Genomic DNA, 50,411 nt, shown 5'->3' with positions numbered 1-50,411 from the left:
GGCGGGGAGAGCCGGCGAGGTCGGTGTCGGTGGGGCTGGTGAGTGAGGCGGGGTGAGTGCTGGTGGGGTCGATGGGGTCCGGGAGGCCGCCGGGGCCGTCCGGGCGGGTCATCGCCACCCGGTGGCCGGCCACCTCGCCGGTCACCCCCAGGCCCGCGGTAGCGGTGAAGCCCCGTACCCCCGGCAGTGCCGCCCCGTCCTGGGCCCGGCGCGCATAGCCGGCCACCGCCCGCCCCACCGGGTGCTCCGAGCCCTGCTCCACCGCGCCGGCCAGCCGCACCGCCTCGGCCGCGGCCAGCCCGTCCGGGCGCACCGTCACCGCCACCACGTCCAGCGCCCCGTGGGTGAGCGTGCCGGTCTTGTCCAGCACCACGGTGTCCACCCGGCGCAGACTCTCCAGCGCCTGCGGGCCGCGGACCAGGATGCCCAGCTGGGCGCCGCGCCCGGTGGCGGCCAGCAGCGCGGTGGGGGTGGCCAGCCCCAGCGCGCACGGGCAGGCCACCACCAGTACGGCCACCGCGGCCGTCACCGCCGCCTGCGGATCGCCGCCCGCCCCCAGCCAGAAGCCCAGCACGGTGACGGCCACCGCCAGCACGGCCGGCACGAACACCCCGGCGACCGCGTCGGCCAGCCGCTGCGCCCTGGCCTTGCCCGCCTGGGCCTCGGTGACCAGACGGGTGATCCGGGCCAGCTGGGTGTCGGCGCCGACCGCCTCGGCCCGTACCTCCAGCAGCCCGCCGGAGTTGACCGCGCCGCCCACCACCGCCGAACCGGGACCCACCTCGACCGGTGCGCTCTCCCCGGTGACCAGCGACAGGTCCAGCGCGGAGCTGCCGTCCACCACCATCCCGTCGGTGGCCACCCGTTCCCCGGGGCGCACCACGAACCGGTCGCCGATCCGCAGTTCCTCGATCGGCACCAGGCGTTCGGTGCCGTCGGCGTCCCGTACCGCGACCTCCTTGGCGGCCAGCCGGGCCAGCGCGCGCAGCGCCGAACCGGTGCCGTGCCGGGCCCGGGCCTCCAGCAGCCGCCCGGTCAGCACGAACAGCGGTACGCCGACCGCCGCCTCCAGATACACATGGGCGGTGCCGTCCGGGGCCGAGGGCAGCAGCGAGAACGGCATGGTCATGCCCGGTTCCCCGGCCCCGCCGAGGAACAGTGCGTACAGCGACCAGCCGAAGGACGCGATCACGCCCAGCGAGACCAGGGTGTCCATGGTCGCGCCGCCGTGCCGCAGCCCGCGCAGCGCCCGCTCGTGGAAGGGCCAGGACCCCCACACCGCGACCGGTGCGGCCAGCACCAGGCACAGCCACTGCCAGTTGCGGAACTGCAGCCCCGGCACCATGGACAGCGCCATGACCGGCACCGACAGCAGGGCCGTGACCAGCAGCCGCCGCCCTCCGACCGGCTCCGCCTCCGCCTCCGTCGGCGCCGGCTCCGCCTTCGCCGCCGGCGGGGCGGGCGGCTCGGCGGTGAAGCCCGCCGCCACGACCACCGCCACCAGCTCACTCACCGGCACGTCCGGCGGATGGCTCACCCGCGCCCGGCCGGTGGCCAGGTTGACGGTCGCGCTGACCCCGGGGATCCGGCCGAGCCGCTTCTCGATCCGCGCCACACACGCGGCACAGCTCATTCCGCCCACCACCAGCTCGGTGGTGGCGGCGGGTGCGGTGGGGGCGCTCATCGGCCGCCCTCCATCCCGTGCATGCCGCCCATGCCGCCGCCGTCGTCGGAGCCGTGGCCCGAGCCGCCACCCGTACGGTGCAGCCCGGGCGCCACCGGCCCGGCGGCCCGGCCCGCGGCGTAGGCGACGCCGAACATCGTGGCGAGCAGCAGAAGGAAGCCGGCCAGAACCACGGCCGGACTGTGCTGACGTGGGGTCATCACCGCTCCACAGAGAACCATCGGCGGGGTAGGGGGAGCGGTCATCGTGGCACGTCCTGGGCCCGGCATCGCGCCCGACAGCCCTGGTACGGCGCGTGAGGATTCTCCTCCCGCGGCCCGGGAACCAGCGGGTCACGGCGGCCGACTTCCTGATGATGGAACGCTTTTGGGGCGCGCGCCCCGCCCACCGATGTCGCCCTCCCGGGCGACCCGCCGCCCGGCCGCCTCCTGCTTCGCGGCCCGCTTCCCCTTTTTTGGTGCTCGCCGAGGTCATCGGCCTGCCGCCGCGGCTGGCCGCGGGGTTCCGCCGCGAATGGCGCAAGGTGGTGCAGCCGGTGGGGCCGCCGGACCCGGGCCGACCGCGGTACGAGGCGCTGCCGCACGGCCTCCAGGGCCATATCGCCGAGGTCGTCGCGGCCAAGACGGCCCAGCCCGCCGACGACCCGCTCGGTCGGCTGAACGCGGCCTGCCGGGCAGGCGAACTGACCCGCCAGGAACGGGACTCCGTCGTCTTCCAGCTCCTGGTGGCCGGCCAGGAGCCGGTCACCAGCCAGATCACCACCGCGCTGCTGACCCTCTTCCGGCACTCCGAGGCGCTGGACCGGCTGCGCGCAGAACCGCGCTTGCTGCCCCGGGCGGTGGCGATCGCCCGCGGCGCCTACGCTGCCCAGTGCGGATCATGGAGGAGGCCCGATGAGCACCGAACAGTTGACACCGATGCCCACCGACTGGCAGCGCGCCCTGGCGATCGTGGCGCACCCGGACGACCTGGAGTACGGGGTGTCCGCGGCCATCGCCCGCTGGACCGACGAGGGGCGTACGGTCGCCTATCTGCTGGCCACCGTCGGTGAGGCAGGCATCGACGGCATCGCCCCCGAGGAGTGCGGCCCGCTGCGCGCCCGGGAGCAGTGGGCCGCCGCCGCGGAGGTGGGCGTGGACTCGGTGGAGTTCCTGGACCATCGGGACGGCGTGATCGAGTACGGGATCGGGCTGCGCCGCGACTTCGCCGCCGCGATCCGCCGCCACCGGCCCGAGCTGGTGATCACCCTCAACCACCACGACACATGGGGCGGCGTCGCCTGGAACACCCCCGACCACCGGGCGGTGGGCCGGGCGGTACTGGACGCGGTGGGCGACGCCGGGAACCGCTGGATCTTCCCGGACCTCGCCGAGCAGGGCCTCGAACCGTGGAACGGGGTGCGCCATGTGGCGGTCGCCGGGTCCCCGCACCCCAGCCACGCGGTGGACGCGACGGCCGGTGCCGAGCGGGCCGTACGGTCCCTGCTGGCGCACCGCAGCTATATCGAGGCGCTCACCGACGAGGAGCCCGAGACGTACTGCCGCACCTTCCTGGAGGGCACCATGGCGGCGGCGGGCAAGCGGTTCGGCGGACGTCCGGCCGTCTCCTTCGAACTCTTCAGCCGCTGACCCCGGCCCAAGACCCCCGCGCCCGCGGCCCGTACCGCGCTCAGCGGCCCGCACCGCGCCGGAGCCGACCGGTCGGCCGGTGGCCCGGGTCCGCGCGGGTGCTGCCGGCGTCGCCGTCCGCGCCGGCGGTGGCGCCCGGGTCCGCGGTGGGGTCCGGGGCCGGGGCGGTCCGCTCCATGACCAGCGCCGCCGCGTCGTCCTGCAGCCGGCCCCCGGTGTGCAGCTCCAGGTCCTCCTGGAGCCGAGCCAGCAGTTCGGGGGTGGGCAGCCTCGCCCAGCCGCCCAGCCGGTCGGCCAGCGGATAGAACTCCCCGCCCGGCCCGCGCGCCTCGGTCACCCCGTCGGTGCAGGTGAACACCCGGGCGTCGGCCGGGACGGTGATGTGCTGGACGGCCCGCGGCCGGGACACCAGCTCCCCCAGGCCCAGCGGCAGCCCGGGCTCCTCCGGCTCCAGCTCGCGTACCGTGCCGTCCGACTGGATGAGGTAGGGGGCGAGGTGCCCGCAGGCCACGAAGGACAGCGGTACGGCCCGCTCGTCCGGGACGGCCGCCGTCTGGTCGACGCCGAACACCAGCGCGGTGACGAACCGCTCCCGGTCCAGCTCACCGCCCGCCGTCGACTCGGTGTCGCCCGCCGAGGAGCTGACGTAGCGGCGCAGCCCCTGCTCCATGGCGACCACCCCGCCCTCCAGGCCCCGCCGGTAGTACGCCGCCTCCCGGAACGCGGTGAGCACCGCCGCCCCGGCGCCCAGGGTGCGCAACCCCTTGCCCTGCACATCGCCGATGAGCACCCGGGTGCCGTACGGAGTCTCCACGACCTCGTAGATGTCGCCGCCGACCAGCGCGTCCTGCTGCGAGGAGACGTAGAAGCCGTCCACGGTGACGTCATGGCTGCGCAGGGGCAGCTGCCGCAGCAGGGCGCGCTGCGCCGCCTCGCCGGTGACCAGCAGCCGGTGCAGCAGACCGTCCCGCTCGCGCATCAGCCAGGCCACCATGATGCTGGCGCCCGCCAGCAGGGCGTTGCCCACCACGGTCGAGATCCGGTTGACGTTGTGCGGGTCGTCCGGGACCCAGCCGCTGAGGACCACGACCGCCAGGAAGTCCACCGCGGCGATGATCACGGCCTGCCGGAAGCTGCACAGCGCGGCGGCCACCAGGGGGGCCATCGCCGCGTAGGCGTCGAGCCGGAAGTACTGGGGGGTGATCCGGTCGACGAGGATGACCAGCGCGATGTACCCGAACAGGGCGATGAAGATGCCGTTCGAGAACGAGCGGGCATGGGCCCTGAAAGGCACAGTGCGCACCTCCGCTCCGGCTGCGGGGGACACTGTTCAGGCTCGCACGCCCGCGGGCCCGCGGCTACCCGGTACGGCCCGGCCCGGGCAGCCCTGGGGCCGGGTCCGGCGGCGGACCCGGTCAGTGGGTGTCGGCTGGTGCGGCGGCGCTAGGTGCGGGACCGCATGCCCGGCACCCGCATCGGGCGCGAGCCGGGGCCGCCGATGTGCGAGAACGGCTGGGTACGCCAGTCCAGGCTCTCCGGCAGCGTCAGCAGCAGCGCCGCGTCCTGCTCCTGGGCGCCGGGGAGGTCGTCCGCGGGCGCGGCGTCCGCCGCCGCGCGGCCCGTACCGGGGCACACGGTGAGACCGAACGGGTTCCACGGGGAGGGGCACAGCGCGTGCTCCGGCAGCACGTCCTCGTCCGCCAGCAGGGCCAGCGGCCGTGCGCAGTCCGGGCAGACGACCCGGAAGATCTCGTAGGTCTCGTACGTTTCGTAGGTGTCGGTGTCGCCTTCGTCGAGGCGCTCAGGATTGGGCATGTCGTTCTCCCCCTCGGGTGGGCCGGGAGGCACGGCGGCCTCGACCACAGCAAGCATTTCCCCTGGCGACCGCCGGGTAATCGCGGCGCTCCGGTGGACACCGGCCGGTGGATGTGTCATTGGTCACATGCCGGGCGCAGGTGCGCGGTGGCGCATGCCCGTGCCCCCGGTGCGCTCCGGCTGTGCTCCGCCCGCCCCGACCCCCTAAGGTGATCGGCTGTGGAGGAGCTCGACAGACAGATCGTGGAACTGCTCGTCAAGGACGGGCGGATGAGCTACACCGACCTGGGCAAGGCCACCGGCCTGTCCACCTCGGCGGTCCATCAGCGCGTGCGGCGCCTGGAGCAGCGGGGTGTGATCCGCGGCTACGCGGCGGTGGTGGACCCGGAGGCCGTCGGGCTGCCCCTCACCGCCTTCATCTCGGTCAAACCCTTCGACCCCAGCGCCCCCGACGACATCGCGGACCGGCTCGCCGGGGTCGCGGAGATCGAGGCCTGCCACAGCGTCGCCGGCGAGGAGAACTACATCCTCAAGGTGCGGGTGGCCACCCCGCTGGAACTGGAGCACCTGCTCAGCCGGATCCGCTCGCTGGCCGGGGTGTCCACGCGCACCACCGTGGTCCTCTCCACCCCGTACGAGGCCCGCCCGCCGCAGGTCTGAGTCCGCAGGCGACACTGGACCCATGACCGATCGCACAGCCCCCGCCGCCTCCAGCGCCCAGGCGGCGGACGACGACAGCCGACGCACCGTACTCCTGCGCGGCGGCGAGGTGCACAGCCCCGCCGACCCGTTCGCCACCGCGATGATCGTGGAGCGCGGCACCATCGCCTGGGTGGGTTCCGAGGGCGCGGCGGACGGCTTCGCGGACGGCGTGGACGAGGTCGTCGACCTGGACGGCGCACTGGTCACCCCGGCGTTCACAGATGCGCATGTGCACACCACGTCCACCGGTCTCACCCTCACCGGCCTGGACCTCACCGGTGCCGAGAGCCTGCCCGAGGCGCTGGAGCTGATCCGCGCGCACGCCGCCGCCCGCCCCACCGAACCGGTGCTGCTGGGCCACGGCTGGGACGCCACCCGCTGGCCCGAGCAGCGGCCCCCGACCCGTGCTGAGCTGGACCGGGCCGCCGGCGGCCGGCCGCTCTACCTCTCCCGCGTCGATGTGCACTCCGCCGTCGTCACCACCGCGCTGCTGGACCTGGTGCCCGGTGTCGCGCAGCGCTCCGGCTTCCACCCGGACGGGCCGCTGACCACCGCGGCCCATCACGCGGTGCGCGCCGTGGCGTTCGCAGGTGTGAGCCCCGCACAGCGCGCCGAGGCGCAGCGCACCGCGCTGGCGCACGCCGCCTCGCTGGGCATCGGCTCGATCCACGAGTGCGGCGGCCCGGACATCTCCAGCGAGGACGACTTCACCGGGCTGCTGGAGCTCGCCGCGCGGATCCCCGGGCCGCGGGTGGTCGGCTATTGGGCCGAGGCCGTCACCGGCACCGAGGACCTGAAGAAGGTGCGCGAACTCGGCGCGGTGGGCGCCGCCGGCGACCTGTTCGTGGACGGCGCGCTGGGCTCGCACACCGCCTGCCTGCTCGAGCCCTACGCCGACGCCGCGCACACCGGGGCCGCCTACCTGGACGCCGCGGCGGTCGCCGCACACGTCACCGCCTGCACCCGGGCCGGGATGCAGGCCGGATTCCACGCCATCGGGGACGCCGCGGTGAGCACCGTGGTGGAGGGCGTCCGGGCCGCCGCCGAGGAACTGGGCCTGGAGCGCGTCCGAGCCGCCCGGCACCGGGTGGAGCACGCCGAGATGCTCAGCCCCGAGCTGGTGGCCGCCTTCGCCGAACTCGCCCTGACCGCCTCGGTGCAGCCCGCCTTCGACGCCGCCTGGGGCGGCACCGAGGGCATGTACGCCACCCGGCTCGGCGCGGACCGCGCCCGCACCCTGAACCCCTTCGCCGCCATGCTGCGGGCCGGCGTCCCGCTCGCCCTGGGCTCGGACAGCCCGGTCACCCCGCTCGACCCCTGGGGCACCGTACGGGCCGCGGCCTTCCACCGGACCCCCGAGCACCGGATCTCGGTACGGGCCGCCTTCACCGCCCACACCCGCGGCGGCTGGCGCGCCATCGGCCGGGACGACGCGGGCGTGCTGGTGCCCGGCGCCCCCGCCGACTACGCGGTCTGGCGGACCGGCGAGCTGGTGGTGCAGGTCCCCGACACCCGGGTCGCCAACTGGTCCACCGACCCCCGCTCCGGCACCCCCGGGCTGCCCGACCTCACCCCCGGCACCGAACTCCCGGTCTGCCTGCGGACCGTGGTCGGCGGACGCACGGTGTACGAGGCGTAGGCCGCAAGGGTGACCCGCCACCGCGCACGTACCCCCGAACGATGTGCCCTTCGCGCGGGGTGACGGCTGAACACTGTCCGTACTGACCTGCTCATTTGGGGAAACCGTGCAGGTCGTGCCGGTGTTGACAGACAGCGGGCGGCGGCCGGTAGGTTCGGCCGGGTCCACCACAGGACGTCCGACCGGAGAATCTCCACGCAGTCGTCGAACGCCGCTGGGCCACGGGGCGGTGTACCCCGCAGGTACGCCGCCACTGCGAGCCAGGTCCAGCGCACGGGGGCGAGGGAGGGATCGCCGGGTCGGCAGGTGCGACCCGGGTCGGGCCCGGACGCTCAGTAGACAACGGCTTGTCGGACCCGCAGCCAGCGGGCCCCAGGTCGGCCCGAAGGGCGCCGGGCCCCGATCCGCAGTCCGAGCCGCCACGAGCGGCTGAGACCGGCCGTGCCGCTCCGTCTCTCCCGACGGCTCGGCTGCCGCGAGACGCCGCCCGGGGCCTTCCTCGACGGCCTGCTCGCCGCGGGGCGGCGCCCGGGGCGGTCCCCCGACCAAGCCGGCCCCACAGGACGTCACGTAGCCTCTCGCACCCCTCCACCCGTCACCTCGGGGCCACCTCCCCCATTTGGCGTTGTACCGTCACCTCACCACCCGACGACCTGCTAGGGAACGCCGTGACCGTGCCACCCGGATCCGAGACCACCGCCGCGTCGGCTGCCGGCCGCCCGGCAGCCGAGGAGCCCGAGGAGCCGCGCGACGCGGGGGACCCTCCCCTGGAGGCCCCTTCGGACGAAGCCCAGGGGAAGGCAGAGCGGGAATCCGGGCAGGCCGACGGCCCCGCGACGGCCTCCGCGCCCGACGCGGAACCGCCCCCGAAGGACGACCGGCCCGACGAATCCCCGCCGGGCGGGACCGGGCAGCGGGACGGCTCCGCGCCGCCCACCCGGCGGGAGCGCCTGGCCGGGTTCGCGCGCCGCGAGTGGCGGCGCAGCGCACTGGCCGCCGTCTCCGGGGTCGCGCTCGGCCTCGCCTTCCCGCCCTACGGCCTGTGGCCGCTCTCGCTGGCCTCGGTCGCCGCGCTGAGCCTGCTGACCCGGGGCCGCACCGCCCGCCAGGGCGCCTTCACCGGCTTCGTGTTCGGGGTGCCGTTCCTGATCGTGCTGCTGAAGTGGCTGCATGTGGTGGGCTGGGACGCGGTGGTCGGCCTGTCGCTGATCGAGGCCCTGTTCCTGGTGCCGATGGGTGCCGGGCTGGCGCTCACCTCCCGGCTGCCGGCCTGGCCGCTGTGGGCCGCCTGCCTCTGGGTGGCACAGGAGTGGGCCCGGGACCGGACGCCGTTCGGCGGCTTCCCCTGGGGGCGGCTGGCCTTCGCCAACACCGGCTCGCCGTACACCCCGCTGGCCGCGCTCGGCGGCGCCCCGCTGGTCAGCTTCGCGGTGGCGCTCACCGGCGCGCTGCTGGCCGCCCTGGTCCTGGTGGCCTGGCGGGCGCGGGAGGCCGGGCAGCGGGGTCGGCGCGCGGTGCTGACGGCCCTCGCGGCGGGGGTGCTGGCCGCCGCGGTGACCGGCGCCGGATACGCCGTGCCGGTGCCCACCAAGGCCGCGGACACCGTCTCCATCGCCATCGTGCAGGGCAATGTGCAAAAGCCCGGCATGGACTTCCTGGGCCGCCCGCTGAAGATCCTCAACAACCATGTGGAGGCCACCCTCAAGCTGGCCAGGGACGTCAAGGAGGGCCGCAAGCCCCGTCCCGACCTGGTCATCTGGCCGGAGAACGCCTCGGACCTGGACCCGTTCAAGTACCGCGAGGCGTACGCGCGGATCGACGAGGCGGTCAAGGCGATCGGCGTGCCGGTACTGGTCGGAGCGCTCGTGGACCACCCCACCAAGCCCGGCTACGTGAAGAACCAGGGCATCGTCTGGGATCCGGTCACCGGCCCCGGCGCCTCCTACACCAAGCAGCACCCGGTACCGTTCGGCGAGTACGTGCCGTTCAGGGCCGAACTGAGCAAGCTGATCACCCGACTCCAGCGGGTGCCCCGCGACTTCTACCCGGGGGACCACACCGGTGTGCTCCAGGTCGGGCCGGCCAAGCTGGGCGATGTGATCTGCTTCGAGGTGGCCTATGACGACATCGTCCGGGACACCGTCAACGCCGGCGCCCGCATGCTGGTGGTGCAGACCAACAACGCCACCTACGGCCGGACGGGACAGCCCGAGCAGCAGTTGGTGATGTCCAAGCTGCGCGCCATCGAGCACGGCCGGGCGGTGGTCACCGCGGCGCCCAGCGGCATCAGCGCGGTGGTCGGGCCGGACGGTACCGTCCAGCAGCGGACCAAGGAGTTCACCCAGGACGTGCTCACCGCGCGCATCCCTCTGCGTGACGGGACCACCCTGGCGGACCGCGTCGGCGCCACGCCCGAGTGGGTGCTCGCTATGGTGGGCGTTCTGTCCTGCGCGGCCGCGATCGTGATCGGCCGGCGAGGGCGAACGGACGAGAAGGGGCAGCATCCGTGAGCGACGCACGCGAGGCCGACGGGCCGCGCCGCAGCACGAACCGCGAGGAACCGCATCCCGAGCGGGAGCGCGACCACCAGGGCACGGCCGAGGAGCCGACCGAGGCCGCGGCAGGGGAGACGCCGGCCGAGGGCCCGGTGGGGGAGGCCGCGGAGCCGCAGAAGCGGGCCGGGGACCAGGCCGAGGAAGCCGCGGAGCCGGAGAAGCCGGTCGGGGACCAGGCCGAGGAGGCCGCGGAGCCGCGGAAGCCGGTCGAGGACCAGGCCGAGGAGGCCGCGGAGCCGGAGAAGCCGGTCGGGGACCAGGCCGAGGAGGCCGCGGAGCCGCGGAAGCGGGCCGGGGACCAGGCCGAGGAAGCCGCGGAGCCGGAGCAGCCGGCCCCGGCAGGGGCGGCGGCGGAACGCGGGACCCGGGCCGAGGCCCCGGCCGCGCAGACCGAGGGCCGGAAGCGGACCTTCGGTCCGCTGGGCACCACCCTGGTGATCATCCCGACCTACAACGAGGCCGAGAACATCGAGCCGATCGTCGCCCGGGTGCGGTCCGCCGTGCCGGAGGCGCATGTGCTGGTCGCGGACGACAACAGCCCGGACGGAACCGGCAAGATCGCCGACAAGCTCGCCGCGGAGGACGATCACGTCCAGGTGCTCCACCGCAAGGGCAAGGAGGGCCTGGGCGCCGCCTACCTCGCCGGCTTCCGCTGGGGCATCGAGCACGGCTACGGCGTCCTGGTGGAGATGGACGCGGACGGCTCCCACCAGCCCGAGGAACTGCCGCGGCTGCTCACCGCACTGAAGAACGCCGACCTGGTGCTCGGCTCCCGCTGGGTGCCCGGCGGCCGGGTGGTCAACTGGCCCAAGTTCCGGGAGTTCATCTCGCGCGGCGGCAGCACCTACTCGCGGCTGCTGCTGGACCTCCCGCTGCGGGACATCACCGGCGGCTACCGCGCCTTCCGCCGGGAGACGCTGGAGGGGCTCGGCATGGACGACGTGGCCTCCCAGGGCTACTGCTTCCAGGTCGATCTGGCCTGGCGGGCGATGAAGGCCGGGTTCCATGTCGTGGAGGTGCCCATCACCTTCGTCGAGCGGGAGCGCGGCGACAGCAAGATGAGCCGGGACATCCTCGCCGAGGCGCTGTGGCGGGTGACCTCCTGGGGCGTGGGAACCCGGGTCAACCGGGTGCTGCACCGCAAGCCGGACCAGGGTCGCTGATCGGCCCCGGCGGATCGGCGGCGGAGCCGGGCGCGGGGCGCCGTGCGGCGGTGCCCGCCCTGGTGCGCGGTCGCCCCACCGGCCCAGGCACACTGGGGGCATGACGACCGGCGCATCGCATCCGACGGATTCGCCCCGGGGCTCGGTCCAGGGGGATCCCCGCCGCCCCGGGCGCTCCCGTGCCCGCAGCTTTCTGCCGCTGGGCCTGGCTCTCTGGCTGGTGCTGGAGATCTGGCTGCTGATCCTGGTGGGGGAGGCGGCGGGCGGGTTCACCGTCTTCCTGCTGCTGGTCGCCGGGGTGGTGCTGGGCGCGATCGTGATCAAGCGAGCGGGCCGGCGGGCCTGGCAGTCCCTCACCGGAGCCTTCCAGCCCGGCGCGACCGGCCCCGGAGCCCGGCGGGCCGAGACGGGCGGTGGCAACGCCCTGCCGATGCTGGGCGGGCTGCTGCTGATGCTGCCCGGGCTGCTCTCCGACGTGGTCGGGCTGCTGTGCCTCTTCCCGCCCACCGGCAACCTGCTCCGCCGCCGACTGGAGCGCTCGCTGGAGCGCAAGGTGCGCATGGCGGCCCCGGGCGGCATGGGGGAGGCGTTCCAGCAGGCGCGGATGCGCCGGCCGGACGGCAAGGTGGTCCAGGGCGAGGTCATCCGGGACCGCGCGGACGGCGGCTCGGCGGCGGACGCCGACCGGCCGCGCCGCGAGGACCCGCCGCTGCCCCGCTGACGGCCGGCGATCCGCCGAACCGGCCCGGGACGGCAGCACGCGGCGCCCTCAGGGGCCGCGCAAGGTCAGTGGGACCCTGGGACCCCGGGACGCCGCGGCGCCGGGGCGGACCTGGAGACGAGTGACGCCCGGCCCCGCGGACACCGAGGGGCCCGGCGGCATCCCTCAACGGCCAGGCGAGACGCGCGACGCCAGGCGGCGGGGGCCGGACCGCCCCGTGCGTGATGGCCCCAGGCGGAGTCCGCAGACGCGCGGACGGCCCCAGGTGGGAGTCCGCGGACACGCAAGGGCTGGGGCCGCTGCGATGCAGCGGCCCCAGCCCTTGGTATGCGCGTGCTGCCGTCAGGCAGACTTGCGGGTGTCGCGCGGGTGCACGGCGATGTTCATGGCGCCGGAGCGCAGGACCGCCAGCCGCTCGGCCAGCACCTCCTCCAGCTCCTCACGGGTACGCCGCTCCATGAGCATGTCCCAGTGCGTACGCGCGGGCTTCCCCTTCTTCTCCTCGGGGCCGTCCCCGTCCACCAGGAGCGCGGTGGCGCCGCACGCCTTGCACTCCCACTCCGGCGGAATCTCCGCCTCTACCGAGAACGGCATCTCGAATCGATGGCCGTTCGGGCATGCGTACTCCACCGCCTGGCGCGGGGCCAGATCGATGCCGCGGTCGGTCTCGTAGCTGGTCACCACGAGTCGCGTGCCGCGGAGAGCTCGCTCACTCATGAATCGTGCCTCCCGGGCTTGTCGCCCACAGGACAGGTGTCGCTGTCGTCGTCATCCGGTCAACGTCCGGTCGGCGATGAGAATTCCCGTATCGGAATGTGGCGCTGTGTGCCACTGCCTACCTTCGTGCCGCCCCGTTGTTCTACCCACAGGCGCCCGGTTTGTCACATCTGGCAGCAGATGTCACCCAGTGTTTCCAGCGCTTTAGCGCGCAGTAACGGTCCGCCTAGTGGACCAAGGGCGTACACTACCGCCCCACGCCGTCAAGCTCTAAATCCGGTCGACCGCGGACCCCTCGGAGTCCGGATCGTTCCCTCCGCTTCCGGCGCCCGCGGTGGGCGTCCCGGTGTCGGCGGCCCCCTCGGCAGGCCCCTGCGGCGCGGTGGTCCCCGTGCCCCGGGCCACCACGGTGGAGCCGCGCTCCGGCAGGCCCGGGATGTCGAAGATCCGCAGGAAGAACTGCGACAGCGGTCCGATCGCCACCGCGTACAGCACCGTCCCCACCCCGATCGAGCCGCCCAGCAGGAATCCGGTCGCCAGCACCGTGAGCTCGATGCCGGTGCGCACCAGCCGGATCGACCGGCCGCTGCGCCGGTGCAGCCCGGTCGTCAACCCGTCCCGCGGGCCGGGCCCGAAGCGCGCCGAGATGTACAGGCCGGTGGCCACGCCATTGAGCACGATCGACGCCAGCAGCAGCGGAATCCGGACCGCCAGCGCGTCCGGCTGCGGCATCAGCCACAGTGTGCCGTCCGCCACCAGGCCGATCACCAGCACGTTCGACACCGTGCCCAGGCCCGGTCGCTGCCGCAGCGGGATCCACAGCAGCAGGACCACCACCCCCACCAGGATGGTCACCGTGCCGAACGACAGCGAGGTGCGCTCGGCCACACCCTGGTGGAAGGTGTCCCACGGGTCCAGGCCGAGGGTCGCGCGCACCTGCATCGCCATGCTCGCCCCGTACAGCGCCAGTCCCACGTAGAGGTGCACCAGGCGCCGGGGGAGCCGCCGGCCCCGGCGGGGCCCGTCGGCGCCGGCTCCTCCCGACGCCGACGCCGACGCCGACGCCTGGGCCGCCTCGGTCGTCTCGCCGGCCTCGGAGGAGTCGCCCGCGTCGCCGGCGCGGGACGGGCGCGATGTGCCCCGTGAGGGGCGCGAGGGGAGTATGGACAACGAAGGACTCCTCGAATGTGGCTCGGATGTGGCGTGGCGGACAGGGCCGGTTGAACACCGTGATTGTCAGCATGACAATCTGAACCCCAAGAGACCAGTCCAGTTCCATGGCCAATTCCAGGAAGGTGGACCGCAACCGATGAGTCCGTGGACCTCGGCAGTGGGCGCCCCGCAGCTCGCCCGCCTGCTTCAATCGCAGCACACCCGCGAGGCCACCGCCCTGGCCGGCGGCCGGCGCCGCCCGGCCTACCGCGCCCTGGCGGACGGGGTGCGCCTGCTGGTGCTGGAAGGCCGGGTCCCGGTCGCCGCCCGGCTGCCGGCCGAGCGGGAACTGGCCGCCGCCCTGGAGGTCAGCCGCACCACCGTCGCCGCCGCCTACGAGGCGCTGCGGGGCGAGGGCTTCCTGGAGTCCCGCCGCGGCGCCGGCAGCTGGACCGCGGTCCCGGCCGGCCGGCCCGTGCCCGCCCGCGGGCTGGACCCGCTGCCCCCCGAGGCCACCGGCTCCATGATCGACCTCGGCTGTGCCTCGCTGCCCGCCCCCGAGCCCTGGCTGAGCCAGGCGGTCGCCGGCGCGATGGAGGAGCTGCCACCCTACGCCCGCACCCACGGCGACTACCCGGCCGGGCTGCCCGGGCTGCGGCAGGCCCTGGCCGACCGGTACACCGAGCGCGGCGTGCCCACCATGCCCGAGCAGATCATGGTCACCACCGGCGGGATGGGGGCGGTCGCCGCCACCTGCCGGCTGTTCGTCCGCCCCGGTGAGCGGGCGGCGGTCGAGTCGCCCTCGTACGCCAATGTGCTCCAGCTGATGCGCGAGGCCGGGGTGCGGCTGGTGCCCGTGGCCATGACCCCCCGGCTCGGTGGCTGGGACCTGCCCGCCTGGCGGCAGGTGCTGCGGGACGCCGCGCCGCGCATGGCCTATGTGATCGCGGACTACCACAACCCCACCGGGGCGCTCGCCAGTGACGAGCAGCGCCGCGAGCTGGTGGACGCGGCGCGCTCGGCCGGCACCATCCTGGTCGCCGACGAGACCATGGCGGAGATCCGGATGGACACCCCCGGCGAGCCCGCCGCGCCGGTGCCCCGTCCGGTCAGCGCCTACGACCCCGCGGGCAGCACCGTGGTCACCGTGGGCTCGGCCAGCAAGTCGTTCTGGGCCGGGCTGCGCATCGGCTGGGTACGCGCCGCCCCGGACATCATCCGCAGCCTGGTGGCCGCCCGGGCCTATGTGGACCTGGGCACCCCGGTGCTGGAACAGCTCGCCGTCACCTGGCTGCTGAACACCGGTGGCTGGGACGCCGCGATGGAGCTGCGCCGGGACCAGGCCCGGGAGAACCGCGACGCGCTGGTCGAGGCGGTCCGCCGGCACCTTCCCGACTGGGAGTTCACCGTGCCCGGCGGCGGGCTCACCCTCTGGGTGCGCACCGGCGGACTGTCCGGTTCGCGGATCGCCGAGGCGGCGGAGCGGCTGGGGGTGCGGGTGCCCTCCGGCCCCCGGTTCGGCGTGGACGGCGCCTTCGAAGGCTTCGTCCGGCTGCCCTTCACGGTCGCCGGCGCGGTGGCCGAGCAGGCCGCCACCCGGCTGGCCGACGCGGCGCGCCTGGTGGCGACCGGAGCCGGCGCCGGGGCCGATCTGCCGCGCAGCTACGTGGCCTGAACCGGCAGCGCCCCGTCGTCGTCCGCCCACCGCGGCCCGGCCCCCTTCACCAGCGAGGGGGCGGCGTCCCGGGAGGGCGCCGGCGCGGTGGGCCCGGGCACCATGTCGCCGGCCTCCGCGGGCTCCCGGACCTCCGCGGACCCGGGCGGCCGGTCCCCATGGTCGGCGGGGGGCAGCGCGGCCGACTCCTCCGCCGGCTCCGGCAGCATCTCCAGCACCGCCCGGCGCAGCGCCTCGCCCACGCCGGGGTCGTACGGATCGGGGGCGGCGGGCACCTGGATCCGGTGCACCGGCCCGGTGCCCAGCCGGGCATAGCCGCGCCCCGGAGGCACCTCGTACGCGCCGGTGGTGTGCGGTGGCGCCCCGAGCACCGCGGCCACCTGCCCGGCGGGTACGGCGCCGAGCACCACCCGGGCCCGGGCGTGGGCGTGCACCGGCGAGCCGAGCGCGTCCAGGTTCTCGCAGTACTCGGCCACCACCACGGTGACCCCGACCGCCCGCCCGTGCCACAGCGGGACCCGGAGCAGCTCCTGCGGGTCCGGCCGCCCGTCGGCCGCGGCGAGCTGGGCCAGCATCGAGGGACGGTCGACAAGGATCCACAGCGGCCGGTGCGCCTCGCCCGCGGGGATCGTGCCGAGCTGCCGGGCCCGGTCGGCCGCGGCCAGCCGCTGCTCGGTCTCGTGCGCGGCCCACTCCAGGGCCGCCTGCACCCCCCTCAGCCCGCTCTCCACGGCCAGTACCCCTGGCCGGCCGGCCAGGAAGGCGTACTCGCCGACGCCGCCGCCGTCGAGCACCAGCACGTCCCCGTCCCGGAGCGCCTGGAGCGCCACGCAGCGCAGCAGGGTGGTGGCCCCGCTGCCGGCCCGCCCGGTCACCAGCAGGTGCGGCTCGGTGGCGCGCGGGCCGGTGCGCCACACCACCGGTGGCAGCTCACGGGTTCCGGCGGGCTCGGCGCCGGCCACCGGGAGGGTGGGTGCGGCGGGGGACGGATCGGTGAAGCCGAGCACCGTCTCGCCCGGCGCCGTGCCGAAGCGCTGCACCGGGATGTCGGTGCGCAGGGGCGGCAACGCGGTCACCGTCAGCCGGTTGCCCTCCTCGTCCCAGTCGAACAGGTACTCCCGGTCGCGCCCGGACTTGCCGCACAGCACCTGTTCGACCCGGGTGCGGCACTCGGGCTCGCCGTCGGTGAAGTAGGCCGGGTAGCGCAGCCGCAGCAGGGACAGCCGGCCGCCGTCGAACCGGTGCTCCTCGAAGGCGTCCGACCAGGCGCCGCCGTGCCGGTAGAGCGGGCCGGCGTCCTGCGGCACCGAGAAGTAGGGGACCAGCGCCTCGTACAGCTGCTGCAACCGTCCGGCCTCGGCCGGGTCCGGGCCCGGTGCGGCCTGCCGGGACCCCCGCCCCGCCCAGCCCGCCGCGGCCATCGCCGCGCCCGCGGCCAGCAGCGGCCCGTACGGCAGCACCGCCAGGACCATGGCGCAGGCCAGGACGAAGAGGAGCACCGGGCCCCGACGGTCCCCGGGCAGCCGGGTCCAGTACTGCCGGGCTCCGGCGGAGAGCCTGCGCAGCCCTCGGGAGATGGTCAGCACCGGGTGCAGGACATCGACGGCGGCGTCGGCCCAGGGGCGCGGGAGCGGGCGGCGGAACACGTCAGATCTTGATCCCGCCGAGCATGGTGGCCAGGCTCGCGCCGCCGGCCTTGATGCTGGGAGCGATGGCCGTACCGGAGAGATAGAAACCGAACAGTGAGCAGACGACCATATGGGAAGCCTTGAGCCCGTCCTTGCGGAAGAACAGAAAGACGATCACTCCGAGTAGGACGACTCCGGAGACGGACAGGATCATGACGGTTCTCCTGACTGACGCACGGTCACCACACGTGGTGTCACGTGCACAGCATGTATCCGTTCGGGGTATGTCGCAAACGCAGACCTTCCCGGCACAACGCCCCGGAGGAGCCCGGGTGTCAACGACCCGGCCGACCGCGTTTCGGGTACGTAGTGTGGGGTCATGAACGAAGCGAACGCCGGTGCCGAACCCGCGCACGACCCCGAGGTTCTCCAGTTGGCCGCCAAGGTCTTCGATCTGGCCCGGCACGGGGACACCGACACCCTGGCCGCCTACGTGGACGCCGGGGTTCCGGCTAACCTCACCAACGACCAGGGCGATTCCCTGGTCATGCTCGCCGCCTACCACGGCCACGCCCGGACGGTCACGGTGCTGCTGGAGCGCGGCGCCGACCCCGACCGTGCCAACGACCGCGGCCAGACCCCGCTGGCCGGGGCCGTCTTCAAGGGAGAGGACGAGGTGGTCCGACTGCTGCTCGCGCACGGCGCCGACCCGGCGGCCGGCACCCCCTCGGCCGTCGAGACGGCCGGCGCCTTCGGGCGCCAGGACCTGCTGGAACTGTTCCGCTCCCCATGACCCGGCTCAGCGCGCTGACCGCCCGTCAACCCCGTCTCCGGGCAAGCGGCTTCGGGCCCGCGGACACCGCGCCGCCCACCGGCTCGTAGCGTGGTGGCCATGGCACCGGACTCGAACGACCAGGCGGGGCACTCCCCCGAGGACCGCGGGCTCCGCCCGGCGGAAACCCCCATGACCGCGGCGGATCGGCTGTGCGACCGGATCGAGGCGGTCGACGCCGAGATCCTGGCCTTCCTCCCCGAGCCGGGGCGGCGCGCCCGGCTGCGCGCCGAGGCCCGGGCCCTCGCCGAGCGCGACACGGCTTTCGACCGTCTGCCGCTGTACGGCGTGCCGGTCGCGATCAAGGACATCGTGCGGGTGGCGGGCCTGCCCACCCGGGCCGGCTCCGAACTCCCCGCCGAACTGCTGGACGGACCGCAGGCGCCCCTGGTCGACCGGCTGCGGGCGGCGGGGGCCCTGGTCGCGGGCAAGACGGTCACCGCCGAGTTCGCCGGGACCGCACCGGGCCCCACCCGCAACCCGCACCACCTCGGCCACACCCCCGGCGGATCCAGCAGCGGTTCGGCGGCGGCGGTCGCCGCGGGCATGGTGCCCCTGGCCATCGGCACCCAGACGGTCGGCTCGGTGATCCGCCCGGCCGCCTACTGCGGGGTGATCGGCTTCAAACCGGGCTACGACCGCGTCCCGACCGAGGGCGTGATCCCCAACGTGCCCAGCCTCGACACGGTGGGGCTGTTCGCCGCCGACCTGGAGCTGGCGACCCGGGCCGCCGGGGTGCTCTGCGACCGCTGGCAGCAGCCGGCCCCGACCACCCCGCGGCCCCGGCTCGCCGTGCCCGAGGGCCCCTACCTCGGGCGCGCCGAACCCGCCGCGCTGGCCGCCTTCGAGGAGCACACCGCGCGGCTGGCGGCGGCCGGACACGAGATCCTGCGGGTGCCCTTCCTGGACGACCTGGCCCAGGTCGAGGCGGACCAGTACACCGTCAACCGCTTCGAGACCGCCCGGGTGCACGCCGACTGGTTCGCACGCCACGGCGACCGCTACCGTCCGCAGACCGCCGCCGCGATCCGCCAGGGCCAGGCGGTCGACCCGGACGACTACACCCGGGCGCTCCGGGCGCGCGAACGGTTCCGCGACCGGCTGCGCCAGGTGATGGCGGACCGCGGCATCGATCTGTGGCTCACCCCCGCGGCGACCGGCCCGGCGCCCCGGGGCCTGGAGAGCACCGGCAGCGGGGCGATGTGCCTGCCCTGGAGCTACGCCGGGGTCCCGGCCCTCGCCCTGCCCGCCGGGCCGGCCCCGGACGGCCTGCCGCTCGGGGTGCAGTGCGTGGCCGCCTCGGGCGCCGACGAACGGCTGCTGGCCTGGGCCCCGGACCTGCTGGCGGCCCTGACCCCGCCCGGCGGCACACCCCGCCCGCGCCTCGGTGCCGCGCACCTGCCCCACCCGTCGGGCGAGCGCGGCTGAGCCGCGGCGCGGCGAACGCGCGGGGCGGGTCCGGTGCCGCGCGGCGGAGTACGGATCGCCGGGTGCGGGACGTCAGGGCCGGGCGCGCGGTTCTCCCCCGGACTTCGTCCGGGAGGTGCCCCCACCCCCGGACTCCGTCCGGGGGTACCCCCAGCGCCCCTGCCGGGGCGCTTCGTCAGTTGGCGTGCAGGGTACGGAGGGCTGCCAGGGCGCGGTCCGCGTGGACGGCCATCCGGAGCTCGCTGCGGACCACCTCCACCACCCGCCGGTCGGTGCCGATCACGAAGGTGACCCGCTTGGTGGGCAGCGCCGCCAGTTGCCGCTTGACCCCGAACCGCTGCCGTACGGTCCCCTCGGGGTCGGACAGCAGCGGGTAGCCGAAGCCGTGCTCGGCCGCGAACTCCGCCTGCTTGGCGACGGGATCGGCGCTGATCCCGACCGGTTGGGCGCCCAGCTCCCGGAACTCCTGGGCGATGTCCCGGAAGTGGCAGGCTTCCTTGGTGCACCCTGGCGTCATGGCGGCGGGGTAGAAGAACAGCACCACCGGGCCGTCCGCCAGCAGGCTGCTCAGCCGGCGTGATGCGCCGGTCTCGTCCGGAAGTTCGAAGTCCGCGACCTCGTCACCGATGTCCATACCCCCAACCTAGCGGCCGCCCGGGTCCCCCGCGGACGTATGCAGCGGCCACCAGGCGAATCGGCCCCCCGCGCCAGCTCACAGGGGCGCTGGGGGTACCCCCGGACGGAGTCCGGGGGTGGGGGCACCTCCCGGACGAAGTCCGGGGGAGAACGGCGTGATCAACCCTCGACTTCCGGCACCCGGCAATCCACACGCCGCCGCAAGGCTCCCCCGCACCCGTCACCCCACACGCCGCCGCAGGCTCACCGCACCGCGCCAAAGCTGAAGCCAAAGGCCGCCGGCGCCGGCATCAGCCGATACACCGGCAGCACCCCGGGCCCGCACGACTGGCTGCCGATCCCCTGCTGCCCATGGTCCAGGTTCACCCACACCGTGTCCGGCGAGGGCACCAGCTCATGCGTGTGCTCGGCCGCGTCCAACTCCTCGCTGGTCCAACGGCGCGCGGTGAACCAGAACCGCGGCTCGCCCTCGACGCGCAGCCCGGTGCCGTCCGGGGCGGTCAGCTCGGCCCACCGCACCCGCGGCCGGGCCCCGTTCTCCTGCGGGCGGACATAGGGGGTCTGCATCTCGTCCACGGGCATGGTCCAGCGGCCGACCCGTGCGGCGGCCAGGGTGTCGGGATACCCCTCGCCGGGCCCGCCGCCGTACCACCGGGCCAGCCCGAGCGCCGCGGGCACCCCCAGCCGCAGCCCCAGCCGCGGCAGCGGGCAGCTCCAGTCGCCCTGCGGGGTGACCGCCACGGCCAGCCGCAGCCGGTCCCCGGCCGCCGTCCAGCGGTACTCCACCGCCAGCCCCAGATCGGTGGCGGCCGGGGCGACCCGTACGGTGACCCGCAGCTCCTCCCCGTCCACCGCCACCGCGTCCACCCGGTGCCGCATCCGGTGCAGCCCCAGCTCGCGCCAGATCACGCCGTAGCGCTCATCCGGCTGCCAGTCGGCGCCGTTGTCGTTGTCGGTGGGCGCCCGCCACACATCCAGCCGGGGCCCCTCGACCGGCAGCCCGGCCAGCGAGGCGAGGGTGCCGGTGGCCGCGTCGAAGGTACCGGGGCCCAGCACGATCGACCGCCCGGTACGGCGCGGTACGGCGGCCGGTCCCGGTGCGGGGTCGGGCTCGCCGGGCCGCTCGCACTGCCCCCAGGCCACCAGGTGCCCGGCCGGCGCCCAGGCGGTGTCCTCGGCCAGTCGGGCCCGTACCGTCCACAGACGCTCGCCGGGGCCGGGGCCCGCCTCGGCGGGCTCGGGGAGGGCGAGCCGCGCCGACTCGCCGGGGCCCAGCGGCGGCACGGCCAGCGGCCCCGCGGCCAGCACCGCGCCCTCCACCGCGTACTCCCAGCCGAACGCCAGATGGGAGAGCCCGAGGAAGTCATGGGAGTTGGTGATGTCCACGGTGCCCGCGGCCCCGTCGACCACGATCCGCACCGGCTCGATGACCTTCTTGTACTCGACCAGCCCGGGGGAGGGGGTGCGGTCCGGGAAGAGCAGTCCGTCGCAGACGAAGTTGCCGTCGTGCATCTCCTCGCCGAAGTCCCCGCCGTAGGCGAAGTACGGCCGCCCGTCGGGGGTGCGGCGGGCCAGCCCGTGGTCGATCCACTCCCACACGAAGCCGCCCTGGCAGCGCTCGTGGGCCTCGAAGAGCCGCTGGTACTCACTGAGTCCGCCCGGCCCGTTGCCCATGGCGTGCCCGTACTCGCACAGCAGGAACGGCATGGCGCGGCGGCGCGCGTCCAGCTCCGGGGTACCCCAGGGCGCCTCCACCCGCCGGCCGATCTGGTCCACCTCCTCGGGCCAGGCGTACATCCGGGAGTACAGATCGGTGTCCGCGCAGGACAGATCGCCCTCGTAGTGCAGCGGCCGGGACGGGTCGCGCTCGCGGATCCAGTCCGCCATGGCGGTCAGCCCCCGGCCGGTGCCGCACTCGTTGCCCAGCGACCAGATGACCACCGAGGGATGGTTCTTGTCCCGCTCCACCATCCGGGCGGCCCGGTCCAGCAGGGCCGGCGTCCAGCGTTCGTCGTCCACCGGGTTGCCGCGCCAGCCCACCGCGTGGAAGCCGTGGGTCTCCAGGTCGCACTCGTCGATGACCCACAGGCCCAACTCGTCGCACAGGTCCAGGAAGGCCGGGTGCGGCGGATAGTGGCTGGTGCGCACCGCGTTGATGTTGTGCCGCTTCATCAGCAGCAGGTCCTGGCGCATCACGGCCCGATCCAGCGTCCGGCCGTGCTCGGGGTGGAACTCGTGGCGGTTGACCCCGCGGAAGAGCACTCGCCGGCCGTTGACCCGCAGCACGCCGTCCTCGACGGCGACGGTACGGAATCCGAGCCGCAGCGGGATCCGCTCGCCCGCGCAGACCAGTTCGGCCGCGTACAGCCGGGGCGTCTCGGCGGTCCACGGCTCCACCGGAACGGTGGCGCTCTGCCCGGTGGCCAGCTCCAGACCGAGCTCCGGGACGAGGACCCGGCCGGCCGGTTCGGCGTCCACCCGCAGCGTCCCGGTGCCGTCGGTGTGGTCGTACCCGGCGTGTACCGAGAAGTCGGCGACCGCGCCCGGCGGGCGGTGCAGCAGGGTCACCTCCCGGAAGACGCCCGGCAGCCACCACTGGTCCTGGTCCTCCAGGTAGCTGCCCGAGGACCACTGGTGCACCCGCACCGCCAGGACGTTGCCGCGCGCCCGCAGCACCCCGCCGACCGCGAACTCGTGCGGCAGCCGGCTGCCCTTGAAGCTGCCCAGGAGCTGCCCGTTGAGCCACACCCGGGCGCAGGACTCCACGCCCTCGAAGCGCAGCACCGCGGTGCCCTCGGCGGGCCAGTCGGCGGGCAGGTCGAAGAGGTGCCGGTGGTCGCCGGTCGGGTTCTCGTCCGGCACCCGGGGCGGGTCCAGCGGGAAGGGGTAGCGGGTGTTGGTGTAGGCGGGCGCGCCGTGCCCGTGCAGCACCCAGTGCGCGGGCACCGGCACCCGGTCCCAGCCGGAGGCGTCGTATCCGGGGTCGGCGAAGGACTCGTCATGGGCGGTGGCGCTCGGCGAGAGCCGGAACGCCCAGTGCCCGCCGAGGTCCAGGCGGGCGGCGTCGGACGCCGGCACCCAGGCCCGGGGCGGCAGCAGGCCGCTGCCGGGAGAGAAGTCCTCGTAGTAGGGGTAGGAGGGAAGCTGACGGTCGGCGGAGCTGCTCATCGGTCCTCCAAGAGGTGGTGGGCGGCCGTGCGCGTTCTCCGGTGCGGTGGTGCCGGGCGGTTCACTCCCCGGGCGGGGGTTCCTTGGCTGGGGGCCCGTCCTGGACCAGGATCACCTCCAGCCGCCGCGGGCCGTGCACCCCCTCCACCCGGTCGAGTTCGATGTCGCTGGTGGCGGACGGGCCGGAGATCCAGGTCAGCGGGCGGGTCGGGTCCAGCCGGGCGAGGGCCTGCGGTACCGAGCAGACGACCTGCTCCGGGACCCGCACCACGCAGATGTGGTGATCGGGTACCAGGGTGATCCGGCGCCGGCCCTGCCCGGGGCCGCCGTCCAGGACCAGGGTGCCGGTCTCGGCGATGGCCAGCGCGCACCCGGTGACCACGCTGTCCCGTGCGTCCAGCACCCGCGGGGTGTCCTCGGCCAGGTCGGGGACCGGTTCCGCCCCGGTGGCCGAGAGCCAGGACTCCGGCAACCCCTCGGGCACGATCACGGTACGGGCCCCGCGCTCCGCCAGCAGCGAGCCGATCAGCTCCGGCAGCCCGGCCCGGTCGCAGCGGTGCACCACCGCCCGGTAGTCGGCCAGGTTCTCGGCCAGCAGCCGCGCCGCTTCGGCCGAGTCCAGGTCACCGTGGGTGCGCCGGTAGTCCCGGGCCACCGGCTCCGCCGCGGGGTCCGCGGCGCGCGGGGTGTCGGCCAGCGCCCGCCGGATCCGGCCCATGATCAGCGCGCGTGAGCTCATGCCGTACCCCTCCCGGTGTCGGGTGTCCGTCCGCTGCCCGGCGCGCCGGCCTCGCCCCGGGTCCGCTGCCACCAGTCGCGGAAGGACTCGGCCGGGACGGCGGGCAGCGCCCGGCTGTCGGTCCAGGCCCGCCCCGGCCCGGGCAGCCGGTCCGGGTGGAGGCGGCGGGTACGGGCGGCCAGCCGCTGCCCCGCGCGCAGCACTCCGGGATGGTCCAGCGCCCAGCGGGCGGCCCGCATCGCGGCCCGTTCCGCGGCGTGCCCGCGGGCCGGCTTGATCACCACGCGGCTGCCGCGCACCGAGGCCGGACCGCCCTCCACCACCCGCTCCCGCAGGTGCACCAGGATCCGCGGGATGTCGATGGCCACCGGGCACACCTCGTAGCACGCCCCGCACAGCGAGGAGGCGTACGGCAGCGAGGCGTCCACCGGAGTACCGGTGCCGCGCAGCTGGGGGGTGAGGACGGCGCCGATCGGGCCCGGATAGGCGGAGCCGTAGGCATGACCGCCGGCCCGCTCGTAGACCGGGCAGACGTTCAGGCAGGCGGAGCAGCGGATGCAGCGCAGCGCCTGGCGGCCCACCGGGTCGGCCAGGGCGTCGGTGCGGCCGTTGTCGAGCAGCACCAGGTGGAAGGTGCGCGGGCCGTCCCGGTCGCTGGTGCCGGTCCACATCGAGGTGTACGGGTTCATCCGCTCGGCGGTGGAGGAGCGCGGCAGCAGCTGCAGGAAGACCTCGAGGTCGCGCCAGTCGGGCACGGTCTTCTCGATGCCGACCACCGAGATCAGGGTCTCCGGCAGGGTCAGGCACATCCGCCCGTTGCCCTCCGACTCCACGACCACCAGGGTGCCGGTCTCGGCCACCATGAAGTTGGCCCCGGAGATCGCCACCTTGGCGCGCAGGAACTTCTCCCGCAGGTGCAGCCGGGCGGCCTCGGCCAGTTCGGCGGGGGAGTCGGTGAGCCCGTCCGGCGCGGGCCGGCCCCACCGGCCCATCCGCTCCCGGAAGATGTCCCGGATCTCGCCCCGGTTGCGGTGGATGGCGGGCACCAGGATGTGCGAGGGGCGGTCCTCGCCCAGCTGCACGATCAGCTCCGCCAGGTCGGTCTCGTACGCGGTGATCCCGGCCTCCGCCAGCACCTCGTTGAGCTCGATCTCCTGGGTGGCCATGGACTTCACCTTGACCACCTCGCGCTCCCCGGTGGCCCGTACCAGATCGGTGACGATACGGCCGGCCTCGGCCGCGTCGGCCGCCCAGTGCACCTGCCCGCCGGCCGCGGTCACCGCGGTCTCCAACCGCTCCAGGTACCGGTCCAGATGGCGGAGCGTATGGTCCTTGATCGCGGCGCCGGCGGCCCGTAGCTCGGCCCAGTCGGAGAGCTCGGCGACCGCGGCGGCCCGCTTGGCGCGGATGGTGTGCGTGGCATGCCGCAGATTGGCGCGGAGCACCGGATTCCGGACGGCTCGGGCGGCGGCCGCCGGGAAGGCGGGCGGCTCCTGGGAGGTCTCCTCGGTCACCACACGTCCCCTTCCGTGCTGGCCAGGATCTCGGCGAGGTGCACTGGCCGGACCTCGGAGCCCAGCCGGGTCAGCGTGCCGCCGATGTGCATGGCGCAGGAGTTGTCCACCGTGCAGACCGCCTCCGCGCCGGTGGCCATGACGGCGCGGGCCTTGTCGGCGCCCATCGCCGCGGAGACGGCCGCGTTCTTCACCGCGAAGGTGCCCCCGAAGCCGCAGCACTCCTCGGCCCCGGGAAGCTCCCGCAGCCGCAGCCCGCGCACCGCCGAGAGCAGCCGGCGCGGCCGGTCGCCCAGCCCGAGCATCCGCAGGCCGTGGCAGGTGGGGTGGTAGGTGACGGTGTGCGGGTAGTAGGCGCCCACATCGGTCACCTTCAGTACGTCCACCAGGAACTCGGTGAGCTCATAGGTCCGGGGCGCCACCGCGGCCACGGCCTCGGCCCAGGGCCCGCCCCGCCCCTCGGCGGCGGCGCCGGCCGCGATCCGCGGGTAGTTCTCGCGCACCATGGCCGCGCAGGACCCGGACGGGGTGACCACATGGGTGATGTCGCGGAAGGCCCTGGCGTGGCGGCGCGCCAGCGGCTCGGTCTCCCGGCGGTAGCCGGTGTTGAACTGCGGCTGACCGCAGCAGCTCTGCTCGGCGGGGAACGCCACCTCCACCCCCAGCCGCTCCAGCAGGGTGACCACGGCCTGCCCGGTGCGTGGATAGAGGGTGTCGTTGACGCAGGTCACGAAGAGCGCTACGCGCACTGCTGGGTCCTCCCGGCGGCTGCCTGGTCGTGGCGATCATCCGTCGGCCCATCCTGCCGCAGCGGCCCCGCGCTGTGAAGCAGCCGTCCTTCCGCGGCGCCCACCACCCCTCCGGGTGGCCTATCGGTGCCGACCCGCGGCGGGAGCGGGCCGTCCGCCCTGGCCGGATGCGGTGGGGTGGGTTTTACTGGAAGTGACGACGAGGAGGACAGCAGCAGACGCGGCGTAGCGGTCGAAGACCGTGCACCACGCAATCAGGACCCGCGAGAAGCGGGTGGTCCTCCTCGCCGCCGCACCCTGGCGCAGAACCGCTCCGGCGCGTACCGGACACGGGCGGTGGAGCGCCAGGTGGGGACGGGCCCAAAGGGTGGGCGGTCGCTCGCGACGACCGCGGACGGCCCGCAGGGTGGGCGCGCTCGCGACGACCGCGGCCCGCGGCCCGAGCGGACGCTCGCGCTCACGGCCCGCGAGCGGACGATCGCGCTCACGGAGCATGACGGGGTACCTGGGCCTCGCCCGCCGGCTCGCTCCTCTCGCCGCCCCCGAGCCGGGACGCCATGTGCCCCCGGCGCCCGGACGTACCAGGATGGGGCGCATGACGGACACCTTCCACACCCAGGTCCTGGAGATCACCACCGGCTCCGAGGAGACCGTCGTCGACCTCACCGCGGACTGCGAGGCGTTCCTGCGGGAGCGTGCCACCGGCCGCGACGGGCTGCTGCACGTCTTCGTCCCGCACGCCACCGCCGGCCTGGCGGTCCTGGAGACCGGCGCCGGCAGCGACCGGGACCTGCTGGCCGCGTTGCGCGAGCTGCTGCCCGCCGACGACCGGTGGCGGCACCGGCACGGCAGCCCCGGCCACGGCCGCGACCACGTGCTGCCGGCCCTGGTCCCGCCCTACGCCACACTGCCGGTCATCGACGGGCACCTGGCGCTGGGCACCTGGCAGTCGGTGTGCCTGGTCGACACGAATCGGGACAACCCGCGGCGGCAGGTGCGGCTGAGCTTCCTGGGGTGACTGCTTCCCCAGGTGCCGACTGCGCCGGTCGACCGAGAGTCTGGCGGCGATGGCCGAGTACTGGTCGCCGTGGCGGTGGTCGCATGCCGTCGAGCGGATCAGGTGATGCCTGGGGCAGGGCGCCAACCGGGCGGTCGTGAGACGATCAGGTGGGGTCTGCGTGGGGACGTAGGGGGTTGGCATGGTCAAGGGCGCCGCGCTGCGGGGGTATCTGCTGGAGGAGGCGCTGGCCTGGCTCATGCGTTCCTCTGGCTACCGCCTGCTGGTGCATGAGAGCCAGGATCCCCAGGAGTTGGTGACCGACGGGAGCACGCTCCGCGTGCGGGGCCGGGGCGCGCTGCATCAGGTGGACGCGCTGGGGGAGTTCGCGTTCACCCCGGCGTTCTCCATGCCTGTGCGGTTGTTCCTGGAGGCGAAGTTCTACCAGCAGCCCTGCGGTCTGGACATCGTCCGCAACGCCCACGGTGTGCTGCACGACGTGAACGAGAACTTCGTGATGCACGCCGGCAGGCGGCCCCGGCAGCGGTACCAGTACGCGTACGCCCTGTTCTCGACGAGCGGGTTCTCGGCGGACGCCCAGAAGTACGCCTTGGCGCACCAGATCTCGCTGGTGGATCTGTCGGGTGCCTCGTTCGCATGGCTGCTGGGGACGATCGGCACCACCGCGTGGACGCTGGAGCAGGCGCAGTTCCACCTCGGGGCGTCCGGGACATTTCCGGTGACGTGGGTACGTACGGAGCTGCGCAAGAGGCTTGGGACCTGGAGCGCGCCCGAGGGGCTGCTGCCGACGACGGCGCCGGCGAATGGCCGATTCCGGGACGAGGCCGAGCCGGCGATCGCCGGCTTCGCGACGGCGCTCCAGCAGAACAGCGGTGCCGAGTTGCTGCTGGGCTTCCCGGCAGCGCCGTTCATCCTGCCGCTGTCTGTCAGCGATCAGTCGGCGTTCACCTCGTACGCGGATGTCCACCCGGATCATTCGGTGCGCATCCGGCGCCGCGGCAGTGGCGGTTCGGCGGAGTGGACGATGTCGCCGCTGGCTGAGGAAGGCGCGTACCAGCTTGCCTTCAAGCTGCCGGAGCAGGTGGAGGACTGGATCAGTGACATCGAGGGGAAGGAACGGCGACGCATCCTTGAGGTGAAGGAGCAGTTCCTGTCCGCGATCACGATCTACCGGATGAACGGCGGCGGCGTGCGGGCGTACCAGCTGCGGTACGAGGCGAGTTCCCTCTCGCACTTCTGATCCCGGTGAGGAGAATGGTGACGGCCTCCCCCCGGCGGGCGGGAGGCCGTCACCTCTGTCAGACCGGCAGGTAGGGGCTGGCCTTGCCGTGCCAGCTGATGGTCAGCGCGTCCCGGGCCCGCGTGGTCGCCACGAACAGCAGGGAACGGGCCTTGCGCTGCTCGCGCTCGTAGCGCGGCGGGTCCTCGGTGCGGTAGCGGTCGATGACGTGGGTGCGAGGGATGATGCCGTCGCTGGCGCCCACGATGGCGAGACGCTGGTACTCAAGGCCCTTGAAGCGGTGCATGGTGCCGACATGGACCTCGCCGTCGCCCTTCGGGCCGTCCTTGGTGAGCTCGGCGCAGGTGATGCCGGCCTTGGTGATCAGGTAGTACATGGTCTGGCTGACCATGTCGCGGTCGGCGACGCAGACGGCGATGTGACCGCTCGGGTCTCGGGACGAGCCGTTCTCGTCCGTGGAGAGCTCCTTGCGCCACGTGGTCAGGGTGGCGGCGAGACCCGCGAGTTCGTCGTCCCAGGTCTCGTACGGTGTGAAGGCCGGTGCGGGGCCATGGAGCACGGAACGGTATCCGGCGAGGTTGTCGGCGCCGTCGTCCAGGTCGTCGTAGCTCACCCTCTGCCCGGGCCGCACCGGGTCCACCACGCGTAGAGCCTTGGTGAGGATCTCCTTGGTGGTGCGGTAGCTGAGGGTCAGGCGGGAGGAGCGGCCGCGGATGGTGATGCCGAGGGCGCCCAGGGCGACCTGGTGGTCGTAGATGCGCTGGTGGGTGTCGCCGGCGACGAAGATGTCATTGGGCAGGTCGGGGTCGGCCATGGCCCGCAGCATCTTCCAGTGGGCCGGGCTGAGGTCCTGGGCCTCGTCGACGACGATGTGCCGGTACCGGTAGTTGAGGTAACGCATACCGGAGCTGTTGTCGCGGTGGATCAGGTCCTTGCCGCCGATCCCCTCCTTGTACTCACGCCGGGCCCTGATCTTCGCGGCGCGTTCCATCTCGAAGCGGGCGGCGCGTTCGGATGCCTGGCCCCAGGTCTCCACACCGAGCTTGTCGAGGCGAGCGGTGAACTGTTCGATGAGCTTCCAGATGTGGTTGCGCTCCGGCCGGGTCAGCGAGCGCCCGCGGCCTGCCCGGCGGGCCTGGAAGTAGGCGGAGCGGGTGGGGACGGACTGCCCGAGGATGACCTGCTCCCATTCCTCCAGAAGGAATTCGGGCTCCCAGCGGCGGTCGTCGAGTTCGGCGAGGAGCTGGCGCATCTCGTTCAGCGCCACATGGTCGTAGACGCGCTGCCGGCTCCGACCGGGCGCGGTGTTCTCGCCCAGGACCCGGGCGGCGAGCTGGTCGATGTGAGCGATCTCGACGCGGGCGAGGAACTCGGGCTCGATCAGGGACGCCAGACGCAGGCGCAGGTCCGTGGTGAGGTTCTTGGTGAACGTGGTCAGGAGGATCGCCTTGCTGCTGCCCGGGGGCAGTTGCTGGGCCAGGTGCTTGACCCGGTGCAGGGCGACGATGGTCTTTCCGGTGCCGGGTCCCCCGGAGACGCGGGCGGGGCCGTTGTAATGGCGGTGGACGATGCGCTCCTGCGTGGGGTGGAGGAACACCTTCCAGGCCCGGAAGTCCCCTTCGTCGATGGCGGCCTGTACGTCATCGTCGACGGCGGTGACCTTGGTGCGGCTCAAGGCCGCGGCGAAGTCGCCGAGGTCGGGCTCGTGGCCGAGTTCGACGGGCTGGGTGATCTCCTTGCGGACCTCGTCGATGGACATCCCGGCGGCGAGGCCGTAGAGGATGTCCTTGGACAGCAGCGGGGCACCCTCGACGAGCTGGTCCAGCTCCTCGCTGTCGGTGACGGCGAGAGCCAGGTCGATGAGCTGGTCCGCGACGCCCAGTTCGCGCAACTGATCGGCGCTGTACGCGGCGAGTAGAGGAGGGATTTCCGTAGGCGGCGCCGGCTGCGGCGCCGGCGCGGGCTTGCTCCGCTCCGGTTCGGCCGGAGTCAGGGTGATGCCGGCGCGGCGCAGGGCGCTGTCACCGACGACGGCGAGGTCGACGAACTCGATCTCTCCCGTGACGCGGTTGACCGCCACCTGGAGCTCTTCGTAGACATCCCTACGGTGGCGGACGGCGATGACCAGCCAGCTCTCGGTGCCGTCCGTCTCGCGCCCGGTCGGGGTCAGCAGGGCGCGATAGGAGTCATTGACCCGCGCGGACCAAATGCGCGAGTCACCCTTGAGCTTCTTCAGCTTCAGGCCGGGCTGGTTCGGGTTGTTCCGGAAGCCGTGGCAGAAGTCGTAGAACAGCGCCTTGACCGAGCGGTCGAGCTTGTACAACTCCTGTTCGGCCTTGCGGTACAGGCTGAGCCGGGCGGTCATCGGGAGGTGCCTTCCGTGTCGGGGAGCTGTTCGAGCAGGGAGTCGAGGTGGTCGAGCCACGCGGCGGCGGTACGCACCGTCCAGCCGCCCTCGACGTAGGCGGCGTCGCGCCGCTGGGCCTCGATGTCCTCTTCGCCTTGGTGGGCGGGGACGACGGCGATCTTGAGATCGGGAGTCTGCCAGGCGAAGTCCGCCTGCCAGCGGCTGCTGCCGAGCTCGAAGCCGAAGACCGGGGCCTGCTTGCCGTGCCCGGCGAGTGTCTCGGCGAGGCGGAGCAGATCCGGTGCCTCCTCGGGGTCCTCGCGCAGGATCTCCAGGATGTCCTCGTCCCAGACCGCGTCCCGGATGATCTGCCGCAGGGCGGATTCGGCCGGCGAGTCGGCGCTCGGCTCCGGGGCCGCGGGCCGAAGGGCCGGTGCGGGCGTGAGCGCGGGTGCGAGGGCGGCGGAGAGGGAGTCGAGTTCGCCCAGACCACCGCAGACGGCCAGCACCTCGACCTCGAAGTCCGCGGCCCTGCTGGCGGCGAGCTGTACTCCGTCCCCGCCGGCCAGGGACAGGAACTGCGTGATGTTGGTCCAGTACAGCCAGGACCGCCACCGCAGCTTGTGCTCGTCGGTGTCGAGGACGGCGTCGCTGTCGTCGAGGACCGCCAGGGCCGTCCATTTCAGATTGTCCGGGTCCGCGGCGTCCAGCGCGAACACGAGGGGAAGGCCGTGCTCGTCCCGGGTGCCGAACACATGGACCTGACCGATGCCGCCGCTGCCGGGCGTGACCGGCGTGTCGCGACGCCGACCGGTTCCCAGGGCGGCGAGCTGTTCGCGCAGTGTGGCGACGAGCTCGCCGCGTTTGCCGGTGGCGGCCACGGCGGTCGTGGCGGGCACGGCGGTGAGGCCGGTGACCAGAGCGCGGGCCCGGCGGGCCCAGCGGCTGGCATCAGGGTCCCGCAGATAGGCGATGAGCGTGTCGATCGGGTTGGCGAAGACGGCTTCGCCGAAGCGGGCACGGCTGCCGCCATACTGCTCGTAGGCCGCCTTGGCCTGCTCCTGGGCGGTGCCCCGGTACGGCGGCCACACGGGCTTGGCACACCCTGGACGCCGTTCGAACAGGTCGATGTCCGCCCAGGTGACCTGGAAGACGATCTTTCCGTCGGCGCGGAGCCGGGTGCGCTGGGTCGCGTTCTTGGCTATGAGGTTGTGCTCCCGGCTGGCGTGGAAGCGGAAGCCTTCCAGGTAGACGTGGACGCTCTGCACCGGACCGCCAACGCGGGTGAAGGTGAAGTCCGTACGAGTGCCTTCGAGCTGCCGCTGGGCGGTCAGCCTCCAGTGCGTCACGCCCGAGCCGTCAGTGAACCGCAGATGGCCGCTGGCATGGCCGTCCTCCTCCAGCGCCGCGTCCTCGGTGACCTTCACCCAGCCCCGCAGCGCGTTCAGGAACCGGGCCTCCAGGTCGGATTCGACCTGGGCGTCCAGCCCGACCAGCCCGGTGTGCGCCACCTCGCTGATGTTCCAGCCGTCCTCACCCTCCCCCTTGAACAGCAGCGACTCCAGCATGTTGACGGCCGCCTGCCGGGAGACGGCGTCCTGGTACTGCTCGGGGGTGTACCGGTGCAGGCAGCGGTGGCAGGCACGCCGCTGCTCTTCCGCGCACGGACATTCCTTGAGCTGTTCGTACGCGCGAGTGAGAGTGTCCCGGAAGGCATGGTGGTCGGTGAGCCGGTCCAGGTACCCGGTACCGCCCGGCAGAGAGTCGAAGAGCACCAGGAACCAGCGGCGCGCGCCGCTGTCCGCATCCGGCATCGAGGCCACCGTGGTGTCCAGGTGTTGCGGGTCGCCGCCGAAGTGCAGGTCGACGCCGAGCCGCAGCGCTGCCCGGAAGGAGTGCACCCGCGCGTCCACGTCGGCGGTGGCGGCCGGTATGAGGATGCGCAGGGCCTCGGTCCGCAGCTGATGGGCGAGCAGCACCGGCTCCTGGGTGACGCCGGCCTTCTTGCCCCGGCGCAGCGGGCACCACGGACGGTGGTGTTTGAGCTGCGGGGCACGGGCCGCCGCCGATTCCAGGGCGTCGGCGTCGTGGTCGAAGACCGGACGGCCGTCCGCGCTCGCGGCGCCGCAGGCGGTGCACACATGGAACGGGTTGAGCCGCACCAGCTGGCCGGCGAAGTCGTCGCGGGCGGGAGCGTCGTAGCGGACCGGGCCGACGTTGATCCGGCGGATCACCGCCGTGCGGCAGTAGTCCACGCCGAAGGTCTCGCGGTCATGCCGCCAGGACTTGCCCGGCTCGATCTCCCCGACAGGGATGTCCACCGCGTCCACCACGGTGTACGACCGCCGATCACGGTCGTCCTTGTCGTCGCGGATCCGGGCGTCCTCCCGCTTGTCCCGCGAGGTCACGGTGGCCGGCTCCACGACCTGGAACAGGCAGGAGCCGTCGTCGGCGATATGACTCGTCCCGCAGCGGGGGCACGGCGAGCGATCGTCGGCGGCGTCCTCGGTGCGCACATACCCGCACCCCGGGCACACCCGCCAGGTGCGCCACTCCTGGTGGCCGCCCGTCGACAGCTCCAGGCCGGTGACCTCGTGCCGGAAGCCGTTGACGTAGAAGGTGTTGCCCGGCGCCAGCTCCTGGATCGCGAGGCGGCGGGGCCGCTCGTAGGAGAGGGTCTCGGACGTGTACACCACCTTGCCGGTCCTCGGGTCGATGCCGTCCTCGCCGTACAGCGTCGCCGACAGGGTCGTCGTCGAGTCGATGAGGGCGTAGTTCGGAAGCAGGCCCAGGTCGCACAGAGCGCTCTGCGCCGAGGTGTCGCCCAGGTGCAGCAGCTGCCTGCCCACCCCGCGCCGCTCGGCGTCCAGCTCCGCCTTCTGGCGGGCCTGGTCGGGATCGCTGTCGTGCAGCTCGCCATGGGCCTCGTCGATCTCACGCAGCCGCGCCCGCAGGGCGTCCCCGGCACGTCGCCACTCGCGTTCCGCCCGCTCCACGGCGCCGCGCAGGCCATGCGCGGCGTACTCCACCAGGTCGGCCTCGGCCTGCTCGCTCACACCGGTCGGGAACAGCCGCAGGAACCCCTGGACCAGCTCCTCGCCCTGGTCCAGGGCCAACTCCACCAGATCGGTCAGATAACCGGACGGGCCGAACAGGCGGGGCGCCTTGCGCGGCAGCGCACGCAGCACGATGCCGTCCGCCCGTACCAGGCGTCCCGCCGCGGCGAGGTCCAGCAGGTGCGCCAGGTACTGGCGCCGCAGGATCTCGACGGCCGACAGATAGCATCCGGGCGGCACGATCGTGCCCGCGATGAGGTCCTTGGGCCGCTCAAGGAAGTACAGGTCACGGCGCCGCCGGTCGGGAATGGTCAGCAGGAAGGCATTGCCCGTACGGCGGCCGGCGCGGCCCACCTGCTGTACGTAGGAGGCGGGTCGGCGCGGCAGCGCGGCCAGCACGACGGCGGACAGGTCGCCGATGTCGATACCCATCTCCAGCGTCGGCGTGCACGACAGGACATTGGGGTCCTTGAACCCGCCGCCGCGCTTGAACGCCTCCTCGACCTCCTCCCGCTGATGCCGCGTCAGCATTCCGGTGTGCTCGGCGGTGACCACCTGATAGGTGCCCGCGCCGAGGTAGAGCCGGCGGTAGTAGTCGTCCCGGTAGTCGCGGTCGCGGTGGTGTATCCCCAGACCCCCGAGCCGGTCGCCGGCCATCAGCCGACCCTGGCGGCACCGGTAGGACGGGCAGGGCTGATCGCGCCACTGGTCCAGCAGAGAAGGGTGGACCGTATGCTCCCAGAAGCAGACCGGACACCGCACGTACGAGACCCGCACCTGCTCGTCGTCGAGCAGCCGGGCCTCGATGTTTCCGGGCTTGAGCCCGTACACCCGCACCGAGGTGTCGTTGGGGGTGCGCACCGACAGCAGCCCCATGGAAGCCAGCTCGGGCAGCAGCCGGCTCCACAGCTCGGGCGCACGCTCGCGCGGCAGGTCCAGGCATCGCCCGGCCCACCGCTCGTACCAGGACAGACGACCGGTCGCGAAGTCGAACTCGCTGCCGTTCTTGGGCTGCCCGAGAAGGAACACGGGGGCGGCGATCCCCTTGGGGAACGCCCGCATGCCCGGGGCCCGCTTGCCCCAGACGAAGTACCGGCTGGTCCCGGACTCGTCGATGTATCTGTCCAACCACTGGTGCGCGACCGCCCCCCGGGTGCGCAACCGCTCCAGGAAGACGCGCACAAAGGCCAGATAGCGGGCGTCGTCCTGTGCCACCAGCGGCAGGCCGTCCCGCACGCACTCTTCATGGAGCTGCCTGACCAGCGAGACCACGGCTTCAGGAGCGGGGATGCGAACGTGTGCCGCAGCGGTCCGGGTCAGCTCCAGCGTGCGGCCGTTGCGGGACCGGAAGCCGAACTCCATCAGTGCCTCGAACGCCAGCCGCTGACCGATCAACCGCCAGGTCCTCAGGTCTCCACCGCGCCCCTGCCCGGACAGCAACCGGTCCACGCCCTTGAACCCGTGGAGGTCCGGTGGCACCACCGCGGACAGCGTGTCCTTGTCCGTCGTGGCTTCGACGACATCCGCGATCAGGTCGTTCAGCGCGGTGGGCGCATCGTGCCGCAGGTGATCGGCGAGGAGAGCACGGAGTGAGAAGGTGTACGAGCGGTTGGCGACGAACCCTGCCCGGTGCGCGGCGTCCTGCACCGAGTCGTTGAACATCAGCGTCTTGTCCTCGTGCAGCTCCTGGTCGAGCTCCCCACCGGTGAACAACTGCGTGATGGACGCCGCGGCCATCGCGGCGGCCCCGGTACCGAGGAAGCGGATCGCGTTGCGCTCACCGCACGCGGGACACCAGTCCTCCCTGGCCGCGGTGTTGGCCGTCTCCCCGAAGTTCACCAGCACGAACGCCGAGTCACGGGCTGTGAGCCGAGGTTCCTTCGTCTCCCGGTCGTAGTCGTTCAGCGGATCGGGCAGCCGCAGCCGCTTGCGGGTGCCGTCCAGCACCATCAGTACCCCGCCCGCGCCCTGCGACGCCGCCGAGACTCCCCTGCCGCCGGGCGCCGCGAGCGGAGCGGTCCCGGAACCCTCCCGGGCCTGCCGGTCCGTCGCGGCGATCAGGTTCCGCACCCGGGCCTTGTCCTGGCCGAGCGAGGCCCGTCGGATCTTGTACGTGTCGAACTGGACGTCGTGGTCATCGCTCTCCGGCGAGAACACCGCCCAGCCCGACCGCCCGCAGTCGCGGCAGTAGATCGCCGGCAGGAACAGGTTGGCGCTCTGCCCGGACGTCGCCGTCGTCACCGGCGCCGTACGGCCGCCGTCAGCCGCCCCGGCATCGGCCGTACCGGCCATGTCCCAGCGGAACTCGGCCTTCGGCCACGGCAGCACGCCGCGCAGCAGTCGCGACACCGAACGCGCCCACTGGTGCACCTCGACGTGTACGAAGGGCCGTGGCTCGGCGGGGGAGGACTGCGGATCCCGGGCGTACGACAGCAGCGCGACGAACCGCGCCAGCGCCTCGGCCGCCTTCTCCGGCTGCCGCGCCACCGCCTCGGACCAGCCGGCCGCGCCCGCCCGCCACATCACATCCAGGACCTCGGCACTGGTCTTCACCCCGCCGTCGAGGGCCTGCATCACCGCGCGGGTGAACAGATGCCGCTTGAGGTTCCCGCCGAGCACGAAGGGATCGAGGTCCCGGACGTCCGTCACCTTCTCGATCAGATCCAGCAGCGCCTCGTCGCCGGTCGCCGGATCGGGCAGTGCCAGCAGTTCGTCGGGTGTCGGCATCGGCTGCATGGCCACCTCGCCGAGCGGGATGAACGCCTCGACCGTGAGCCGGTTCTCCCCGATGAGGGAGTCCTTGGTGAACTCCGTGCCGAAGACGTGGGTGGCCACCTCCAGAAGCTGTGCCGTGCCGTCCTCGTCCGTGCCGGAGGCGAGCGTCGCCGATGTGGCCACCGGGCAGATCTTCCCCAGCGGGCGGCCTTCCTCGGCCGCCCCCACAGCCGCGGCGAGCCGGCGCAGCAGCATCCCGACATCCGTGCCCTGCGCGCCGTCGTAGGTGTGGAACTCGTCCACGACGACGTAGCGGATGTCCGACTCCCGCCACAGGGGAGCGTCGTCCGCGCGCTGGAGCAGCAGGTCCAGCATCTTGTAGTTCGTTATCAGGATGTCCGGCGGGGACAGCTGCATGTCCGAACGCCGCGTCCGCACCTTCTCGTACTGCGTAGCCGCCCGCTCACCGATGTAGAGACCGGCCGACAACTTCCCCAGCTCGGCGTTCTCCATGAGCAGCTCATTGACGCGCTGCGCCTGGTCGGTGGCGAGGGCGTTCATCGGGTAGAGGAAGACCGCCTTCACCCCGGTCCTGCCCGCGGCCCGCTCCCGGCGGCAGTGGTCCAGCACGGGGTACAGGAAGGACTCCGTCTTACCGGACCCGGTACCCGTGGTGACCAGCGTCGGCTGCGGGGTGTGGCCGTGCGCCGAGCTCAACCGCGCGAACGCGAGCGCCTGGTGCGCGTATGGGCGGAAGCCCTCCCGCTGCCACTCCAGATGCTTGCGCCACTCCTCACCGGCCACGGTGAACGGTGTCCGGATCCGCAGATACGGGCCACGGAACATCCCCGACGTCTCGTCCCCGAGGAACTGGTGGAGTGCGTGACGCGCGCCCTCGTCGGTGAGCGCGTATGTCGTCGACAGATACTGCAGCAGGCTCTCCTTGAGCCCCCGCGCCTGAAGCGTCGGCCTCACGGCTTCGGCACCTCCTGCTTCACCGGATCCCACTCCCCACGGGCGACGGCCTCATCGAGCCGCCTTTGGAAGACGGCGTGCGCGGCCCGCATCTCCGCCTCGCGGTCAGCCTTGTGGAAGGGGGCGGTATACCCCTCCGGCACGGGCTCGTTGACGGGGTCGGCCCGGTACGCCTCGAACTGCGCCCAGCTCTCCTTCGTCTGCCGCTGCCCGATCGTGCGGGCATTCCCCGCGATCTTCCAGCCCTCGGCGTCGAACCAGGTCACGGACTCGTACTTCTGCAGCACGGGGAAGCGTCCCCGGTACGCGGCGATGAGCGCGTCGGCGTCCATGCCGAGCCAGACGGCCACCAGCGCGTCGATCTCGACCAGCGCAGACCGGCGGGCCCGCTCGGTGCGGAGCGGGGTCTCGGGGCGCCAGTCCGGGGTGACCTCGTGGAGCGGCTGAAGCCCGGGCCAGTCACAGGCCCAGGGCTCATACGCCGGCCAGGTGGGGTCGTAGAGCTCGGCCCAGAGGTCGGCGTAGGCGTTGGTGAGGCAGTTGAGGCGGAGGGTACGGAGGAGAAGGGTGGGGGCGAGAGGGTGCTGCATCGCAGGTGCTGGCATGGCCTTGGCCGAAGTGACCATGAGGTTGGTACGTCCAGTTGCACGCAGGAAGTAGTCCAAGGGCAGGGAGGCCCAGAAGCCGGCAACCAGCGCCGTCTGCTTCAGTTGAGGCATCGCCAGGCTATGAAGGGCATGGACATGTGCCGTGCCTGGTGGGACGAGGGCCCCATACAGCGCCCGTTCGGTGTTCGGAGCGACCATGCAGCGCCACGTCAGGCGCGGGAAAACCACGTATCGCCGTCGCGCCCGCTCAACGAGTAGAGCGTCAATCTTTGAGGGATCGGCTTCGTGTTCCGCCGCTTTGTCCGCCAATGCGGCTTGGGAACGGGCCCGGGTGACTGCCTTCTCATTCGAACGCAGGCGCGCGAGGGCACGGTAATCGATCCAACGATCCTGGGCATTCAAATATTTCTGCCCAGCTCCCTCGGCTCGTACGTACTCGGTATCGGGCACGAAGTCTGCTGGCAGCGCTACAAGATCAGCGCCATACGGATCGTTGCTGTTGGCGTCGTAGCGTTTGAATACGGGGGTGGCGACACTGATCTGGGTGCCCTTGAGGATCACGTGACGCCAACGGTCCGGTTCGAACTCTCGCCCCGTGGCAGGGTTGGGGCGGTTGTAGTCGATCAGGTTGTCCCTCTTCGCGCCGCTCTCGTGGTAGCCCGGCGAGATCTGCGGCTGTAGATCGCCTAGCCGTAGTGGATAGTCCGCCAGAGCCTCGATTGCCGAGGCTTCCGCCGTGCTCACAGGGAACAGCAGCCGGGCTTGCTCGACGGGTCGGTCAGCTTCATCCAGTAGACGCTGCCAAACGGAGAGGAGCTGCTCGTCCACACGGACGACACGAGCCAGGTGCGGTCGCTCGTCGAACTCGCCGTTGCGGTACCGGATCCCTGGTACCTCGCCCGAACCATCATGCTCGGTGGACTGGCATAGGGCGTCCACGGAGACGAGCCACGAAAGATGGTCGAAGCCGATCTGCCCGGGTCGGCCGTAGACGTGTACACCAAAGTGGGCGGTATCACCGACAGGCCGTGGGAAGAACCGCTGCCCGGCGTTCACGAAGTCGCCGTGAATGCGAAGCCGCCGGTACGCCGCCTCCCGGAGGGCACCCTCCTTGTCCCCCGTGAAGTGCGTATCAGGATGCACCATTCCAGCGGTTCCGTCCGCCGAAGTGTGCGCCCAGACCTGGGTCATGAACGCCCGGTACAGGTCCGGCTGGGTTCCCGTCAGGAGCGGATACATCTGCGGTGAGCCCAGCACGGCGACCTGTGCCGCAGTGTTCGTGAGCTCGCCGACCACGTATGCGTGAGCCTTCCCGGACTCCAGGACCTTCCGGCGTCGACGGTCCTTCTCATCCGCCGACGCCTTGTCCGTGAGCTCGAACCACGGCTCGTGCTCCGCCAGCACGGCCGACTCGTTCCACCGCGGCCGCACCCAGGGCGGATTGCCCACCTGGAGGTCGAACCCGCCATCCCGGGCGAAGACGAGGGCGAACTCCAGCTCCCAGTGGAGGAAGCCCTGGTCCTGCGCGATGTCGTGGACCTCGCGGAGCCAGGGGAAGCGGTCCTCCGGGTTGCCCGCGTCCATTCCCATGAAGGCGGGCAGCGTCTCCTCGAAGTCCTTGAGCGCGTCGAGGTCCCTGAAGCTGTCGATGAGGGTGCCCTCGGGCACGTCGGCCGTGCCCAGCATGGCCTCCAGGAACTCCAGCCAGTCGTCCAGGTCCTTGAGCGGAACGATCGACCGGCGCTCGGCGGTCTTCGGCTTCGGCGCGGTGGTTTGGGCCCTTCCGCGCGGCTTGACCTGCCTGACCTCCACGACCGCGTCATCGGCGCTCAGTTCGAGGTCCTCGAAGCTGGTCTGCTCGGGGCCGAGCGCGAACAGGGCCGTCGCCTCGACGAACCGCGGCGCAGGGGTGGGCGCGGGCACGGCGGCCGGTTCCGGATCGCCAGGGTGGGCGGGCGGCTCCGCAAGCAGCGGCACGCCGTCGAGCAGCCGACTGAGGCTGTCCGCTTCCGTCACCCGCGGCCCCGCCGCGTACTCCCCGGCCGTGCCGTCGAGCAGCCCCGCCTTGTCGACGGGCCAGAACCACAACGCGCACCAGGCGTCCATGACCTTCTTCAGGCGCCAGTACGGGGTGTCCGCGGCGTTGAAGAGGTCTTCGAGCACCTGTTCCTTGGGAGCGGCCTGGTCGGGGCGGTGGAGGAAGGCGTACTCGGGGTCGGTGGGGTCAGCGCCCCAGACCTCGATCCGGCGGGCGATCGCCTGCTCGGAGAGCTCCATGCGCTTGACGACGAGCGACCACAGGAACTCGACCCGCCGGGCGGCGTCCCGGAGCTGGGTGAACTGGGACACCGGTTCCTTCTTGGACCTGCCGGCCTTTCCGCGCTTGGGGCGCTGGAGGATGCCCTTCTTCCAGGCCGCGAGCTGTCCGACGCCTTCCCTCGCGAGTTCCTTGGCCTCCTTCGAACCGGTCACCGCGGCCCAGCCGGGGCTCGGCAGCAGGAACTGGTGTACCGCGTCCTGGGGGAGCGGCTGGGGCTCACCGTCCTTGAGGAAGGGGAGCGGGGTGGGGGTCAGGGCGCTCTTGGCCTTGAGCCATTCCTTGCCGGTGACGTCGTCGGCCGCGTAGACCGCACGGCGGGCGCCGATGAGGCTGTTGCCCCGGCGCAGGTGGAGGCCGAACCAGGGGGCGCGCATGCCGGGGTGCATGGTGTTGAGCCAGAGCGAGACCTCGGCCAGCTCGACACCGGTGGCGTTGAGGTCGACGCCGTACGCGTTGTGCAGGGCGATGTACGCCTTGGCCTTCTGCTTCTCGGTGAGGGCGTCGGCTGTGGGAATGGAGGTGCCCAGCTCGTCCTGCCTGCGGCGCAGGTACTCCTCGGCGACCTGGTTGATCGCCTCGTTGAGGAAGGCACCGGAGCCGAGGGCCGGCTCGCAGATCTTGTACGTGAGCAGTTCCGACGCGCGGGTCTTGACGGCCTTGCCGTCGGCGTCGCGCTCCTGGTCGAGGCGGTGCTTGAGGGTGAGTTCGACCGTGACCTGGGTCAGCGACTCGGGCGTGTAGTACGAGGCGGAGGTCTCGCGGTCGCGGCCGGCGAGGCGGTAGACGAAGGAGCCCTGCTCGTACTTCTTGACGCCGCGCAGGCCCTTGCGGGCATCGTCCTCGCCGTAGTGGACGAGGGTGTTGTCGGGGTACTGGTCCTGCTTGTGCGAGGGTATGAGCCAGGAGCCCTTCTCCGGGTCGCCACCCTTGGCGACCTCGCACAGCTCCTCCTCGGCGATGATGCCGGTGTACGACATCAGGCCCTCATAGACGGCGCCGAGCTGGTTGATGCCCAGGTTGCGGTAGGAGATGAAGCCGCCTCGCTCGCCGCGCCGGCCCCTCTTCATGGTCAGCAGGCGCAGTACCTCGTGCAGGGCGGCGTTGCGCAGGCGCAGGTCGAGCCAGCGCGGGGCGGTGTCCTCGTCGCTGCGCGGGTCGAGGACATTCCTGCCGATGAGGCGTATCGAGCCGGGCTCGAAGAGTTCGCTGCGCAGGGGTTCGAAGCGCAGGCCGCGGTCCTCGCTGCGGCGGGCGGCCTTGGCCCTGCGGGTCTCCGTGTCGTCGCCGGGCTGGTCGTCGTCGGCCTCGGTGCCGTACGGGCGGTGCCCGAAGTTGACCTTGTTGAAGAGGACGTCCAGGGACTCGTGCAGGTGGAAGCCGTTGCGGGCTTCCTCCTCCACGAGCTCCTCATCGCGTTCGACGAGTTCGCGCAGACGGGCCATGGAGTAGCCGGCCTCGTAGCTTCCGTCGTCGGCGGGGAGGATGCCGAGCTCGGGCCGGGCCTCGGCGTAGAGGAGGAACAGGATCCGGTAGAGGTAGCGGAGGGATTCGCGGGTGAGTTCCCGGGCGAAGGGGATCTTGGGGCTTTCGACGTCGGCCGGGGTGACGTCGTTCTCCGGCTCGGACATCCGGGCGAGGACCTCGTTGGCGATGATCTCCACCGAGCGCTGGAGCCCGTGGCGCAGTTCACCGGAGACCCCCGCGGCGTTGGCGCTGGAGGACTTCAGCAGGGCGTCGATGGCCCGGCTCCGGTCGTTCTCGCCGGGCCGGAGCATGTCCAGGCTGAACAGGGCCGCGATGGTGGCGAGCTCACCCAGCTGGGTGCGGTCGTTGCGTTCCAGCGCCGCGTCGAGGTTGGCGGCGAGGTAGCGGCCCTCGTTCCACGACTGGCGGTCCGCGAGGACGAGCACGCCGCCGCACAGCAGCAGGACGAAGCGGGGGCGGGGCCCGCCGGCTTCGCCGAGCTCGCTCTGGAACAGCCATGACGCCAGGGCAGGCCCGGTCTCGTATGCCTCGCTCGCGCTGACCCGGAGCGGGTGCAGCAGTCGGCCGGGGCCGGCGGCGTCCAGGGCGGCGTCGTTGTCGGCGGCCCAGCCGCAGTCCAGGGCGACGATGCCGTGGCCGTGGTAGGCCGCGGTGAGGGAGTTGTCGCGTCCGGCGCGGTGGACGGTGATCTCGGTGGGGGTGGCCTCGAATCCGAGTGCCCGCAGGACCGTGCCGTGCCACTCGGTGAGGCGCTTGCGCCACTCGGAGTTGTTGTGGGTGTTCGGCCGGAACTCGTCCCCGGCGTCGCGCACGGCGGCCTCGGCGAAGTAGCCGCGCATCTCCTCGGAGAGGTAGGCGCCGCGCAGTGAGCGGACCAGTTCCCGAGGTGTTCGCCGCGGGTCGTTGTCATCGCCTTCGCGTACGGCCCAGCTGGTGAACAGGCCCTTCTTCAGGTCGGTGCCGAGCTGCTCGGCGAAGTAGTGCGCGGCGAAGTACTCGCCGCGGTTGCTGAAGGAGTCGAAGTCGGTGGTCATCTGTGGGTGCTTCCCTCAGCGGCGTCGAGCGGTTCCAGTACGGCGAGTAGGCGCAGCATCGGCTCGCCCGTGGTCTGCAGGGACTTGATCAGGCGCAGCCGCCTGCCGGCGCTGAGGTTCACTCCGCTCCTACCCGTCCCGTCGGAAGAGAACATGGCTTCCTGCTGCCAGCGCACCACCCGTTTGCGGTACGGGGCCAGGATCGCCTCGATCTCCTCGCTGTACGCCTCCTTGAGGTCTCTCAGGTGCCGTTCGGCCCTGTCGATGGCGGCGGGCACGGACTCGGTGAGGCCGTCGAGGTCGCGCGGGACGGCGCGGCCGGGCATCGTCGGCCCCACGCCGAAGCCCTCCAGCGCCTCCGGGGTCACAGGCGTCACCTGGAGAGCGTCCGGGGCGCCGTGTACGGCCATCCACTCGACGATGGTGGGACGGCCCAGGGCGTTCGAGCAGATGCCCTGGACCAGGAACGTCGGTGAGTCCACGGCGGCGGCGAGCACGGGGGCCTGATGGCGGCCGACCTCGACGAGCACCTTGTCGGTCAGCCAGTCCAAGACCGGGTGGACGTCGGTGACGTAGGAGACGTTGGGCCACTGCGACGTCGACGACTCCCGGGCCGCCCTGAGACGCCGGTCCGCGAGGTCCTTGGAGAAGGTGATGCGGATCCGTCCCGGCTCGGTCTTCCGCGGCATGATCCGCTGCTCGTCGAGGTACGACTTGGGCAGTGCCTTCAGCCGGTACAGCAGGTCCCGCGGGGGTTCGAAGGCAATCGTGCCGTCGTCGTCGCGGCGCAGCGCGAGTTGGTCCTCGGGGTTGGGACGGCAGATCTGGCGCAGTGCCTCGTCGAAGTAGTCGGCGGTGGAGGGGAAGAGCCGCGGCACGCGCGCCCGTCGGACTTCCGGATGCTCGGGGACGGCGCCCACCTGGCCGAGCAGCCCGGAGAGGAACGCGGCACCCCCTTGCCGGGACTGCTTGATGGACTCCTCCACGGTCCGGCCGGCTATCAGGTCCTGGGTGAGGCGGTTCTCCTCCTCCTTGGCCCGGTGCAGGCCGGTGACCGCCTCGACCGAGCCCTCGATCTTGTGTGCTTCCTCCTCGCGCCGGAGCAGCCTCTCGCCCACGAGGCGGTCGTCCAGCGTGCGGGGCTGGCCGGTCGCCTCGTCCGTCCGCCAGGGGAGGTCGCTGGTGAGGATCAGGGCCCGGAACACGGGCTGGTGCCGCTGGCCGTAGCGGTCGATGCGGCCGTTGCGCTGCTCGATACGTATCAGGGACCACGGCAGGTCGAAGTGGATCAGACGGTGGCACTGCTGGTGGAGGTTGACTCCCTCGGAGGCGACGTCACCGGTGAACAGGATGCGTACGGGGTCGTCGCGCAGCCCGAACTTCTCGACGATGGCCTGCTGCTCCTCGTCGCCGGTGGCCTCGCCGTGCATGACCTGGACCACGCCACCGAAGGCCAGCCAGGGCTTGTTCTCGTCGGGACCGGCGCCGCGCTGGAAGCCGAGCGCGGCCGGGACTGCCTCCGCGAGCCATTTCAGTGTGGGTATGCGCTCGGAGAAGACCACGACGCGGGTCTCCGAGCCGGGGCCGACGCCCATGGCGCGCAGCTCGTCCAGGAGGGCTGCCAGCTTCGCCGAGTCCTCATCCTGGATCTGCTCGGCCGCCTTGCGGAGGTCCAGCAAGGCCGCTCGCTCTGCCTGCCTGGCCGCCTCCCGGGCCGCCGCGTCGACTGGGCCCGCCGTCCTCCGCCCGCTTTTCGCCGACTCGGCGGCCAGTTGCCCCTCCAGCGTCGCCAGGCGCGTCCTGACGGTCTCCAGCAGCGCCTTGTGGGAGGACAGGAAGGACTTCAGCAGCTGGTAGGGCACCAGTTGGTGCCGACTGACCGACGGTTGACCGGGATCGGCCGGAATCCAGCACGTGGCCAGCTCCCGGAAGACGGCGAGTTCCTTCTCACCGGCCGGTACGTGGACCGGCTGGGACGGTCCGCGGTCCGCCCAGGCGCCCTTCAACGAGTCGCGGACCTCCGCCGAGGTCTTCGTGCGCCGGATGTAGAGGTGCTCAAGTTCCTCCACCTCGTACTTCGACGGGTTGGTGATGGCCGCCTCGTCCAGCATCCTGATCAACTCTGCGAACGACTCGGCACGACCGTTGTGGGGGGTGGCCGACGCCAGCACCAGCGCGTCCGTCTTCCTGGCCAGCAGACGGGCGAGCTCGTTGTTCTTGGTGCCGCGGTTGACCAGGTTGTGGGACTCGTCGATGACGACGGCGTCCCAGTTGGTGTGCTCCAGGTGGTGCGCGTAGACGTCGCTCTTGAGCGTGTCCACGGAGATGATCGCGCGCTTGAAGTAGGCGAACGGGTTCCGGCCGGCCGGGATGTCCTGCTGGATGCGCTGGATGCCGGTGGAGTCCAGACGGACGAGCGGGATCGCGAACCGGGTCCACAACTCCCGCTGGAACTGCTCCAGTACATGCTGCGGCGTCACGACAAGGATCCGCTCGCCGCGCCCGCGCCGGATCAGCTCGGCCAGCAGCACCCCGATCTCCAGGGTCTTGCCCAGGCCCACCACGTCGGCGATCAGGATCCGCGGCTGCGGGTTCTTCTCCAGCGACAGCGCCAACTCGGCGGGCCGCAACTGGTGCACCTGCTGGTCCATGAGGAACCCGTCGACCAGCGCCAGGCCGTGCTCGGTCTGCGGAAGGTAGGTCCTGCGCATCACCGCTTCAAGGAACAGACGGCCCCGCCGGTGATGGGGCGAATCGTCCGGGACGAGCCGCGTCTCCCGCGGGTCCAGCACCTGGATGGCGTCAAGTCGGCTGTAGAAGACCGCCTCAGTGCCTCGCACGAAGGAAGAGACGCCGGTGACCTCCACCATCCACCCGTCTTCACCGGCGTCCTGGGAGTTCCGGACGAGCCACAGCTCATCGCGTATCAGCACCTGGGACCCCGGGGCATAGCCGGTGGCCCCGGTGGTCCGCCGAGAGACCGGAGCATGCTCCGGTTCCCAGGCGTCCCACCCCGCATCGCCCTGGCCGCTCACGGCCTCCGCCTCGACGCTCAACGTCCGCTCCGATCCCTCACCGGCGGCCACCGACGGCCGCCCCCACCCACGCGCCTGCACACAACGGACCACGTCATCCACGCGGCATCGGGACAAAGACTCTCACTCGGCACTGTCAGCGCAGTAGTCACAGAACGGGATCGGCGGCGTACAACGCGCGCAGCTCGTCCGCGATCCGCTTCGATGCCGGCGGGCGTCCCCTGGCCGCGCCCGTCTTCGGCGGGGTGCGCGGCCTCCCGGAGCCGTGCGCCGGATCGGGCACGGGAACCTCCGGCTCTCGCGGCCCCGGCTCCGAGTCGTCGGCCTCGGCCTGTGGCGCCCGCGGCGGGGCGTCGAGCGGGCTCGCCGGTCCGTCGTGCTCGATGAGGTCGCTCTGCTCGCGGATGAGCTCCTCGAGAGCGGTCGGCAGCGGCTCACCAGGACTTGATGGGGCGTCGCGCCGCATGGTGTGGGTGATCAGCGCGAGCCGCGCGGCCGCCGGTGTCATCCCGCAGTCGGAGAGGATCTTCGCGCAGGCATCGGAGACCGCTTGCAGAGTCGGCCGGCCCTCCGGAGCGTGGGCGAGCATCGACTCCAACAGGGGCGCCAGCGGCGCGGGGACACCAGCGAGATCGGGGGCGATCTCGGGGTTGGCGACCTGCGCCGCGATCGCCTCCCAGCGTGCTCCGTCGTAGGGATAGTGGCGAGCCGCCGCGTACAGCAGGACCGCGCCCAGCGCGTAAACGTCCGCCGCGGGTGACACCTGCGGATGGCCGCCGGCCTGTTCCGGCGGCATGCACCGTACGGTGCCGATGATCATGCCGCTGTGCGACAACGTCTCCTGCGAGGCGTCCATGAACGCGCCCAGCCCGAAGTCGATGATCATCGGGCCGTCGTCGCCCAGGATGACGTTCTGCGGCTTCAGGTCCCGATGGAGCAGTCCCGCGGCGTGCACGGCCGACAAGCCCTCCGCGAGCAGCGCCCCGAGGCTCGCCACCAGTGGCAGTGGGAGCGCCCCCTCGCTGTCCGCGCAAGCCAGCAGCGTGCGGCCGGCCACGTACTCCATCGCCAACCACGGTCGGTCCGCGTAGGGGTCGGCGTCCAGGAAGCGAGCCACCCGGTTCGTGCCGATCACGGTGCGCGCGATCAGCGCCTCCTTCTCGAAGCGCGCACGCGTCAGCGGATCGAGCTTGTCATTGCGGATCACCTTCACCGCGACCGGATCACCTGCCGGCGTGTAGGCGAGATAGACCTCGCCCATTCCGCCCGAGCCGAGTTCCCGCGCCACCGTGTACCGGCCGATCCGCGTAGGCACCCCGCTCATCCGTTCCGACTCACCTTTCCGCCGCGCCTCACCCGATCGGCGCTCTCGTCGGCAACCACCCTAATCGGCCAAGAGGTCGGCCTGAGGAGCTTGCGGCCTGATCAGGACGCTGGGCAGTGCCAGGCTGGCCGAAAGCTGACGTGTGGATCCGTGGCTCGTCAGCGGCGATCCGCCACGTCACATGGTGCTCGTCGTACGGGTCGACGGGGCGCTTGCCCTGGGGCACCTGACCCAAGGTCGGCTGATGGCCTGGTCGGCGCCCCAGTCGGTGCGTCGTCGTGATCCGGTCACCTCCACCAGAATCAGTCAGGTGCCCGGGTCCGTGCCGGCAACTGCTCCGGGCACGGGACAATGACGGCGATGACCGCCACCGCCTCGGCCGGTCCGGATCCCGAGCCGGACGGATTCGGCCCCTTCGCCCACCTCACCGTGCGGAACACCCCGCTCTACCGCCAGGTGATGCGGGTGTTCCTCGTGGCCAAGGAGCGGTTCGCGGTGCATCTGCGCCCTGAGGACGTGCACACGGCACTGCCGGCGGACATCCGCCCCGCCGAGCCCGAGGCCGTCGTCACCGCGCTCGACAAGCTCGTCGGCTGGGGCAATCTGCGGGCCGATCCGGACACCGCCCGGGTCACCGCCGTCGAGGACTTCTACCGGAAGCGGTTCATCTACCAGCTCACGCGCGAGGGGGAGGCGGCCGAGGCCGCGCTGTCCGCCTACGACGAGGCACTCGGCCGCCGCGGCGCACTCCAGGCCGTCGCGCTGCACGACATCGTCACCCACCTGCGTGCCCTGCTCGTGCTGGCCGCCGAGGACGAGCCCGACCCGGCCAAGGCGCACCTCGCACTCGACGCGTTGGCCAGCCGCTTCGCGGCGCTCGCCGACAACGCCCGGGCCTTCATGGGATCGCTCCAGCGGACCATCGACCTGCACGATGTCGAGGAGGAGGTCTTCCTCGCGTACAAGGACCGACTCATCCAGTACCTGGAGCGGTTCATCCAGGACCTGATCACGCTGGGTGGGCGGATCGCCCGACTGATCCTGGAGCTGGAGGCGGGCGGGGTGGAGTCCCTGCTGAGGGCCGCGGCCGGGCGGGAGGCCGCCGACGCCTCGCCGGAGGAGTCGCAGGTCGCGGAGCGAGAGGCGTACGAGCGGTGGGCCGCGCGCTGGGCGGGGCTCGGCGCGTGGTTCATCAGCCGGGACGGGCGCGAGTCGCAGGCCCGGCTGCTGCGCGGCCGGGCTCTTGGCGCGATCCCGCAGCTCCTCGCCGTCGTACGGACGTTGAACGAGCGCCGGTCGGGGCGCTCGGACCGGTCTGCCGACTTCCGGACCCTGGCCCGCTGGTTCGCCGAGGCGGCCGACGACGACGCCCGGCACCGGCTGTGGCGGGTCGCCTTCGGCCTCTATCCGGCCCGTCACCTCACCGTCGACGCCGACACCCTCACCGCCAGGGCGGCCCGGCCCGTCCCGGCCGCCACACCGTGGGCCGCCGCGGAGCCGCTGCGGATCAGCCCCCAGTTGCGCCGCACCGGGAGCTACGAGCGGCGCGGCAAGCCCCGCAAGGTCGAGGACCGGCAGGAGCGGCGGCGGCTCCTCGCCGAGACCGTCGCCAAGCAGGCCGCGGAGACCGCGGCCGCCCGCGCCCGGCTCGTCACCGAGGGCACCACGCGTCTGTCCGGCCTCGGCGAGCTGGACCCGGCCTCCTTCAGCCTCTTCCTCCAACTGCTCGGAGACGCGTTGGCCACCTGGCGACCCGGGACCAGGCACACCGTGGCCACCAGCAACGACGGCTCCATGGAGATCAGACTCACCGCGCTAGCCGACGGCACCACCGCCGAGATCCGCACGCCCGGCGGGGTCTTCCGCGGCCCGGACCACCTCGTCGAGATCGTCGACCTGACGGACGGAGAGTTCACCTCGTGATCACCGCGCTCGCCGAGGTGCTGGAGGGCCAGCACGCCGCCGACCTGCGCAAAGCGGCGCGCGCCCTGCTGAAGCACCCCCTCCTTCTGGCACATGGCCGGCACGCCGACGCGTTCCGCCTCGTCCGCCGGCACGCGCCCGAGCTCCGGGACTGGTTCGACCGGAACACGGGATGGTCCCTCCAGGTGGACGCCGAGACGGCGCGGTTGCGCAAGGTCCCCGGTGTCCTCACCGACCCCACGCACCCGGCCAGAGAAGTGAGCCGGGGAGCGGCCCCCTTCACCCGTCGCCGCTATGTCCTGTTCTGCCTCGCGCTGGCCGCCCTCGAACGCGGCGAGGCCCAGATCGCCCTCGGGCGGCTGGCCGACCAGATCGTCCTCGACGCCGCCGACCCCCGAATCGCCGCCACGGGTGTCGAGTTCGCCCTGGAGCGCCGTGACGAGCGGCTCGACCTCGCCGCCGTCGTACGACTCCTGCTCGACCTCGGCGTACTGCGGCGCGTCGCGGGCGAGGAGGAGGCGTACGTCAGCGGGGTGGGCGACGTCCTGTACGACGTGGAACGCCGGGTCCTGGCCGGCCTCCTCGCCACTCGGCGGGGCCCTTCCACCGTGCGGGCGGACACCCTCCCAGCCCGGCTCGCCGAACTCGTCGCGGAGACCGCCCTCGACAGCGACGAACTGCGCTTCCGCGCCATGCGCCGCTCGCTCACCCGCCGCCTGCTCGACGACCCGGTGCTGTACTACGACGACCTGACCGATGCCGAACTCGGCTACCTCACCCGGCAGCGCGGCTTCCTCACCGCCCGGATCACGGAGCTGACCGGACTCGTCGCCGAGGTGCGGGCCGAGGGGATCGCCATGGTCGACCCCGACGACGACCTGACCGACCTCCGGATGCCCGAACAGGGCACCCACGGGCACATCACCCTCCTGCTCGCCGAGCACCTGGCCCGTGTCGACGGACCGGTCACCCTCGCGACCCTGGCCCTCCGCGTCCGCGAACTCGCGGCAGAACACGGCGGATTCTGGTCGAAGTCCGCGCGGGAGCCGGGCATGGAGAGCGAACTCGTCGAACAGGCCGTCGCCCGACTCACCGCGCTCGGCCTGGCCACCCGTACCCCGCAGGCGGTCGTGGCCCGCCCCGCCCTCGCCCGATACGCGGTCGGCGAGGCCGTCATCCGCACGCC

At 72.7% G+C, this 50,411-nt stretch carries 32 protein-coding genes; 14 read left to right on the top strand and 18 right to left on the bottom strand.

Translation table 11 applies throughout. The features are described from left to right. Together E4099_RS01900 and E4099_RS01895 are read right to left on the bottom strand one after the other, a co-directional pair. Positions 1–1,684 (bottom strand): heavy metal translocating P-type ATPase (locus E4099_RS01900; protein ID WP_135337117.1); only part of this gene is annotated, 1,684 nt, incomplete at its 3' end. Next, positions 1,681–1,884, bottom strand: coding sequence for a hypothetical protein (locus E4099_RS01895; protein WP_135337116.1), 204 nt, complete (start codon positions 1,882–1,884; stop codon positions 1,681–1,683). The genes E4099_RS01900 and E4099_RS01895, both read right to left, overlap by 4 nt. 257 nt (positions 1,885–2,141) lie before the next feature. Between E4099_RS01895 and E4099_RS35000 the strand changes: the two genes are divergently transcribed. Together E4099_RS35000 and E4099_RS01885 are read left to right on the top strand one after the other, a co-directional pair. Then, positions 2,142–2,735 (top strand): cytochrome P450 family protein, encoded by a 594-nt coding sequence (locus tag E4099_RS35000; RefSeq protein WP_342451899.1) that lies wholly within the window; start codon positions 2,142–2,144, stop codon positions 2,733–2,735. After that, a complete protein-coding gene (locus tag E4099_RS01885) occupies positions 2,665–3,312 on the top strand; it encodes a PIG-L deacetylase family protein (RefSeq protein WP_342451898.1) in 648 nt (215 codons plus the stop codon). Before E4099_RS35000 ends, E4099_RS01885 begins: the two co-directional genes overlap by 71 nt. Before the next feature lie 40 nt (positions 3,313–3,352). Here the strand turns inward: E4099_RS01885 and E4099_RS01880 are convergent, their stop codons facing one another. Together E4099_RS01880 and E4099_RS01875 are read right to left on the bottom strand one after the other, a co-directional pair. Continuing rightward, a complete protein-coding gene (locus tag E4099_RS01880) occupies positions 3,353–4,615 on the bottom strand; it encodes a PP2C family protein-serine/threonine phosphatase (protein ID WP_135337114.1) in 1,263 nt (420 codons plus the stop codon). A gap of 140 nt (positions 4,616–4,755) precedes the next feature. Beyond that, a complete protein-coding gene (locus tag E4099_RS01875) occupies positions 4,756–5,127 on the bottom strand; it encodes a hypothetical protein (RefSeq protein WP_135337113.1) in 372 nt (123 codons plus the stop codon). A 219-nt stretch (positions 5,128–5,346) separates the two neighbouring features. Between E4099_RS01875 and E4099_RS01870 the strand changes: the two genes are divergently transcribed. From E4099_RS01870 to fxsA, 5 genes are all read left to right on the top strand, one after another. Further along, a complete protein-coding gene (locus E4099_RS01870; protein ID WP_135337112.1) occupies positions 5,347–5,787 on the top strand; it encodes an Lrp/AsnC family transcriptional regulator in 441 nt (146 codons plus the stop codon). A 22-nt stretch (positions 5,788–5,809) separates the two neighbouring features. Continuing rightward, positions 5,810–7,468, top strand: a complete 1,659-nt coding sequence (locus E4099_RS01865) for an amidohydrolase (RefSeq protein ID WP_135337111.1) — start codon at positions 5,810–5,812, stop codon at positions 7,466–7,468. Between the two features lie 674 nt (positions 7,469–8,142). Beyond that, positions 8,143–9,978, top strand: a complete 1,836-nt coding sequence (lnt, locus tag E4099_RS01860) for an apolipoprotein N-acyltransferase (RefSeq protein WP_386390880.1) — start codon at positions 8,143–8,145, stop codon at positions 9,976–9,978. A gap of 464 nt (positions 9,979–10,442) precedes the next feature. Further along, positions 10,443–11,186, top strand: coding sequence for a polyprenol monophosphomannose synthase (locus E4099_RS01855; protein ID WP_135337119.1), 744 nt, complete (start codon positions 10,443–10,445; stop codon positions 11,184–11,186). A 100-nt stretch (positions 11,187–11,286) separates the two neighbouring features. After that, positions 11,287–11,907: an FxsA family membrane protein gene (gene fxsA / locus E4099_RS01850; RefSeq protein ID WP_135337110.1), complete on the top strand. Its 621-nt coding sequence runs from the start codon at positions 11,287–11,289 to the stop codon at positions 11,905–11,907. Positions 11,908–12,249: 342 nt separating this feature from the next. Here the strand turns inward: fxsA and E4099_RS01845 are convergent, their stop codons facing one another. Both E4099_RS01845 and yczE read right to left on the bottom strand, forming a co-directional pair. Then, positions 12,250–12,624: an RNA polymerase-binding protein RbpA gene (locus E4099_RS01845; protein ID WP_135337109.1), complete on the bottom strand. Its 375-nt coding sequence runs from the start codon at positions 12,622–12,624 to the stop codon at positions 12,250–12,252. A gap of 270 nt (positions 12,625–12,894) precedes the next feature. Then, positions 12,895–13,572 (bottom strand): membrane protein YczE, encoded by a 678-nt coding sequence (gene yczE / locus E4099_RS01840; protein ID WP_245244496.1) that lies wholly within the window; start codon positions 13,570–13,572, stop codon positions 12,895–12,897. Positions 13,573–13,933: 361 nt separating this feature from the next. Here yczE and E4099_RS01835 point away from each other — a divergent pair, with 361 nt between their 5' ends. Then, positions 13,934–15,451: an SCO1417 family PLP biosynthesis transcription factor gene (locus E4099_RS01835; protein WP_135337108.1), complete on the top strand. Its 1,518-nt coding sequence runs from the start codon at positions 13,934–13,936 to the stop codon at positions 15,449–15,451. Here the strand turns inward: E4099_RS01835 and E4099_RS01830 are convergent. Together E4099_RS01830 and E4099_RS01825 are read right to left on the bottom strand one after the other, a co-directional pair. Beyond that, a complete protein-coding gene (locus E4099_RS01830) occupies positions 15,439–17,097 on the bottom strand; it encodes a hypothetical protein (protein ID WP_135337107.1) in 1,659 nt (552 codons plus the stop codon). The two genes, E4099_RS01835 and E4099_RS01830, sit on opposite strands and share 13 nt — an antisense overlap. 1 nt (position 17,098) lies before the next feature. Beyond that, the gene (locus tag E4099_RS01825; protein ID WP_135337106.1) at positions 17,099–17,293 is read right to left on the bottom strand and encodes a hypothetical protein; all 195 of its coding nucleotides are present in this window, start codon (positions 17,291–17,293) and stop codon (positions 17,099–17,101) included. A 165-nt stretch (positions 17,294–17,458) separates the two neighbouring features. Here E4099_RS01825 and E4099_RS01820 point away from each other — a divergent pair, with 165 nt between their 5' ends. Both E4099_RS01820 and E4099_RS01815 read left to right on the top strand, forming a co-directional pair. Next, positions 17,459–17,872 (top strand): ankyrin repeat domain-containing protein, encoded by a 414-nt coding sequence (locus tag E4099_RS01820; protein ID WP_135337105.1) that lies wholly within the window; start codon positions 17,459–17,461, stop codon positions 17,870–17,872. Between the two features lie 99 nt (positions 17,873–17,971). Next, the gene (locus E4099_RS01815; protein WP_135337104.1) at positions 17,972–19,339 is read left to right on the top strand and encodes an amidase; all 1,368 of its coding nucleotides are present in this window, start codon (positions 17,972–17,974) and stop codon (positions 19,337–19,339) included. Between the two features lie 175 nt (positions 19,340–19,514). Here the strand turns inward: E4099_RS01815 and E4099_RS01810 are convergent, their stop codons facing one another. From E4099_RS01810 to E4099_RS01790, 5 genes are all read right to left on the bottom strand, one after another. Further along, positions 19,515–19,973 carry a peroxiredoxin gene (locus E4099_RS01810; protein WP_135337103.1) on the bottom strand — a complete coding sequence of 153 codons (459 nt, stop codon included), beginning with the start codon at positions 19,971–19,973 and terminating at the stop codon, positions 19,515–19,517. A 245-nt stretch (positions 19,974–20,218) separates the two neighbouring features. After that, positions 20,219–23,143: a glycoside hydrolase family 2 TIM barrel-domain containing protein gene (locus E4099_RS01805; protein WP_135337102.1), complete on the bottom strand. Its 2,925-nt coding sequence runs from the start codon at positions 23,141–23,143 to the stop codon at positions 20,219–20,221. Positions 23,144–23,204: 61 nt separating this feature from the next. Beyond that, positions 23,205–23,882, bottom strand: a complete 678-nt coding sequence (locus E4099_RS01800; RefSeq protein ID WP_135337101.1) for a LutC/YkgG family protein — start codon at positions 23,880–23,882, stop codon at positions 23,205–23,207. After that, entirely contained in the window at positions 23,879–25,396 is a 1,518-nt protein-coding gene (locus E4099_RS01795; protein ID WP_135337100.1) for a lactate utilization protein B, read from the bottom strand. Before E4099_RS01795 ends, E4099_RS01800 begins: the two co-directional genes overlap by 4 nt. Next, on the bottom strand, positions 25,393–26,145 hold the full coding sequence (locus E4099_RS01790) for a (Fe-S)-binding protein (RefSeq protein ID WP_135337099.1): 753 nt from the start codon (positions 26,143–26,145) through the stop codon (positions 25,393–25,395). The genes E4099_RS01795 and E4099_RS01790 overlap by 4 nt, the downstream gene beginning before the upstream one ends. A 595-nt stretch (positions 26,146–26,740) precedes the next feature. On the opposite strand from E4099_RS01790, the gene E4099_RS01785 reads away from it, so the two are divergent. Together E4099_RS01785 and E4099_RS01780 are read left to right on the top strand one after the other, a co-directional pair. After that, positions 26,741–27,163: a secondary thiamine-phosphate synthase enzyme YjbQ gene (locus E4099_RS01785; RefSeq protein WP_135337098.1), complete on the top strand. Its 423-nt coding sequence runs from the start codon at positions 26,741–26,743 to the stop codon at positions 27,161–27,163. A 181-nt stretch (positions 27,164–27,344) separates the two neighbouring features. Next, positions 27,345–28,403 (top strand): PDDEXK family nuclease, encoded by a 1,059-nt coding sequence (locus E4099_RS01780; RefSeq protein ID WP_135337097.1) that lies wholly within the window; start codon positions 27,345–27,347, stop codon positions 28,401–28,403. 58 nt (positions 28,404–28,461) lie between these two features. On the opposite strand, the gene E4099_RS01775 is transcribed toward E4099_RS01780, so the two are convergent. The 5 genes from E4099_RS01775 to E4099_RS01755 all read right to left on the bottom strand — a co-directional run bounded on the left by E4099_RS01775 (position 28,462) and on the right by E4099_RS01755 (position 47,302). After that, positions 28,462–30,768, bottom strand: coding sequence for a UvrD-helicase domain-containing protein (locus tag E4099_RS01775; protein ID WP_135337096.1), 2,307 nt, complete (start codon positions 30,766–30,768; stop codon positions 28,462–28,464). Then, the gene (locus E4099_RS01770; protein ID WP_135337095.1) at positions 30,765–37,496 is read right to left on the bottom strand and encodes a DEAD/DEAH box helicase; all 6,732 of its coding nucleotides are present in this window, start codon (positions 37,494–37,496) and stop codon (positions 30,765–30,767) included. Before E4099_RS01770 ends, E4099_RS01775 begins: the two co-directional genes overlap by 4 nt. Continuing rightward, positions 37,493–42,943, bottom strand: coding sequence for a hypothetical protein (locus tag E4099_RS01765; RefSeq protein WP_135337094.1), 5,451 nt, complete (start codon positions 42,941–42,943; stop codon positions 37,493–37,495). The genes E4099_RS01770 and E4099_RS01765 overlap by 4 nt, the downstream gene beginning before the upstream one ends. After that, complete coding sequence (locus tag E4099_RS01760; RefSeq protein WP_245244494.1) at positions 42,940–45,999, bottom strand: SNF2-related protein; 3,060 nt, start codon at positions 45,997–45,999, stop codon at positions 42,940–42,942. The genes E4099_RS01765 and E4099_RS01760 overlap by 4 nt, the downstream gene beginning before the upstream one ends. A 127-nt stretch (positions 46,000–46,126) precedes the next feature. Next, complete coding sequence (locus tag E4099_RS01755; protein WP_135337093.1) at positions 46,127–47,302, bottom strand: serine/threonine-protein kinase; 1,176 nt, start codon at positions 47,300–47,302, stop codon at positions 46,127–46,129. A 360-nt stretch (positions 47,303–47,662) separates the two neighbouring features. Between E4099_RS01755 and E4099_RS01750 the strand changes: the two genes are divergently transcribed. Together E4099_RS01750 and E4099_RS01745 are read left to right on the top strand one after the other, a co-directional pair. Further along, positions 47,663–49,225 carry a TIGR02677 family protein gene (locus E4099_RS01750; RefSeq protein ID WP_167828262.1) on the top strand — a complete coding sequence of 521 codons (1,563 nt, stop codon included), beginning with the start codon at positions 47,663–47,665 and terminating at the stop codon, positions 49,223–49,225. After that, positions 49,222–50,411 (top strand): TIGR02678 family protein (locus tag E4099_RS01745; RefSeq protein ID WP_135337091.1); only part of this gene is annotated, 1,190 nt, incomplete at its 3' end. The genes E4099_RS01750 and E4099_RS01745, both read left to right, overlap by 4 nt.

The organism is Streptomyces palmae (assembly GCF_004684805.1).
Classification (GTDB): domain Bacteria; phylum Actinomycetota; class Actinomycetes; order Streptomycetales; family Streptomycetaceae; genus Streptomyces; species Streptomyces palmae.
The sequence above is the reverse complement of the archived record's forward strand: the minus strand, read 5'-3'. Positions and strand labels throughout refer to the sequence as shown.

What these genes read in the sequence shown, in the direction of transcription:
- E4099_RS01895 (WP_135337116.1), bottom strand. Translation starts at nt 1,884, where the DNA reads ATGACCCCACGTCAGCACAGTCCGGCCGTGGTTCTGGCCGGCTTCCTT.
- E4099_RS01875 (WP_135337113.1), bottom strand. Translation starts at nt 5,127, where the DNA reads ATGCCCAATCCTGAGCGCCTCGACGAAGGCGACACCGACACCTACGAA.
- E4099_RS01865 (WP_135337111.1), top strand. Translation starts at nt 5,810, where the DNA reads ATGACCGATCGCACAGCCCCCGCCGCCTCCAGCGCCCAGGCGGCGGAC.
- fxsA (WP_135337110.1), top strand. Translation starts at nt 11,287, where the DNA reads ATGACGACCGGCGCATCGCATCCGACGGATTCGCCCCGGGGCTCGGTC.
- E4099_RS01845 (WP_135337109.1), bottom strand. Translation starts at nt 12,624, where the DNA reads ATGAGTGAGCGAGCTCTCCGCGGCACGCGACTCGTGGTGACCAGCTAC.
- yczE (WP_245244496.1), bottom strand. Translation starts at nt 13,572, where the DNA reads ATGGCGATGCAGGTGCGCGCGACCCTCGGCCTGGACCCGTGGGACACC.
- E4099_RS01835 (WP_135337108.1), top strand. Translation starts at nt 13,934, where the DNA reads ATGAGTCCGTGGACCTCGGCAGTGGGCGCCCCGCAGCTCGCCCGCCTG.
- E4099_RS01825 (WP_135337106.1), bottom strand. Translation starts at nt 17,293, where the DNA reads ATGATCCTGTCCGTCTCCGGAGTCGTCCTACTCGGAGTGATCGTCTTT.
- E4099_RS01820 (WP_135337105.1), top strand. Translation starts at nt 17,459, where the DNA reads ATGAACGAAGCGAACGCCGGTGCCGAACCCGCGCACGACCCCGAGGTT.
- E4099_RS01815 (WP_135337104.1), top strand. Translation starts at nt 17,972, where the DNA reads ATGGCACCGGACTCGAACGACCAGGCGGGGCACTCCCCCGAGGACCGC.
- E4099_RS01810 (WP_135337103.1), bottom strand. Translation starts at nt 19,973, where the DNA reads ATGGACATCGGTGACGAGGTCGCGGACTTCGAACTTCCGGACGAGACC.
- E4099_RS01805 (WP_135337102.1), bottom strand. Translation starts at nt 23,143, where the DNA reads ATGAGCAGCTCCGCCGACCGTCAGCTTCCCTCCTACCCCTACTACGAG.
- E4099_RS01800 (WP_135337101.1), bottom strand. Translation starts at nt 23,882, where the DNA reads ATGAGCTCACGCGCGCTGATCATGGGCCGGATCCGGCGGGCGCTGGCC.
- E4099_RS01785 (WP_135337098.1), top strand. Translation starts at nt 26,741, where the DNA reads ATGACGGACACCTTCCACACCCAGGTCCTGGAGATCACCACCGGCTCC.
- E4099_RS01780 (WP_135337097.1), top strand. Translation starts at nt 27,345, where the DNA reads ATGGTCAAGGGCGCCGCGCTGCGGGGGTATCTGCTGGAGGAGGCGCTG.
- E4099_RS01775 (WP_135337096.1), bottom strand. Translation starts at nt 30,768, where the DNA reads ATGACCGCCCGGCTCAGCCTGTACCGCAAGGCCGAACAGGAGTTGTAC.
- E4099_RS01765 (WP_135337094.1), bottom strand. Translation starts at nt 42,943, where the DNA reads ATGACCACCGACTTCGACTCCTTCAGCAACCGCGGCGAGTACTTCGCC.
- E4099_RS01755 (WP_135337093.1), bottom strand. Translation starts at nt 47,302, where the DNA reads ATGAGCGGGGTGCCTACGCGGATCGGCCGGTACACGGTGGCGCGGGAA.
- E4099_RS01750 (WP_167828262.1), top strand. Translation starts at nt 47,663, where the DNA reads ATGACCGCCACCGCCTCGGCCGGTCCGGATCCCGAGCCGGACGGATTC.